The organism is Streptomyces sp. CC208A (genome assembly GCF_030010625.1).
Taxonomy (GTDB): domain Bacteria; phylum Actinomycetota; class Actinomycetes; order Streptomycetales; family Streptomycetaceae; genus Streptomyces.
In genome coordinates this window covers 1-52,979 of record NZ_JASCXN010000044.1, presented here as the reverse complement: position 1 = coordinate 52,979, position 52,979 = coordinate 1, and the positions used below count along the sequence as shown (strand labels likewise).

The 52,979-nt window shown below is 72.8% G+C and carries 50 protein-coding genes and 1 pseudogene; 20 read left to right on the top strand and 31 right to left on the bottom strand.

Annotation, left to right across the window (positions count from 1 at the left end):
• Window positions 1-169 precede the first annotated feature (169 nt).
• Window positions 170-1,504 (top strand): UDP-glucose/GDP-mannose dehydrogenase family protein, encoded by a 1,335-nt coding sequence (locus QK442_RS32505; RefSeq protein ID WP_282697701.1) that lies wholly within the window; start codon window positions 170-172, stop codon window positions 1,502-1,504.
• 56 nt (window positions 1,505-1,560) lie between these two features.
• On the opposite strand, the gene QK442_RS32500 is transcribed toward QK442_RS32505, so the two are convergent.
• From QK442_RS32500 to QK442_RS32485, 4 genes are all read right to left on the bottom strand, one after another.
• Window positions 1,561-2,490, bottom strand: a complete 930-nt coding sequence (locus QK442_RS32500) for a membrane dipeptidase (protein WP_282697700.1) — start codon at window positions 2,488-2,490, stop codon at window positions 1,561-1,563.
• Between the two features lie 148 nt (window positions 2,491-2,638).
• Window positions 2,639-3,835, bottom strand: a complete 1,197-nt coding sequence (locus tag QK442_RS32495) for a dipeptidase (protein WP_282697699.1) — start codon at window positions 3,833-3,835, stop codon at window positions 2,639-2,641.
• A complete protein-coding gene (gene purE, locus QK442_RS32490) occupies window positions 3,832-4,329 on the bottom strand; it encodes a 5-(carboxyamino)imidazole ribonucleotide mutase (RefSeq protein ID WP_282697705.1) in 498 nt (165 codons plus the stop codon). The genes QK442_RS32495 and purE overlap by 4 nt, the downstream gene beginning before the upstream one ends.
• A 28-nt stretch (window positions 4,330-4,357) precedes the next feature.
• Window positions 4,358-5,497: a 5-(carboxyamino)imidazole ribonucleotide synthase gene (locus QK442_RS32485; protein WP_349239701.1), complete on the bottom strand. Its 1,140-nt coding sequence runs from the start codon at window positions 5,495-5,497 to the stop codon at window positions 4,358-4,360.
• 184 nt (window positions 5,498-5,681) lie between these two features.
• On the opposite strand from QK442_RS32485, the gene QK442_RS32480 reads away from it, so the two are divergent.
• A complete protein-coding gene (locus QK442_RS32480) occupies window positions 5,682-6,218 on the top strand; it encodes a GtrA family protein (protein WP_282697697.1) in 537 nt (178 codons plus the stop codon).
• A 13-nt stretch (window positions 6,219-6,231) separates the two neighbouring features.
• Here QK442_RS32480 and QK442_RS32475 read toward each other — a convergent pair whose 3' ends face one another.
• Together QK442_RS32475 and QK442_RS32470 are read right to left on the bottom strand one after the other, a co-directional pair.
• The gene (locus QK442_RS32475) at window positions 6,232-7,503 is read right to left on the bottom strand and encodes an ATP-binding protein (protein ID WP_282697696.1); all 1,272 of its coding nucleotides are present in this window, start codon (window positions 7,501-7,503) and stop codon (window positions 6,232-6,234) included.
• Between the two features lie 148 nt (window positions 7,504-7,651).
• Window positions 7,652-8,329 carry a response regulator transcription factor gene (locus QK442_RS32470; RefSeq protein ID WP_282697695.1) on the bottom strand — a complete coding sequence of 226 codons (678 nt, stop codon included), beginning with the start codon at window positions 8,327-8,329 and terminating at the stop codon, window positions 7,652-7,654.
• Window positions 8,330-8,755: 426 nt separating this feature from the next.
• On the opposite strand from QK442_RS32470, the gene QK442_RS32465 reads away from it, so the two are divergent.
• On the top strand, window positions 8,756-10,276 hold the full coding sequence (locus QK442_RS32465) for an oligopeptide:H+ symporter (RefSeq protein WP_282697694.1): 1,521 nt from the start codon (window positions 8,756-8,758) through the stop codon (window positions 10,274-10,276).
• Window positions 10,277-10,354: 78 nt separating this feature from the next.
• Here QK442_RS32465 and QK442_RS32460 read toward each other — a convergent pair whose 3' ends face one another.
• The 6 genes from QK442_RS32460 to QK442_RS32435 all read right to left on the bottom strand — a co-directional run bounded on the left by QK442_RS32460 (window position 10,355) and on the right by QK442_RS32435 (window position 15,295).
• The gene (locus QK442_RS32460) at window positions 10,355-11,728 is read right to left on the bottom strand and encodes a hypothetical protein (RefSeq protein WP_282697704.1); all 1,374 of its coding nucleotides are present in this window, start codon (window positions 11,726-11,728) and stop codon (window positions 10,355-10,357) included.
• A gap of 14 nt (window positions 11,729-11,742) precedes the next feature.
• Complete coding sequence (locus QK442_RS32455; protein ID WP_282697693.1) at window positions 11,743-12,756, bottom strand: hypothetical protein; 1,014 nt, start codon at window positions 12,754-12,756, stop codon at window positions 11,743-11,745.
• Window positions 12,753-13,586 carry a hypothetical protein gene (locus QK442_RS32450; RefSeq protein ID WP_282697692.1) on the bottom strand — a complete coding sequence of 278 codons (834 nt, stop codon included), beginning with the start codon at window positions 13,584-13,586 and terminating at the stop codon, window positions 12,753-12,755. The genes QK442_RS32455 and QK442_RS32450 overlap by 4 nt, the downstream gene beginning before the upstream one ends.
• Window positions 13,583-14,251, bottom strand: a complete 669-nt coding sequence (locus QK442_RS32445; protein WP_282697691.1) for a peptidase — start codon at window positions 14,249-14,251, stop codon at window positions 13,583-13,585. The genes QK442_RS32450 and QK442_RS32445 overlap by 4 nt, the downstream gene beginning before the upstream one ends.
• Before the next feature lie 170 nt (window positions 14,252-14,421).
• On the bottom strand, window positions 14,422-14,841 hold the full coding sequence (locus QK442_RS32440; RefSeq protein WP_282697690.1) for an ATP-binding protein: 420 nt from the start codon (window positions 14,839-14,841) through the stop codon (window positions 14,422-14,424).
• 76 nt (window positions 14,842-14,917) lie between these two features.
• Window positions 14,918-15,295, bottom strand: coding sequence for an STAS domain-containing protein (locus QK442_RS32435; protein ID WP_282697689.1), 378 nt, complete (start codon window positions 15,293-15,295; stop codon window positions 14,918-14,920).
• A 208-nt stretch (window positions 15,296-15,503) separates the two neighbouring features.
• Here QK442_RS32435 and QK442_RS32430 point away from each other — a divergent pair, with 208 nt between their 5' ends.
• The 3 genes from QK442_RS32430 (at window position 15,504) to QK442_RS32420 (ending at window position 19,892) form a co-directional block, all read left to right on the top strand.
• On the top strand, window positions 15,504-16,418 hold the full coding sequence (locus QK442_RS32430) for an RNA polymerase sigma factor SigF (RefSeq protein WP_282697688.1): 915 nt from the start codon (window positions 15,504-15,506) through the stop codon (window positions 16,416-16,418).
• A gap of 208 nt (window positions 16,419-16,626) precedes the next feature.
• Window positions 16,627-17,826, top strand: coding sequence for a DegT/DnrJ/EryC1/StrS family aminotransferase (locus QK442_RS32425; RefSeq protein ID WP_282697687.1), 1,200 nt, complete (start codon window positions 16,627-16,629; stop codon window positions 17,824-17,826).
• A gap of 53 nt (window positions 17,827-17,879) precedes the next feature.
• The gene (locus QK442_RS32420) at window positions 17,880-19,892 is read left to right on the top strand and encodes a lipopolysaccharide biosynthesis protein (RefSeq protein ID WP_282697703.1); all 2,013 of its coding nucleotides are present in this window, start codon (window positions 17,880-17,882) and stop codon (window positions 19,890-19,892) included.
• A 9-nt stretch (window positions 19,893-19,901) separates the two neighbouring features.
• Here the strand turns inward: QK442_RS32420 and QK442_RS32415 are convergent, their stop codons facing one another.
• The 6 genes from QK442_RS32415 to QK442_RS32390 form a co-directional block, all read right to left on the bottom strand.
• Window positions 19,902-20,963: a glycosyl hydrolase gene (locus tag QK442_RS32415; protein WP_282697686.1), complete on the bottom strand. Its 1,062-nt coding sequence runs from the start codon at window positions 20,961-20,963 to the stop codon at window positions 19,902-19,904.
• Entirely contained in the window at window positions 20,960-21,403 is a 444-nt protein-coding gene (locus QK442_RS32410) for a hypothetical protein (protein WP_282697685.1), read from the bottom strand. Before QK442_RS32410 ends, QK442_RS32415 begins: the two co-directional genes overlap by 4 nt.
• A 51-nt stretch (window positions 21,404-21,454) precedes the next feature.
• Window positions 21,455-23,419, bottom strand: a complete 1,965-nt coding sequence (locus tag QK442_RS32405; RefSeq protein ID WP_282697684.1) for a hypothetical protein — start codon at window positions 23,417-23,419, stop codon at window positions 21,455-21,457.
• Window positions 23,420-23,532: 113 nt separating this feature from the next.
• Window positions 23,533-24,342 carry a polysaccharide deacetylase family protein gene (locus QK442_RS32400; protein ID WP_282697683.1) on the bottom strand — a complete coding sequence of 270 codons (810 nt, stop codon included), beginning with the start codon at window positions 24,340-24,342 and terminating at the stop codon, window positions 23,533-23,535.
• The gene (locus QK442_RS32395) at window positions 24,339-25,625 is read right to left on the bottom strand and encodes a glycosyltransferase family 2 protein (RefSeq protein ID WP_282697682.1); all 1,287 of its coding nucleotides are present in this window, start codon (window positions 25,623-25,625) and stop codon (window positions 24,339-24,341) included. Before QK442_RS32395 ends, QK442_RS32400 begins: the two co-directional genes overlap by 4 nt.
• A gap of 28 nt (window positions 25,626-25,653) precedes the next feature.
• Entirely contained in the window at window positions 25,654-26,730 is a 1,077-nt protein-coding gene (locus QK442_RS32390; RefSeq protein ID WP_282697702.1) for a GNAT family N-acetyltransferase, read from the bottom strand.
• Between the two features lie 133 nt (window positions 26,731-26,863).
• Between QK442_RS32390 and QK442_RS32385 the strand changes: the two genes are divergently transcribed.
• A complete protein-coding gene (locus QK442_RS32385; protein ID WP_282697681.1) occupies window positions 26,864-27,502 on the top strand; it encodes a phosphotransferase in 639 nt (212 codons plus the stop codon).
• Between the two features lie 18 nt (window positions 27,503-27,520).
• Here the strand turns inward: QK442_RS32385 and QK442_RS32380 are convergent, their stop codons facing one another.
• The 5 genes from QK442_RS32380 to hutU form a co-directional block, all read right to left on the bottom strand.
• A complete protein-coding gene (locus QK442_RS32380; RefSeq protein WP_282697680.1) occupies window positions 27,521-28,255 on the bottom strand; it encodes a hypothetical protein in 735 nt (244 codons plus the stop codon).
• A gap of 76 nt (window positions 28,256-28,331) precedes the next feature.
• Entirely contained in the window at window positions 28,332-29,519 is a 1,188-nt protein-coding gene (gene hutI / locus QK442_RS32375) for an imidazolonepropionase (RefSeq protein ID WP_282697679.1), read from the bottom strand.
• Window positions 29,520-29,651: 132 nt separating this feature from the next.
• Complete coding sequence (locus tag QK442_RS32370) at window positions 29,652-31,031, bottom strand: formimidoylglutamate deiminase (protein WP_282697678.1); 1,380 nt, start codon at window positions 31,029-31,031, stop codon at window positions 29,652-29,654.
• Window positions 31,028-32,239: an allantoate amidohydrolase gene (locus QK442_RS32365; RefSeq protein ID WP_282697677.1), complete on the bottom strand. Its 1,212-nt coding sequence runs from the start codon at window positions 32,237-32,239 to the stop codon at window positions 31,028-31,030. The genes QK442_RS32370 and QK442_RS32365 overlap by 4 nt, the downstream gene beginning before the upstream one ends.
• Window positions 32,236-33,987 carry a urocanate hydratase gene (hutU, locus tag QK442_RS32360; protein WP_282697676.1) on the bottom strand — a complete coding sequence of 584 codons (1,752 nt, stop codon included), beginning with the start codon at window positions 33,985-33,987 and terminating at the stop codon, window positions 32,236-32,238. The genes QK442_RS32365 and hutU overlap by 4 nt, the downstream gene beginning before the upstream one ends.
• 152 nt (window positions 33,988-34,139) lie before the next feature.
• Between hutU and QK442_RS32355 the strand changes: the two genes are divergently transcribed.
• The 6 genes from QK442_RS32355 (at window position 34,140) to QK442_RS32330 (ending at window position 38,113) form a co-directional block, all read left to right on the top strand.
• A complete protein-coding gene (locus tag QK442_RS32355; protein ID WP_282697675.1) occupies window positions 34,140-35,465 on the top strand; it encodes a diaminopimelate decarboxylase in 1,326 nt (441 codons plus the stop codon).
• Between the two features lie 32 nt (window positions 35,466-35,497).
• Complete coding sequence (locus QK442_RS32350; protein ID WP_282697674.1) at window positions 35,498-35,959, top strand: SRPBCC family protein; 462 nt, start codon at window positions 35,498-35,500, stop codon at window positions 35,957-35,959.
• Window positions 35,960-36,108: 149 nt separating this feature from the next.
• Window positions 36,109-36,519: a hypothetical protein gene (locus QK442_RS32345; RefSeq protein ID WP_282697673.1), complete on the top strand. Its 411-nt coding sequence runs from the start codon at window positions 36,109-36,111 to the stop codon at window positions 36,517-36,519.
• A complete protein-coding gene (locus tag QK442_RS32340) occupies window positions 36,516-37,271 on the top strand; it encodes a transcriptional regulator (RefSeq protein WP_282697672.1) in 756 nt (251 codons plus the stop codon). Before QK442_RS32345 ends, QK442_RS32340 begins: the two co-directional genes overlap by 4 nt.
• Window positions 37,272-37,312: 41 nt before the next feature.
• Entirely contained in the window at window positions 37,313-37,705 is a 393-nt protein-coding gene (locus QK442_RS32335; protein WP_282697671.1) for a roadblock/LC7 domain-containing protein, read from the top strand.
• A gap of 36 nt (window positions 37,706-37,741) precedes the next feature.
• The gene (locus tag QK442_RS32330) at window positions 37,742-38,113 is read left to right on the top strand and encodes a hypothetical protein (RefSeq protein WP_282697670.1); all 372 of its coding nucleotides are present in this window, start codon (window positions 37,742-37,744) and stop codon (window positions 38,111-38,113) included.
• Window positions 38,114-38,235: 122 nt separating this feature from the next.
• Here the strand turns inward: QK442_RS32330 and QK442_RS32325 are convergent, their stop codons facing one another.
• Window positions 38,236-39,075 (bottom strand): MurR/RpiR family transcriptional regulator, encoded by an 840-nt coding sequence (locus tag QK442_RS32325; RefSeq protein ID WP_282697669.1) that lies wholly within the window; start codon window positions 39,073-39,075, stop codon window positions 38,236-38,238.
• 880 nt (window positions 39,076-39,955) lie between these two features.
• On the opposite strand from QK442_RS32325, the gene QK442_RS32320 reads away from it, so the two are divergent.
• The 7 genes from QK442_RS32320 to QK442_RS32290 all read left to right on the top strand — a co-directional run bounded on the left by QK442_RS32320 (window position 39,956) and on the right by QK442_RS32290 (window position 46,311).
• Complete coding sequence (locus QK442_RS32320) at window positions 39,956-40,375, top strand: hypothetical protein (RefSeq protein WP_282697668.1); 420 nt, start codon at window positions 39,956-39,958, stop codon at window positions 40,373-40,375.
• Window positions 40,372-41,142 (top strand): TnsA-like heteromeric transposase endonuclease subunit, encoded by a 771-nt coding sequence (locus tag QK442_RS32315; protein ID WP_282697667.1) that lies wholly within the window; start codon window positions 40,372-40,374, stop codon window positions 41,140-41,142. Before QK442_RS32320 ends, QK442_RS32315 begins: the two co-directional genes overlap by 4 nt.
• Window positions 41,139-43,301 carry a Mu transposase C-terminal domain-containing protein gene (locus QK442_RS32310; protein WP_282697666.1) on the top strand — a complete coding sequence of 721 codons (2,163 nt, stop codon included), beginning with the start codon at window positions 41,139-41,141 and terminating at the stop codon, window positions 43,299-43,301. The genes QK442_RS32315 and QK442_RS32310 overlap by 4 nt, the downstream gene beginning before the upstream one ends.
• Window positions 43,301-44,497, top strand: a complete 1,197-nt coding sequence (locus QK442_RS32305; protein WP_282697665.1) for a TniB family NTP-binding protein — start codon at window positions 43,301-43,303, stop codon at window positions 44,495-44,497. The genes QK442_RS32310 and QK442_RS32305 overlap by 1 nt, the downstream gene beginning before the upstream one ends.
• 47 nt (window positions 44,498-44,544) lie before the next feature.
• On the top strand, window positions 44,545-44,772 hold the full coding sequence (locus tag QK442_RS32300; RefSeq protein WP_282697664.1) for a hypothetical protein: 228 nt from the start codon (window positions 44,545-44,547) through the stop codon (window positions 44,770-44,772).
• A gap of 135 nt (window positions 44,773-44,907) precedes the next feature.
• Complete coding sequence (locus tag QK442_RS32295) at window positions 44,908-45,318, top strand: Imm10 family immunity protein (RefSeq protein ID WP_282697663.1); 411 nt, start codon at window positions 44,908-44,910, stop codon at window positions 45,316-45,318.
• A gap of 66 nt (window positions 45,319-45,384) precedes the next feature.
• Window positions 45,385-46,311 (top strand): TniQ family protein, encoded by a 927-nt coding sequence (locus QK442_RS32290; protein ID WP_349239700.1) that lies wholly within the window; start codon window positions 45,385-45,387, stop codon window positions 46,309-46,311.
• Between the two features lie 71 nt (window positions 46,312-46,382).
• Here QK442_RS32290 and QK442_RS32285 read toward each other — a convergent pair whose 3' ends face one another.
• The 7 genes and pseudogenes from QK442_RS32285 to QK442_RS32255 all read right to left on the bottom strand — a co-directional run.
• Entirely contained in the window at window positions 46,383-47,330 is a 948-nt protein-coding gene (locus QK442_RS32285) for a TniQ family protein (protein WP_282697661.1), read from the bottom strand.
• Entirely contained in the window at window positions 47,323-48,777 is a 1,455-nt protein-coding gene (locus QK442_RS32280) for a DUF6221 family protein (protein ID WP_282697660.1), read from the bottom strand. The genes QK442_RS32285 and QK442_RS32280 overlap by 8 nt, the downstream gene beginning before the upstream one ends.
• The gene (locus QK442_RS32275; RefSeq protein WP_282697659.1) at window positions 48,774-49,025 is read right to left on the bottom strand and encodes a helix-turn-helix transcriptional regulator; all 252 of its coding nucleotides are present in this window, start codon (window positions 49,023-49,025) and stop codon (window positions 48,774-48,776) included. Before QK442_RS32275 ends, QK442_RS32280 begins: the two co-directional genes overlap by 4 nt.
• 120 nt (window positions 49,026-49,145) lie before the next feature.
• Window positions 49,146-49,472 (bottom strand): transposase, encoded by a 327-nt coding sequence (locus QK442_RS32270; protein ID WP_282697658.1) that lies wholly within the window; start codon window positions 49,470-49,472, stop codon window positions 49,146-49,148.
• Complete coding sequence (locus QK442_RS32265) at window positions 49,441-50,391, bottom strand: ISAs1 family transposase (RefSeq protein ID WP_282697657.1); 951 nt, start codon at window positions 50,389-50,391, stop codon at window positions 49,441-49,443. Before QK442_RS32265 ends, QK442_RS32270 begins: the two co-directional genes overlap by 32 nt.
• Before the next feature lie 196 nt (window positions 50,392-50,587).
• A complete protein-coding gene (locus QK442_RS32260) occupies window positions 50,588-51,670 on the bottom strand; it encodes an ISAs1 family transposase (protein WP_282697656.1) in 1,083 nt (360 codons plus the stop codon).
• A 589-nt stretch (window positions 51,671-52,259) separates the two neighbouring features.
• Window positions 52,260-52,653, bottom strand: a pseudogene (locus tag QK442_RS32255) (transposase); the annotation flags it as partial.
• Between the last annotated feature and the right edge of the window lie 326 nt (window positions 52,654-52,979).

Below are 52,979 nucleotides of genomic sequence, written 5' to 3'. Positions count from 1 at the left end.
AGAGGTCCGGTACAGGTCGAAATCAGCTGATCCCGCCACGTTCACTCACTCCCACGCTTGCTAACTACCGTTAAGTAACCCAAAGGGAAGGGTAGGGCGTGGCCGGGGGCTCTGTCAGGGCCCGACTATGCTCGGGCAGGCAGTTCGCCCGACCTCACTGGAGTCCCGCATGGCCCTGAAGATCACCGTGATCGGCACCGGATATCTCGGCGCCACCCACGCCGCGGCCATGGCGGAGATGGGCTTCGAGGTGCTCGGCCTCGACGTCGTGCCGGAGAAGGTCGAGCTGCTGTCCTCCGGTCGCGTCCCCATGTACGAGCCCGGTCTTGAGGAGCTGCTCGCGAAGCACGTCGCCGGGATCGAGGGGTCCACGGGCCGGCTGCGCTTCACCACCTCCTGGGAGGAGGTGGGCGCCTTCGGCGACGTCCACTTCGTCTGTGTGAACACCCCGCAGAAGCACGGCGAGTACGGCTGTGACATGAGCTACGTCGACGCCGCCTTCGCCTCCCTCGCCCCCGTGGTCCGCGCGGGCTCCCTGGTCGTCGGCAAGTCGACGGTGCCGGTCGGCTCGGCCGAGCGGCTCGCCGGGGTACTGCCGGAGGGCGTGGACCTGGCCTGGAACCCCGAGTTCCTGCGCGAGGGCTTCGCCGTCCAGGACACCCTGCACCCGGACCGGATCGTCGTCGGCGTGCCCGGGGACGACGGCGGGCGGACCGAGAAGCTGCTCCGTGAGGTGTACGCGGCCCCGATCGGCGAGGGCTCGCCCCTCGTCGTCACCGACTACCCGACCGCCGAGCTGGTGAAGACGGCCGCGAACTCCTTCCTCGCCACCAAGATCTCCTTCATCAACGCGATGGCCGAGGTCTGCGAGGCGGCCGGCGGCGACGTCGTCAGGCTCGCCGAGGCCATCGGCCACGACGAGCGGATCGGCAACAAGTTCCTGCGGGCCGGCATCGGCTTCGGCGGCGGCTGCCTGCCCAAGGACATCCGGGCCTTCATGGCCCGCGCGGGCGAGCTCGGCGCCGACCAGGCGCTGACCTTCCTCCGCGAGATCGACTCGATCAACATGCGGCGGCGCGGCCAGATGGTCGAGATGGCCCGCGAGGCGCTGGGCGGGAACTCCTTCCTGGGCCGCCGGGTCGCCGTCCTCGGCGCCACCTTCAAGCCCGACTCGGACGACGTCCGCGACTCCCCCGCGCTCAACGTGGCCGGCCAGATACACCTCCAGGGCGGCCAGGTGACCGTCTACGACCCCAAGGGCATGGAGAACGCCCGCAAGGTCTTCCCGACCCTCGGCTACGCGGACACGGCCCTGGAGGCCGTCCGCGGCGCGGACGTGGTGCTGCACCTGACCGAGTGGCGCGAGTTCCGCGAGCTCGACCCGGCCGAGCTGGCCGCCGCCGTCTCCTCCCCCGTCGTCCTCGACGGGCGCAACGCCCTGGACGGCGAGCGGTGGCGGGCGGCCGGCTGGACGTACCGGGCGATGGGCCGCCCGCGCGCGTGACGGAGACGAAAGGGGCGCCCCGCCTGGACGGGGCGCCCCTTTCGTACGCGTACGGCTCAGGCGGCGACCGGCCTGATCCGGTTCGTACGGGACAGGAACTCGGTCTCCCGCAGGGCCCGGGTGGCGTTCCCGTGGGCCAGGCCCACCAGGTCCCGGGCCGGCCAGCCGCGCCGCAGCAGCTCCGCGAAGAGCGGTACGTAGCCGGCCGCCGGGGACGTCAGGTGGGAGAGGCCCGTGGAGTCGGGCCCGGCCCCTTCGCGTACCCGGTCGAGGGTGTCGGCGGCGACGGACGGATCGTCCCCGACCACGACCATGCAGACGGCGCCGTTCCCGCCGAGGAGGCGCAGCACCTCGTCCGACAGGGTCTCCGGGGCGGCCCGGGTGAGCAGGGCGGGGGCGCGGGTGACGGCGAGGACCTGGCGGACGGTGTCCTGGTCGGCGCCGGAGAGGTCCACGGCGAGGCCGATGCGGTTCATCTCGCGGACCGCCTCGCGGGCGAAGCGGTCGAAGCCGGTGACGGTCACGGCCCGGACGCCGAGGGCGTGGTAGGCCCGCAGGGTCGCGGCGGAGCCGCCGAGGGCGGTCCAGGCCACCGGTCCGAGGAGGGAGGCGACCCGGCCGCAGTTGCGGGCGTGGATCATCTCCGAGGTGCTGTACGCCATGCGCAGGTCGTCGGGGCAGGCGGCGACGAGCGCGCGGACGGTGTCGATCCGGCGCAGGGTGCCGAGGACGCCGTCGTCGGGGTCCACGTGCAGCGACCAGAACTGGGCGCCGGTCTCCGGGGCCCGGAGGGGCGGCAGGTCCTCGGGGTCGAGGAGCGCGGGGAGTCCGGTGTGGCCCTCCAGGACGGGCTGGGCGGCGAGGAGGGCCCGGGCGCGGGCGGTCTCGTCGAGCGGCGGGGGTGGCGTCGGTTCCGGGGATTCCAGCGCGCCGACGGCGCCGGAGACGGCAGAGAAGGGGGGATGATGGTCGTCTAGGTCTGCCATGGCACTACTCACTACTCCGGATCGGTGATGCAGTACTACCCCGCCGAGGGAGGCGGGGCAGTACCGTCCACCGTGCCACCGGGGTCCTTACCGGGCCCGCCGGGCTGCGCCGTACGGGTGAAGGGCCGGTGAGCTCCCCGGGGCCCGGTCAGACCCCGTCGAGCTGCGCGATCGTGGCGTGCGACGCGGCCGTGCGGGCGGACAGGTCGCGGGCGGCGTCCTCCGCGTCACGGAGGACGCGGACCGCGTTGGACCAGGTCAGCTTGGTGAGGTCGGCGCGGGACCAGCCGCGGTCGAGGAGTTCCGCGATCAGGCGGGGGTAGCCGGCGACGTCGTCGAGGCCCGCCGGGGTGAAGGCGGTGCCGTCGTAGTCGCCGCCGATGCCGATGTGGTCGACGCCGGCGACCTCGCGCATGTGGTCGAGGTGGTCGGCGACCGTGGCGGCGGTGGCGACCGGACGCGGGTGCTCGGCCTCGAAGGCGGCGTGGAGGGCCTTCGCCCTCGGGGTGGTGTCGAGGTGGTGCAGGCCGTGGGCGCGGAGGTTCTCGTCCGCGCGCAGGGTCCATTCGACGGCCGCGGGCAGGATGAACTTCGGGACGAAGGTCGCCATCGCCACGCCGCCGTTGGCGGACAGCCGCTCCAGGACGTCGTCGGGGACGTTGCGCGGGTGGTCGCAGACGGCGCGGGCCGAGGAGTGGGAGAAGATCACCGGCGCGGCGGTCTCGTCGAGGGCGTCGCGCATGGTGGTGGCGGCGACGTGCGAGAGGTCGACGAGCATGCCGCAGCGGTTCATCTCGCGGACGACGGCGCGGCCGAAGGCGGTGAGGCCGCCGTGCCGGGGCTCGTCGGTGGCGGAGTCGGCCCAGTCGTTGTTCTCGTTGTGCGTGAGGGTCATGTACCGCACGCCGAGGGTGTGCAGGGCGCGCAGGGTCGCGAGGGAGTTGTCGATGGAGTGGCCGCCCTCCGCTCCCTTGAGGGAGGCGATCCGGCCCTCCTCGCGGGCCTTGACCATGTCGTCGGCGGTGCGGGCGGGCGCGAGGTCGGCCGCGTACCGCTCGACCAGCCGGTCGACGGCGTCGATCTGCTCCAGGGTGGCGCTGACCGCGTGGTCGCCAGCGAGCCTGCCGGGGACGTACACGGACCAGAACTGGGCGCCGACCCCGCCGGCGCGGAGCCGGGCGAGGTCGGTGTGGAGGGTGGCCGAGCGGTCGCCCGCGATGTCGAGCGCGTCGAGGTCGTAGCCGCACTGTTCGCGCAGCGCCCACGGGAGGTCGTTGTGCCCGTCGACGACGGGGGCCTCCGCGAGGAGGGCGCGCGCCTCGGCGAGCCGCTCGGCCGCGCTCACCGGGCGAACCCGAAGGAGTCGGTGCCCTCGACCTTGGCGCGCAGGCGCCTGCCCTTCTCGGTGGCCTGGGCGTTGAGGTCGTCCAGGAAGGCGCTCATCCGCGTCTGGAGCTCCGGGTCGGCGGCGGCGAGGATGCGGGCGGCGAGCAGGCCCGCGTTGCGCGCGCCGGCGACGGAGACGGTGGCGACCGGGATGCCGGCCGGCATCTGGACGATCGAGAGCAGCGAGTCCATGCCGTCCAGGTACTTCAGCGGCACGGGGACGCCGATCACCGGCAGCGGGGTGACGGAGGCGAGCATGCCCGGCAGGTGGGCGGCGCCGCCGGCGCCCGCGATGATCGCCCTGAGGCCGCGGCCGGCCGCCTCCTCGCCGTACGCGATCATCTCGCGCGGCATCCGGTGCGCGGAGACGACGTTCACCTCGTACGGGATCTCGAACTCGTCGAGGGCCTGGGCGGCGGCCTCCATGACGGTCCAGTCGGAGTCGGACCCCATGGCGATGCCCACGAGGGGCGCGGGTGCGTTACTCAACGATCGTCCCTCGCAGGTAGTCGGCGGCGTGACGGGCGCGCTCCAGCACCTCGTCCAGGTCGTCGCCGTAGGTGTTGACGTGGCCGACCTTGCGGCCGGGCTTCACGTCCTTGCCGTACATGTGGATCTTGAGCTGCGGGTCCCTGGCCATGCAGTGCAGGTAGCCCTGGTACATGTCCGGGTAGTCGCCGCCGAGGACGTTGCACATCACGGTCCACGGGGCGCGCGGGCGGGGGTCGCCGAGCGGCAGGTCGAGGACGGCCCGGACGTGGTTGGCGAACTGGCTGGTGATCGCCCCGTCCTGGGTCCAGTGGCCGGAGTTGTGCGGGCGCATCGCCAGCTCGTTGACGAGGATGCGGCCGTCGGTGGTCTGGAAGAGCTCCACGGCGAGGTGGCCGACGACGCCGAGCTCCTTGGCGATCCGCAGGGCCAGCTCCTGGGCCTGCCCGGCCAGCTCCTCGTCGAGGTCGGGGGCGGGCGCGATCACGGTGTCGCAGACGCCGTCGACCTGGCGGGACTCGACCACCGGGTAGGCGACGGCCTGGCCGTGCGGGGAGCGGACGATGTTGGCCGCGAGCTCGCGGACGAAGTCGACCTTCTCCTCGGCGAGCACGGGCACGCCGGCGAGGAAGGGGTCGCGGGCCTCCTCGGCGGTGCGGACGAACCAGACGCCCTTGCCGTCGTAGCCGCCGCGGACGGTCTTGAGGATGACCGGGAAGCCTCCGACCTCCTCGGCGAACGCGGCCGCGTCCTTCGGGTCGGCCACGATGCGGTGGCGGGGGCTGGGCGCGCCGATCTCGTCGAGCCTCGCCCGCATCACCCCCTTGTCCTGGGCGTGCACCAGCGCGTCGGGCCCGGGGCGGACGGGGATGCCGTCGGCCTCCAGGGCGCGCAGGTGCTCGGTGGGGACGTGCTCGTGATCGAAGGTGATCACATCGCAGCCGCGCGCGAACTCACGGAGCGTGTCCAGGTCGCGGTAGTCGCCGATGACGACGTCACCGACGGCCAGGGCCGCCGAGTCCTGCGGAGTGTCACTGAGGAGCTTGAACTTGATGCCGAGGGGGATGCCCGCCTCGTGGGTCATACGGGCGAGCTGACCGCCGCCGACCATGCCTACTACCGGGAACGTCACCCTCTTAGGGTATCCGCACCATCGGTGAACACTCGTCCGGCTGTGTCTTGCCACAAGGCGCGACGGCACGCCGAGAGGTTTTCCACAGGTTTCCGGCCTACCCGGGCGGGTGACGGGGGAGGCTGGTTAGCATGAATGAGTTGACGTCACTCGGGCGTCACCCGACGGACGGACCGACCCCACCATGAGCGAACCCGGCGCGCTGCGCATGCGACTCGCCCTGCTCGGCCGAGAGGTCGCCAAGTTCGGCGTGGTCGGCGGCCTCGGAGTCCTGGTCAACCTGGCGGTCTTCAACCTGGTCCGGCACGTCACCGAGCTTCCGGTGGTCCGGGCGAGCATCATCGCCACGGTCGTCGCCATCGCCTTCAACTACGTGGGCTTCCGTTACTTCACGTACCGCGACCGCGACAAGTCGGGCCGCACCAAGGAGATGACCCTCTTCCTGCTGTTCAGCCTGATCGGGCTGGTCATCGAGAACGGGATCCTCTACGCGGCGACCTACGGCCTCGGCTGGAACTCGCCGCTGGCCAGCAACTTCTTCAAGTTCTTCGGCATCGGCGTGGCGACCCTGTTCCGCTTCTGGTCGTACCGCACGTGGGTCTTCCGGGCGCTGCCGGCGAAGGAGGCGGTGCAGACCGCGGAGTCCTTCCTGGAGCAGACCGGGCAGGACGACCCGATAACGCCGCGGCAGGCCCGCCGCCGCCAGCCCGACCACGTATAGCCCCTTACGGGTTTCACCGTACGGGGCGCTCCTGCGGCTCCCGCGCGGGGTCACGGGCCTCGCGGCTGAGGAAGAGGGCGAAGACCGGCGGCTGCAGCTGGAGCAGTTCCAGGCGCCCGCCGTCGGCCTCCGCGAGGTCCCGGGCGACCGCGAGGCCGATGCCGGTGGAGCTGCGGCCGCTGACCGCCCGCTCGAAGATCCGCGCGCCGAGATCGGCGGGGACGCCGGGGCCCTCGTCGGTGACCTCGATCACCGACTGGTTGCCGGTGACGCGGGTGCGCAGGGCGACGGTGCCGCCGCCGTGCATGAGCGAGTTCTCGATGAGCGCGGCGAGGACCTGCGCGACCGCGCCCGGGGTGCCGATGGCCCGCAGGCCCTGCTTGCCGGAGCGGACGATGGCGCGGCCCGCGCTGCGGTAGGCGGGGCGCCACTCCTCGATCTGCTGCTTGACGACCTCGTCGAGGTCGAAGGCGACGGCGGAGCCGGTCCGGGGGTCGCGCGCGTTGGTGAGCAGCCGCTGGACGACGTCGGTGAGCCGCTCGACCTGGGTCAGCGCGATCGTCGCCTCCTCCTTGACCGTGTCCAGGTCGCCGGCGAGGGCCACCTCCTCCAGGCGCATGGAGAGTGCGGTCAGGGGCGTACGGAGCTGGTGGGAGGCGTCGGCGGCGAGCCGGCGCTCGGCGGTGAGCATCCGGGCGATCCGCTCGGCGGAGGCGTCGAGCACGTCCGCGACCCGGTCGAGCTCGGGCACGCCGTACCGCTTGTGCCGGGGCCGGGGGTCGCCGGAGCCGAGCCGTTCCGCGGTCTCGGCGAGGTCGGTGAGCGGGGAGGCGAGCCGGTTCGCCTGGCGTACGGCGAGGAGGACGGCGGCGAGGACGGCGAGACCGGCGATGGCGCCGATGATCAGGGCCGTACTGGCGACCTCGGCGGTGATGGCGGAACGGGGCTCCTCGACGACGACGCTCTCGGCGCGCTCGCCCTCCGCGAAGCCGCGGATCACGCCGCCGGTGGGGCGGGTGCCGATCTCGATGGGGCCCCGGCCGGGGATGGTGACGAGCGCGTACCGCTTGGCGCCGCTCTGCTCGGCGAGGATGTCCGGGTTGACCGGCTCGCCGCCGATCAGCCGGCTGTCGACGATCGACACGATGCGGAGGGCCTCGGCGTCGACGCTCTCCTGGGCGCTGCTGGTGATCGTCCTCGTCTCGACGAGGACGAGGGAGACGCCGAAGACGGCGATGACGACGAGGACGACGGCGAGGGTGGAGGTGATGAGGCGGCGGCGCACGTGCTCTCCTGGAGCGGCTCGACGATGACCAGGGGGTTGGCGCACCGGAAGGGGCGCGGGGAACTGCCCGAGCGGCCCCCGGCGGCCCGGCGGCCGCGACACGACGCGAGCCTCCCCGGCGGGGACGCGCGCGGGCCCGCGGAAGCCGTCAGCTCTTCTCGAAGCGGAAGCCGACGCCTCGGACGGTCGCGATGTAGCGCGGGTTCGCCGCGTCGTCGCCGAGTTTCTTGCGGAGCCAGGAGATGTGCATGTCGAGGGTCTTGGTGGAGGACCACCACGTGGTGTCCCAGACCTCGCGCATCAGCTGGTCACGGGTGACGACCCGGCCCGCGTCCCGGACCAGGACCCGCAGCAGGTCGAACTCCTTCGCGGTGAGCTGGAGCTCCTCGTCGCCCATCCAGGCCCGGTGCGACTCGACGTCGATGCGGACGCCGTGGGTGGAGGGGGCGGGCGCGGGCTCGGTGGCGCCGCGCCGGAGCAGGGCCCGGACCCGGGCGAGGAGCTCGGCGAGCCGGAAGGGCTTGGTGACGTAGTCGTCGGCGCCCGCGTCGAGCCCGACGACGGTGTCGACCTCGTCCGCGCGCGCGGTGAGGACCAGGATCGGGACCGTGTGGCCGTCGGCGCGCAGCCGCCGGGCGACCTCCAGGCCGTCCATGCCGGGCAGGCCCAGGTCGAGCACGACCAGGTCGACGCCGCCCTGGAGGCCGGTGTCGAGCGCGGCCGGCCCGTCCTCGCGGACCTCGACCTCGTACCCCTCTCTCCGCAGGGCGCGGGCCAGCGGTTCCGAGATGGATGCGTCGTCCTCGGCGAGCAGTACACGGGTCATGGGGTGATGGTAGTCCGCACGGGTGCCGGGCCGGGCCGGGTTCACGAGGCACCGGTGATCACCTCAGAAGCAGGGCACGTAACCTTGAGATCACCTTGGATTGACACCTCTTGGTTCCATGGTCACCTGTGATCCATCTCTCAAGTCCTTCCATATCCGGCACTGTCGTGTCGTATGGTGGCGAGACGTCTGTAGCGGTAAACGGGGACCTTTGGCCTGCTTCGTCAGCCAGGGTCCTCTTTTCTGCGCGAGGCCGGCACCACCGGCGTCGAGACGGCGAACGACCTGTGGGCCGGGTCCCGGGGCGCGACCGCGCGTCACGGGGCGTGGATCCCGGCGGGGTGCGAACGCTCCCCGCCGGTGCCGGCTCCCCCACCGGGCGCACCACGCTCACGAGGCGCGCGTCCCGACAGAGCAAGGATCGACATGGCGTCGAGCATGACGACGGCTTCGGCCGGGATTCCCCGGTACCAGAAGACGTTCCTCGGGCACCCCCGAGGTCTGACCACCCTCTTCTTCACCGAGATGTGGGAGCGCTTCTCCTACTACGGCATGAGGGCCCTGCTGGTGTACTACCTGGTCTCCGGTGGCGTCGACGCCGCCAAGGGGAGCCAGGGCGGCGGACTCGCCATGACGGCCGCGACGGCCACGGCGATCTACTCCGTGTACGTGTCGATGGTCTACCTCATGGCCATGCCCGGCGGCTGGTTCGGCGACCGCGTGTGGGGCGCCCGCAAGACGGTCGCCATAGCCGGTTTCGTGATCATGGCCGGTCACGTCTCGCTGGCCCTCCCCGGCCAGGCGATGTTCTTCGTGGGTCTGGCGCTCGTCGCCGTCGGTTCGGGTCTGCTCAAGGCCAACATCTCGACGATGGTCGGCCACCTCTACGACGGCCCGGACGACCCGCGCCGTGACGGTGGCTTCACCCTCTTCTACGTCGGCATCAACCTCGGTGCCTTCGTCGCGCCGCTCCTCATCGGCACGATCGGCAAGGAAGTCAACTGGCACGTGGGCTTCGCCCTCGCAGCCGTCGGCATGGGCCTCGGCCTCGCCGTCTTCCTCGCCTTCGGCAAGAGCCTCAACCCGAAGAGCAGCGAGGTCCCCAACCCGCTCTCCGCCGAGGAGCGCAAGAGCGTCCTCGTCAAGGTCTGCCTGGTCCTGGTCGCCGCCGCCGTGTTCTACGGCGCGGTCGTCGCCCTCGGCCTGTACACCCTGAACTGGGCCCTGGTCCCGCTCACCCTCGCCGGTCTGTTCATCCCGGTCGCCGTCCTGGTCCGCATCAAGCGCGACAAGGACCTCGACAAGGCCGAGCAGTCGAAGGTCTCCGGCTACATCTGGTTCTTCGTCGCCGCCGCCGTCTTCTGGATGATCTACGACCAGGGCGGCTCGACCCTGTCGCTGTTCGCCGACGACAAGACCGCCGGCACCGTCTTCGGCTTCGGCTTCTCCGCCACCTGGTACCAGTCGCTGAACCCGCTCTTCGTGATGGCGCTCGCCCCGGTCTTCGCCTGGCTGTGGCTGTGGCTCGCCCGCCGCAACAAGGAGCCCAACACCATCGTGAAGTTCGCGATGGGCATCGTCGCGGTCGGCGCGTCGTTCTTCATCTTCATCGTCCCGATGAACATGGCCGGTGACGGCACCCTGGTCTCCCCGATGTGGCTCGTCTCGATCTACATGATCCAGACCATCGGTGAGCTGTGCCTCTCCCCGGTCGGCCTCTCCGTCACGACGAAGATGGCGCCGAAGAAGTACGCCTCCCAGATGATGGGCGTCTGGTTCCTCGCCGTCACCGCCGGTGACTGCACCACCGGTCTGCTCTCCATCGCGGGTGTGGACCTCAACGGAACCGGGATCATCGCGCTGCAGGCCACGCTGGCCGTGGTCGCCGGATTCGCGATCTACATGTACCGCAACAAGGTCCAGGCCCTCATGGGCGACGTGCACTGACCCGTGCGCCCCTAGTACGGCGGGACGGCCCGGCACACCCCTGGTGTGCCGGGCCGTCCCGTGTCCCGTGCCCGTGTCCTAGCGGGTGCGGCGGGCCGGGCGCCGCCACGGGGTGAAGGTGAAGACCGCGCCGCCGAGGAGGATCGCCGTGCCTGCGACCAGACCGAGGGCGCGGAGGACGCCGCCGTCCTCGGCACCGGTCTGGGCGAGACCGCCACCGCCGGAGCCGCTGCCCGATCCGGAGCCGGATCCGGAGCCCGACCCGCTGCCGGACCCGGAGCCCGAACCGCTACCCGTACCGCTGCCGCTGCCGCTGCCCGAGCCCGTGGTGCCGGAGGTGCCGCCGGGCTGCTGGGCGGTGTCGAGGGTGAGGGAGGCCTCGACGGTGCCCTTCACCTGGCAGGGGATCTTGATGGGGTCGGCACCGGGGGCGAGGGCCACGGTGATGGTGAGGGCGCCCGGGGAGAGGGTGGCCTTGCCGGTGGCGCCGGGGCGGTAGGTGCCCTTCATGTCGGTGAGGCTCACCGGGTCGTTCATCTTGAGCGCGGTGGGGTTGGGCGCGCCGGTGACCTTGACGGTGCCGCTGTCGGCGCCGCCGACCTTGATGTCCATGCTGGGCGTGAGGGCCTTGGCGGGCAGAGGTGCCGGGCTGTTCATGACGCCCTTGGCCGTCTTGACCGTGAGGTCGTACGCGCCGCCGTTCTTCCTGGCGCTGATGGTGACCTTGGAGTCGATCGCGGCGGGGCCGGGGGGCGTACAGGTGAAGGCCACCTCGACCTCCTTGCCCGGGAAGTCGGTCTGACCGCCTCCGCCGCCCCCGGACCCGCCGCTGGACGAGCCACCGCTGGACGAACCTCCGTTGCCGGAACCCCCGCTGTCCGACCCGCCGCTGGACGACCCTCCACCGGAGGAGCCTCCCCCGCCGTCCTCCGTCACCTTGATCGTGGCGGCGACCGGGACCTGTTCCTTGGGCGTGCACTTGGTGTCCGTGGACATCGGCTTCGACACGTTGATGTCGTACGCGTCCGGGGTCAGCGTGACCTCGCCCGCCTTGGTGAGCTTCAGCGAGCCCTTCATGTCCGACAGCTTCATGTCGGTGTTCTTGGGGATCGGCGGGTTCTGCCGGGGGCCCTCCATGGCAAGGGTGCCGGTCTGCGCCCCGCCGACCTTCATGGTGCCGGTCGGCTTGACCGTGTTCTCCTGCAGGTCGATGAAGCCGGGGTTCTGGGAGGCCGGCTTCACCGTCTTCCAGACGACCTCGACGGTGTCGCCGACCTTCGCCGTGGCGGGCGCGGTGACCAGGACCGTGGTGGTGCCCTGGACCGGCGGGAGGCCGGAGATCGACGGCGGGACGCACTCCGTCCTGAACGAGACCTGGGCGGCCTGGGCGGGCCCGGCGGACAGCAGGATCCCCGCGCCGCCGAGCATCAGCGCGATCCCGGCCGCGCTCATCCTCCGTTGCGTGCTCACGAATGTCCCTTCCTCGTCGTCTGGCTGTTCTCGGACGGTGCGGAGTCGGGGAGGAACCACGGCAGGACCGCGGTCGTCCCGGGGCCGTCCGCGTCCGCCGGTACGGGGACGGGGACGGGGTCGCGGTTCCGGCCGCCGGCCCGGTCGACGAGGACCATGCCGATCCGGAAGAGGGCGGCGGGGACGACCACGGCGAGCAGGACCCAGAAGAGGACCACGCCCCAGGGCCGGCCCACCTTCCAGGGCTGTTCGGCCAGGAGCTTCCCGCCGTGGGAGACGGAGACCCGGTAGTCGCCGTGGGCGCCGGCGGAGAGCTCGACGTCCAGCTCGATCCGGGCCTTCTGCCCCGGTGCGACGGTGCCGCGCCACTGGTGCTCCTCGTCCTGCGGGGCGAGGACGCCGTGGGCGGTGCCGACGAGGAAGACCGGGTCGCGGACGGGGGCCGTGCCGAGGTTCCCGACGGTGAGGACGAGGGTGCGGCGCGGCGGCGCCCCGAACCAGGTCAGCACCCCGCTCGAACCCTCCAGGCGGGCGGCGGTGAGGACGGCGAGCCGCCCGTCGCCCGCGGTGTCGGGGAGCGGGGCGTCGGGGTGTCCGCCGACGGTGAAGGCGGCGTCGACGACGTCCTGCTGCCCGGTGACACCGGCGACGTGGACGACACAGGGGCACGGCTTGGGCGGGGCGACGACCGGCAGCTTCACGCTGAAGGCGCCGCGCGGGTCCACGGTGGCCGCTCGGCCGTCGGTGTTGGCGCACGAGTTGGTGCCGCCGACGACGCCCCGCTCGGGGGTGCCCTGGCCGCAGAGCAGCACCATGAGCAGCGCCCCCGCCTTCCAGCCGGTGCCGCTGACGGTGATCTCGCCGCCCTTGGGGGCCTGGTTCAGGGAGACCGCCACCGTGGGGTCCGCGGCGGCGGCCGGGTAGGCGGGGACCGCGGGGAGCAGGGCCAGGGCGAGGGCCGTGAGCAGCGCGGCCAGGGCCGTACGGGGGCGGGCGGCCGGTCTCCTCATGCGCGGGCTCCCTTCGTACGGACCCGGCCCCGGACCCGGCCCCGGCGCCTGTGCCGTATGCCGTACGCGGCTCCGCCCGCCGCCGCGAGCAGCAGGGCGGCCGTACCGGCGAGGGCGGACGCGGAGGCGAAGACGGCGGAGGTGGCGGCGGTGGCGGGGGCGGCGCCGGGGACGGTGGCGGTGAGCCGGACGGTGACGGAGTCGAGGGCGGGCGGGTCGGGCCAGGGCTCGGTGCGGGCGGCGCGCTCGCCGGGGCGGAGGGTGAGCGGCAGGGCGCGGTCGGGGCGGTCGAGGACGGTGCCGAGGAGGCCGTCGGCGCGGACGGCGAGCCGGGGGCGGTCGAGGACGGTGCTGCCGCGGTTGACCAGGGTGTAGTGGAGGGTGCCGGTGGCCCGGTCGACGCGGGCGTCCTCGACGGTGAGGGCGGCGAGCCGGGGGCCGCTGACCCTCAGCCGCAGGTCGACGTCGGCCCGGCGGCCGCCGGCCGCGGCCCGTACCGTGCCGCGGTGCTCGCCGGGCGGGGTCCCGGCGGCGACGGTGACGGCGAAGGGCACGTCGGCGCGGGTGCGGGCGGGCACGGTGACGGTGCGGGCGGCGAAGGCGACGGCGGCGGGCCCGTCGCCGGTGAGGGTGACGGTGAGCGGGCGAGGGCCCGGGTTGGTGACGGAGAGGGTGTCCTCCAGGACGCTGCCGGCGGGACCTTCCAGGTAGGCGTACGGCCGTCCGGCGGCGGGGGCGGCGGTCCACGGCGGGGCGGCGGCGGGGGGCGCGGCGCCGAGCGTGCCGAGGAGGACGCCTGCGGTGAGGAGCGCGTACCGGATCTTGATCATGGGCGGGCCGGGCGGGCCGGGCGGGCCGGGCGGGGGCGCCGGGTGAGCCAGAGGAGGCCGCCGACGCCGCCGAGGACGACGGTGCCGCCGAGGGTGCCGAGCGCGGCGGCGGTGGGGAGGCCGCCGGTCCGCGGCAGTTCGCCGCCGGGCAGGGCCTCGGTCACGTCCTCCTCCGGGAGGCCGGTGACGGTGAGGGCCAGGGAGGGCGCGGGGTCGTTCGCGGCCTTGCAGACGGCGGCGTCCATGCCGAGGGCGTGGACGGTGAGCAGTCCTGCGGTGAAGGTGACCGTGCCGTTGCGCTTCGGCGTGTAGGTGCCGGTGAGGGTGCCGATCCGGATGGGGGTGAAGGCCGGGATCGCGGCGGCGTTGGGGACGCCCTTCACCTTGACGGTGCCCTCGTCGTCGCCGCCGAGGACGAGGTCGGCGCGGGGGGTCATGACGCCCTTGGGGAGTTCGATGGGGCTGTCGGAGACGCCCTTGTCGAAGGTCATGGTGATCGCGTAGGCGTCGCCCTTCCTCTCGGCCGTGATGTCCACGGGCGAGACGGCCTCGCGGTCGCCGATCTTCGTCGTGCACGCGTACTTCACGTCGACGACCTCGGCGTGGGCGGCCGGGGCGGCGGCCAGGCCGGCCGGTCCCCAGACCGCGACGGCGGCCGTGAGCACGGCGGCCGTCCTCCTCCGGTTCGGTTTCCTGGACACCCGCGACCCCTCACCGCTCACCGCACGTTGCTGACGGTCTTTCAGATCGGGCGTCAAGGTACGCCCGGGGCCGTACGGAGGGAAGAAGCGCGACGGTGAAAGTCCTGCGCCCATGGTGGGCGGAGGGGCAACCGTCAGGCGGGGGAGGAGAGTTCGGCCCAGACCGTCTTTCCGGGGGCACCGGGGACGCGCTGGACGCCCCAGTCGAGACAGAGCCGCTGCACGATGAACATGCCGTGCCCGCCGGGGCGTCCGGCCCGGTGCGGGGTGCGGGGGGCGGGGTGGCCGGCGCCGCGGTCGGTGACCTCCAGGCGGATGGTCCGGGCGAGGCGGAGCACCCGGAGCCGCTCGGGGCCCTCGGCGTGCAGGCAGGCGTTGGTGACGAGTTCGGAGACGACGAGCAGGACGTCCTCGGCGGCGGCCCGGCGGTCGGCGGTGGCGGCGGGCAGCCAGCCCCACTCGGTGAGGGCGGTACGGGTGAAGTCGCGGGCGAGCGGGACGGTGCCGCTGGTCTCACCGAGCGCGAGCGTACGCACCTCGGAAGCCTGGTCCATCAGTGCTTCACCTCACCGGTCGACGAGACAGCAGGGGCAGGGACGAGAAGGGTGGTGCCGGGGGTCCTTCCGAGGGTCAGCCGGAACCGGGGAGGGCTGTGGCGAGGGTCTCGTGCACGGTGAAGACGGCCTCCGCGCCGGTGATCCGGAAGACCCGGGCCACCGCGGGCCGCATGGCCACCAGATGGACCCCGCCGTCGGCGGCCTCGGCCCGCAGCCGCGCCGCGAGGAGCACGTTGAGCCCGGTCGAGTCGCAGAAGCCGAGCTCCGCGCAGTCGACGACGAGCCGCGCGCGACCCGCGTCGAGGGCCGCGTCGAGCGGGGCGCGGAGCAGTTCGGCGGTGTGGTGATCGAGCTCACCCACCGGCACGAGGAGTTCGGCGCCGCCCGCCACGGCCCTGGCCTCGACCCGCAGCCGCGCGGGCTGCGCACTGCCGATGTGCTGGCGGTCCATGACCGATCCCTCCTAGCTCGCCTCGACTGAAGACCCTACAAGCGAGGCCCCTTCCGGTGCACACGAGCCCCCCGCAAAAGCACACGAACCGGATTATTGCCACTTGCAACGATCACCGGACAGAAGGTAGGGCTAGAAGGAACACCCGATCCAGCCGGCTTTGGAGGCGCCGCAAACCGCACCCGGACATCCATCCAGGAGGAGACGCATGTCACCCCGGCTCGACGCCCCGCGCACCCCCGGCGCGCCGTCGACATCAGTCCTGCCCCGTCCCACCACCGATCCCACCCCCGCCCCGCCCCCGGCGCCCGCTCTCCCCCCGGCGCTCGACGGGCCCCTCGACCGGGTCGCCCCGGCCGACGCGCGGGCGCTGTCGAAGGAGCTCTTCGGCCGGCTCGCCGAGCTGGAGGAGGGCACCCACGAGCACGCGTACGTCCGCAACACGCTCGTCGAACTGAACCTGGCCCTGGTCCGCTTCGCCGCCGCCCGCTTCGGCACCCGCAGCGAACCCATGGAGGACATCGTCCAGGTCGGCACGATCGGCCTCATCAAGGCCATCGACCGCTTCGAACTCGCCCGCGGCGTCGAGTTCCCCACCTTCGCGATGCCGACGATCATCGGCGAGATCAAGCGCTTCTTCCGCGACACCTCCTGGTCCGTGCACGTCCCCCGTCGGCTCCAGGAGCTCCGCCTCGACCTCGCCAGGGCCGGCGACGCCCTCTCCCAGCGGCTCGACCGCGCACCCACCGTGGCCGAACTCGCCGAGGAACTCGGCCTCTCCGAGGACGAGGTCGTCGAGGGCATGGCCGCCAGCAACGCCTACACGGCCACCTCGCTCGACGCCCAGACCGAGGACGACGACCACGGTCAGAACGAGGCCACCCTCGCCGACCGGCTCGGCTACGAGGACCACGGCCTGACCGGCATCGAGTACATCGCCTCCCTCAAGCCGATGATCGCCTCGCTGCCCGAGCGCGAACGGCTCATCCTGTCGCTCCGCTTCGTCAGCGGGCTCACCCAGTCGGAGATCGGCGCCGAACTCGGCATCTCCCAGATGCACGTCTCCCGGCTGCTCTCCCGCACCCTCGCCCGGCTCCGCCGCGGGCTCACCCTGGAGGAATGACCCCCGCCGGAGCGATCCGGCGGAATGCCCTCCACCGGCTCCCGCGAGCCGCCAAGATGGCCACGGAAAGGGCCCGTTCACGGTCTTCGACCCGGACGGGCCCTTCCGCGCTGTCGGAGCGTGAGCGCGAAGGTCCGCCAGGCGTGGCGTTGTTGACGGCCCGTCCGGAATGGGCGACATTGAGCCCGTGGATTCAGGGGGGAATCACATGGTTTCTGCGTACGCGGACCTCGAAGAACGCATGCGCGCACGGCTGGGGGGCCGCGCCTGCCTCTACGTGCCCTCGTGCCGCTTCGGCCTCTACCTCGCGCTGCGCCGCTGGTGCGCGCCGGGCGGGCGGGTGCTCATGTCGCCCGTCAACGACGACGTGATCTTCTTCGTGGTGCTCGCCGCCGGGCTGCGTCCCGTCCAGGCACCGCTCGACCCGAGGGACGGCTCCCTCGACCCGGCGGCCGTCCCCGACTCCGTCTGGTCCGGGCTCTCCGCCGTCCTCACCACCAATCTGTACGGGAACCCCGACCCGGCACCGGCTCTGCGCGCCCGCTGCGACCGGCTCGGCATCCCGCTCCTGGAGGACGCCGCCCACGCCATCGGCACCGGCGTCGGCGGCCGGCCGGTCGGCGCCTGGGGCGACGCCTCCGTCTTCAGCCTCTCCAAGCACACCGGCGCCAAGACCGGCGGCTTCCTCTCCGTCGCCGACCCCCGGCTGCGCGACGGGCTCGCCGCCGAGCGGGACGCACTGCTCCACCGGGCCAGGATCACTCGAGAACTCGCCTACCTGGCCCGCCCGTACGCCGAGTCCGCCGCCCGCGGCCTGCGCCTGGCACGCCCCGCCCACGCCGCGCTCCGCGCCCTCGGCCTGCACGAACGGCCCGGGATCCGGATGCCGTTGCGCGCCGAGGAGCTGCGGCGGGCCCTCGACGCGGCGCCCGCCCTCGAACCCTTCCACTCCTGGATCCGGGTCGACATGCACACGTACCGGCTCCGCCCCGGCGCCGCCCGGCTCGCCCGCACCCGCCGCAGGTTCGCCGCCCTCGACACCGCCCTCGACACCCACCGCGCCGGCACCGCCCGCCTCCTCGCCAGCGAGTACTCCGCCCGGGGTCTCCCCGAGGACGGCGATGTACCGCCGCTCTTCCGGGTGCCGCTCCTCGTCGAGGACCGGGACGCCGCCGTCGCCGCCCTCGCCGCGCGCCGGATCACCGTCGGCTACCTCTACGACCCGCCGCTCGACGCCTACGCCGGGGAGGCGTTCACCGACCCCTCCCCCGCCCCCGCGCCCGCCGCCTGGTTCGCCCGGCACGCCCTGCCGGTGGACCCGCGCCGCGCCGACGAGGCCCTCGCCGTCCTGCGTGCCTCCGGCGCCCGGCCCGCCACGCCCTCGCCCGCCCTCGGCGGCGCCCGGTGACCGAGACCGTACGGGCACGGGGCACAGAGCCGGGGGCCCCGGACGCCCCGGAGGTGCCCGGCGCCGGTGCCTCGGAGGCGAAGGCCGACGTCGAGGACTCGTCCGGCGGCGGGGACTCGCTCTTCCGCAACGCCTACGCCCTGATGTTCTCCACCGGCGTCTCCGCCGCCCTCGGTCTCGGCTTCTGGCTGGTCGCCGCCCGCTACTACACGGAGGAGGCCGTCGGCCAGGGCTCCGCCGCCATCGCCGCCCAGCGGATGCTCGCCTCCCTCACGGCGACCACCCTCTCCGGCGCGGTCGTCCGCTACGTCCCCCGGGCCGGCCGCGCCACCGGCCCGCTCGTGGCCCGCCTCTACCTGCTCTCCACGGTGGTGGTGGCCGCCGCCTCCGGGATCTTCCTGCTCACCCTGGACTGGTGGGGGCCCTCGTACGCCCCGCTCGGCACCCTCTCCGCCGGCCTTTTCTTCACCGTCACCTCCGTCGGCTGGGCGCTGCTCACCCTCCAGGACGGCGTCCTCACCGGCCTGCGGAAGGCCTTCTGGGTACCGGTCGGCAACGCGGTCTTCTCCGTCGGCAAGCTGGTGCTGCTCGTCGTCTTCGCCGCCGCCCTGCCCGTCCTCGGCGTCTTCGTCTCCTGGGCGGCGGCGATCGCCCTCTCCACGGTCCCGCTCGGCTGGCTGGTCTTCCGCCGGCTCATCCCCCGGCAGGCCCGCGCCGACCGGGACCGCGAGCCGCCCTCGTACCGCGAGATCGGCCGTTTCGTCGCCGGGGACGCCGTCGGCGCCCTCTTCAGCCTCCTCATGATCAGCCTGCTGCCGGTCATGGTCGCCGTCCGCTTCGACGCCGCGCACAACGCCTTCTTCTACACGGCGTACACCGTCGGCGGCACCATGGAGTTCATGGCCATCAACATGGCCTCCTCGCTCACCGCGCACGCCTCCCACAGCCCCGAGTCCCTCGCCGAGGGCGTCCGGGGCGCGCTGCGCCGGATGACGCTGCTGCTCGTCCCCGTCGTCCTCGTCCTCGTCCTCTTCGCCCCGCTGATCCTCACCCCCTTCGGCCAGGGCTACGCCGACAACGGCTCCCTGGTGCTGCGGCTGCTGGCCGCCGGGGCGCTCCCCCGGGTCGCGGTGGAGCTGTACATCGGGGTGCTCCGCGTCCAGGGCCGCACCGGGATGCTCGCCGTCGTGCAGGGCGGCATGTGCGTCCTGGTGCTCGGCGGCGCGGCCGTCCTCCTCGGCCCGTTCGGCATCGGCGGGGCCGGGATGGCGGTGCTCGGCGGGATGACGGTGATGGCCCTGGTGTGCGTGCCGGGGCTGCGGGCGGTGCTGAAGGGGCGGGGCGCGGGGGTCCCCGACCCTGTGCAGCCCCCCGACGACGACGGCTACGGCACCACCTGGGCGCGGCAGGCCGCCGGTGCCACCGACACGGTGACGCCCGCGTTCGGCGTCCCGGTGTACGTTCCCCGGCCGCGCGCCCCCGTACGCGGCACACCGCCGCCCCCCGCGCGGGACTGGTCGGCCCCCGCCCTCTGGGCGCTGCTCGGGGCCGCGGCCCTGGCCTTCTGGCTGCCGCTCGCGGTCGCGGGACCGCTCGACGCGGCCCGGCTCTCCGGTACGGCCCTGCTCACCGCGCTGCCGGTGCCGGCGCTGGTGGCCGGTCTGGCCCTTGTCGCCCTCCAGGGCGCGGCGGTCGGCCGACGCGCCTTCCGCGGCCCGTACGCGGCGGCGGTGCTGCTCGCCACCTTCCTCGCCCTGCACACCGCCGCGCCGCTCCTCGGCCTGCTCCCGCCGCCGGCCGCGGGCCCGGGCGCCGAACTTCTCGGCACGGGCCCGGCGTCGTGGCTCGCGCCGGTGGCGGCGCAGGGCCTGTGCCTGCTCCTGGCGGCGGTGCTGCTGCGGATCCTCGGCGCGGGCGGCCGGGCGACGGCCGGCGCGGTGTGGGTCCTGGTGTGGGCCGGCTGGGCGGCGCAGCAGCCCCTCGCCGCCGCCCCGCTCCCGATGCTCCTCGGCCTGACCGGCCTCACGATGGCGGCGTACGCGATCCGGGGCCTGCGACGCCCCTGAGGCCCCCGTTCAGCGGCGCGGCAAGGGCTGCTTGAAGTACGGCGCCTGACCGGCCACCTTGTAACCCTCAAGGCCCGGCCCCGAGTCGACGGTGAGGTCGCAGCCGGGTCCCGGCACGGCCCGGTTCCAGTGGACGTACGCCTTGGCCTCCGGCAGGTTCGGCGCGACCTCGGGGATCCGCGCGTACCAGTCGCGCTGCCGCTCGGGGCGCTGGGGGTCGGGGGCGGTGGCGAACTCGGCGAGCATGAGGGGCTTCTGGTCGGAGATGTTCTTCCGGAGCCAGTCGTAGGACGGGCGTTGGCTCTTCTCGAAGTCCAGCCAGTCGGGCGACTTGTGGCAGAGGTAGTAGTTGTACTGGTCCATGCCGATCCAGTCGACGTAGGCATCGCCGGGGTAGAGGGCCTTCATCGTGTCGGCGTTGTCGGTCCAGCCGGAGACGGTCCACACCCACACCACGTTGGTCGCGCCGAGTTCGCGGAAGCGGTCGTGCAGGTGGCGGTAGGCGGCCACGTACTCCTCCGGGGTTCCGGCACCCTCCGGGATGCGGAAGTCGGCCTCCTGGTCGAAGGAGAGGAAGACCCGCTTGCCGTACGCCTTGATGCGGCGGATCTGCGGGTCGATGATCTCGGCGTCGTACCGCCCGGAGGCGATGTTCTTCCAGCCGAGCTGTTTCTCGGTCCAGTTGGCGTGGTGCTTCTCGGTCCAGACGGTGGACTCCCAGGCGAGCATCAGGAGCCGGTCACGGCCGAGTTCGACCTCGTCGGGGGTGAGCAGTTCGCCGTCGGCCTCGCTCCCGGACATGTCGTGGTACGTGTAGACCAGGTCGAGCTTGCGGCCGATCTTCTCCTCGAAGGCGTACACCGGCCGGGTCAGCGAACTGTCCTCGTCGTACGGGATGTACGCGCCCCACCAGGCCCCGCAGGGCGCCACGAGCCGGGCGTCCGGGAGGCAGCGTCCGTCGTCCTCCGTGAGGGCGGCCCACACGCCGATTCCCGCCGTCAGGGCTCCGACGGCGGCGAGCGCCACCGCGATGCGGCCGGTGGCCCGGTCCCGGGCGTGCCGCCGGGTCACCGTTTCTCACCTCGTCCGCGGGTGCGGAACCGGAAGGCCGGTCCTGCGGAGCCGGCTGGCTCGGGCTCGCCCGCGCCGGGGAGGGCGGCGGGCAGCGGGACGCCGGGGAGCAGGGCGACGACGGTGACGAAGGCGGCCAGGATCCCCAGGAAGACGCCGGTGCTGAACGCGTCCGCGAGGAAGAGGCCCGTGGCGGTGAGGGTGGCGAGGGAGAGGCTGAGCGGGGCCGCGAGGGCGAGGACCTCCAGGCGGGTGCCGGGGCGCGGGCCGGTGGGGCGGGGCGTCAGGAGGGCGAGGCCGGGCGCGAGCCCGACGAAGGCGAGGACGGGGATCCAGCGGAGGGGGGAGCCGCCGGGCAGGGCGGTGGCGGCGAGCGCGACCCAGCCGGAGGCGGCGAGGGCGGCTCTGCGCGGGGCGGTGGCGAAGCGCGGGAGGGCCATGGCGTACCTGCTCCTTCGGTCGGTCGGTCGCACAGCGGGGTGTCGGGGTTCTCAGCCGGTGGTGGGCGTGTAGCGCAGCACGATGCCGGGCCGGCCCTCCTCCACCACCGTGAAGAGCGGGGACTCCTTCAGGGCGGTGATCAGGGTGTCGAAGCCGCCTGCCGGGAGATAACCCTCGCCGATGACGGCCTCGGCCTGGGTGGGGGTGAGGATCACGTAGGCGGGCCGCCCGGCGGGGATGCCGCCGGCGAGGTAGCCGGCCGGGTCCTTCAGCATGCGGAGGTTCTCGTCGACCTCCTGCTCGGTGAAGAACCAGCGCTCGTAGCGGTCGTAGCGGTAGTACGCGTCGGAGAAGGCTCCCGTGGCGGCGAGGATCAGCGCCCCCTCGGGGGCCCGGTCGAGGGCGCGGCGGGTGAGCGCGGTCTCGGCGGGCGGGGCGTAGTGCATGCCCTCCTTGCCGTAGTACGAGGGCAGGAAGCCGGCCAGCATGGCGAGGAGGGTGAGCGGCAGGGCGACGGTCACGACCCGGCGCGCGGTGCGTGCGGCGCGGCTCGCCGCCCCGGCGGCGGGGACGAGCGCGGCGGCGGCGAAGAAGGCGGCGCCCGGCAGGCCGAAGAGGTAGACGCGGAAGATCATCTCGCCGCCGTAGTCGTTGACCGCGACCAGCGGGGCGGGTGCGGCGGCGGCGAGGATCAGCGGTAGTGCGCTGCGGGCCAGCCTGCGGCGGAGCAGGACGGCGGCGGTGGCGAGCCCTCCGAGGACGAGGATCATGAGGACGTTGGCGCTGCCGACGAGCTCGGGTCCGGGGCCCGTGGGCTCACCGGCGAAGCCGGGCCGGGAGTTGGCGAGCAGATCGCCCAGCTTCTCGCCGAGGGTGGAGAGGGTGGTGAGGAAGAGTTCCCGGCCCATGGTCAGGTACCAGGTGAGCATGAGGGCGCCGGCCGTGGCGAGCAGGCCGAGGTTGCGGTAGCGGCGGGTGAGGCAGAGCGCCGCGAGCGTCACGCACAGCATCAGCGGGGTGAGCTGGTGGGCGGCGTTGATGGCGGCGACGAGGGGGATCAGGAGGAGGACCGCGCCGAACCGCTGCCGGACGGAGGTGGCCGGCGGCACGGCGGCGGCCGCCGGGTCGAGGACGGCCCGGTCCCGCAGCCGGCCGGCCGAGCCGGGCCGCACGAAGTGCCGGAGGACGACGGCGAGGACGGTGAGGTGGAGCAGGTAGGAGAAGCCCTGCGGGGAGAGGTAGTCCTGGCCGACCCAGTTCGCGAGCTGGAAGATCCACACCGCCGTCCACACCAGCCGCCAGTCGTCGCTGAAGGTGCGGTAGACGAGGACGAGGACGGGCAGGGTGAGCAGGCCGAGCGCGACCGGCGCCCAGTTGATGAAGGAGGCGGCGGCGTCCACGCCGAAGGCGCGGACGAGGGCCGCGTCGAGGGCGAAGAAGCCGGGCCACTGGTCGTAGGCGGACATGCCGCCGGAGAGTTCGGTGCCGGGGTGGACGGTGCCCTCCGCGAGCAGCCGGCTGATGATCGCGTCGTGCTTGGACGCCCAGGCGTAGCGGACGGTGTCGTAGAGGACGGCGGGCGGCGCCTTGAGGGCGACGAGCATGGCCGCGCAGTAGACGGCGGGCCAGGCGGGAGAGGTGCCGGCCCGGCGGAGGCTGAGGACGAAGCCGAGAGTGAGGACGGCGAGGGTGGCGTAGAAGGCGGCCGGGAAGCGGTCGAGCAGCCCGAACCCGTCGATGTGCCGGAAGTCGATGCGGGGCAGCGCCCAGAGCCAGAGCCCGGCGGCGAGGAGGAGGAGCGGGCCGAGGGTGCGGACGGCGGGAGAGCGGAGCCGTTCGGAGGCGGAACCCGGACGGGCCGGGGCGGGGGCTTCGGGCGCGGCTCCGGAGACGGCTCCGGGTATGGCTCCGGATGCGGCTTCGGGCTCCGTCCCCGCTGGTGTTCCGTCGTGTGGCGGCGTGCCCGTCTGGGCGGGTACGCCGTCGGTCACCGGTCCTGGTCCCTGCTTCTGCACGAGGCCCTCTCCCCCCACTGTCCCCTCCGACGAAGCAAAGGAACGTACTTCGGTTCTGTCGGCTCCACAACTCCCGTCTTGTGTACGGGCCTTGTCGATCTTGCCGGTTTCGCTCAGCCCGCGAACTCCGGCCCCTTCACCAGCGCCCGCGCCCTGCGGTAGAGCCGCCAGCCGACGGTGGGGAGCGAGTCGGGGTACGGGGCGGCCCTGGCGCCCCGGCCCTCCATCCAGGTCTCGACGTCGGCGGCGGTGTGGTCGCGGCGGACGATGAGCCGGGCGATCCGGAAGAGTTCGTCGGTCCGGGAGCTGAGGGCGTGCCGGACGGCGACGGCGGAGGCGTACCCGGCGGCCTTCGCGGCGCGGCGGACGGCGGGGCTGTTGTAGCCGTGCGGGTAGGCGAGGTGGAGCACCTCGCGCCCGAGGACGTCCTCCAACTCTGCTTTCGAGTCGCGCAGTTCGCGACGGAGGGCGGCTGGGCGGAGGGTGTCGAGCTGGGGGTGGCTGACGGTGTGGCCGCCGACCTCCATCCCGTACTCCTCCAGGCGGGGTGCCTGCGCCAGGGTCATCATCGGCGCGGGCGGCAGGAGACAGGGGCGGCCGGGGGCGAGGGCGCCGGTGGTGAGGTAGGCGGTGGCGGGCAGGGAGCGGGCGGCGAGCGCCTCGGCGGTGGGTCCTGCGAGGTCGGCGAAGCCGTCGTCGAAGGTGAGGACGACGGGCCGGGGCGGCAGCGGGGTCCCGGCGGTGAGGTGTCCGACGAGCGCGCCGACGGTGAGCGGGGTGCGGCCGCTGCCGGTGATCGCGTCGAGGTGGGAGGCGAACTGCCTGGGCGTGACGGTGAATTCGGCGATCCAGGCGGGCGGGTCGTCCATCACCGGGTGGTAGAGGAGGACGGGTATCCGGGTGTGCGCGGGGGCGCCGCTCATCGTGAACCTCCCCCGGAGATACGGGCCTTGGCGTAGCCGACCGGACCGTACAGCATGCCACGCCGCTCCAGGCGGGAGAGGGAGGCGGGCCACGGGTGGTGCCGGGTGCCGTGCTCGCCGGGCACCCCGCCGTCGCCCTCCCCCCTCCGCGCGGTCATGGTCCGGGCGTGCGCGAGGCCGCGCGGCAGCCGGGCGAGGAGCGCGGGCAGCAGGGCGGGGCGGCGGACCAGGGTCGCGGTGAGGTAGGCGGTGAGCCCGGCGCCGTACCCGTACGCCTGGTTCCGCAGGTCCTGCCAGGTCTCGCGGTGGTGGTGCCAGACGAGCGCGTCGGGCGTGTAGCGGAGCCGGTGCCCGGCGGCGAGGACGGCGACGAAGGCGTACAGGTCGTCGCCGCCCTTCGCCGGAGTCCCGGTGCCGGTGGCCGGGTCGAAGCCGCCCGCGCGGCGGAGCGCGGAGGCCCGGAAGGCCATGTTGGCGCCGGAGCCGAAGCTGCCCGCCGTGAACGGGAACAGCGGCTCGTCGGCGGGCGGCCGGGCCGGGTCGTACAGGCGGGGCGCGAAGCCCTTGGCGAAGCCGCCGTGGGATTCGAGGAGGATCTGCGCGGGGGTGGAGAGCCGGGCCGGCAGGATCAGGCCGGTGACGCAGCCGAGCCCGGGGTCTGCGGCGAACGGCGCGGCGAGCGCGCTCAGCCAGCGCGGGTCGGCGATCACGTCGTCGTCGGTGAAGGCCAGGACCTCGCCGCCGGCGGCGGCGACCCCGGCGTTGTGGGCGGCGGCGAGCCCCGGCCGGTCCTCGCGCACGTACCGGAGGCGGTCCGCGTACTCCTTGTACTCCTTCGTGACCAGGTCGTGGGTGGCGGAGGTGCGGGGCGCGTTGTCGACGACGATCAGCTCGTGGTCGGGGTGGTCCTGGGCGAGCAGCGAGTCGAGCGCGCGGGCGAGGGAGGCGGGGCGCTCGCGGGTGGCGACGACGACGGAGGCGGGGGGCGGGGGCGGGGTGGTGGCCGTCGGCTGCTGCCCCTCCGCCGCCGCGAGCCGTTCGGCGTCGGCGCGCGGTGTACCCGCCTCGGCCAGTCGCCCGGCCGCGAGCGCGGCGAGCGCCTCGGCGGGGTCCTCGCCCTCCTCGTACCGGCCGAGGACGGTGGCGGCGGGGCGGCCGTCGACGCGGACGAGGGCGTAGACGTCACCGGGGACGGGCGCGGGCGCACCGGGGGCGGGGCGGAGGCGGGGCCCGGCGGCGCCGAGGTCCAGCTCGGCGACGGATATGGCGGACTGCTGGTTCATCGGGGTTCCCTCAGGGGCGTGCGCGCGGTCAGCGGTCGCCGCGCAGGCGGGCGGCCGTGTTCAGGGCCTGGCGGGCGCGGGCCGCGAGGGCCGGCCGGGCGCGGACGTAGGCGTGGGCGGCGCGGACGGGTTCGCGGCGGAGCCAGTGGAGGGCGGTGCGCGGGTCGGGGCGGGTGACCGTCCCTTCGTACACGGTGAGTTCGCCGGTCTTCAGGGAGTCCTTGTACTCGGCGGTGCCGCGCCCGAGGTCGAGCAGCCCGATCCCGGCGGCCGCCGCGCCCTCGGCCATCCGCAGATGGAGGACGAGCCCCGGGGAGTACTTGGCGAAGGCGGGGTCGTACGCCGGGAACCAGCACGACAGGACGGTCGCCGACCGCAGCCCGAAGTGCGCGGCGACCGGCCGGTCACCGGCGTACAGGACGGACAGGACGCCGGAACAGCCGGGCGTGCGGTGTGCGTGCAGCCGGTGCACCAGGGTGCTGATCCACTCCTGGGCGAAGCGGTCGCCGCGCCCGGTGCGGCGGTACTGGGCGGACTTCCACTCCATGAGGGTGCGCAGCGCCGCCGGGTCGCGCTCGTCGAAGACGAACCGGAGCCCGCCGTCGGTCTGCCGGTCCAGCTTGCGCTCCTTCGCGAGGGTGGTCCGCAGGAACTTCGGCGACTGGACGCGCAGCAGCGCCTCGTACGCCGCGTACCCCTCGCCGACGTCGATGACGGGCGATGCGAAGGACTCCTCGGCGGCGCCCTCGAAGACGGGCTGCCCGGTCTCCAGGTTGTCGTACTCCCAGCAGACGAGCCCGCAGGCCCGCAGCAACGCCCGTGCTCCGGGCCGCAGTCCGGGCCGGAAGACCCCGCCCTGACTGTCGGAGACACCGAAGCCGATGGCCGTGCCGCGCCCCAACGGCCCCTTCTCGTACGGGAGGAAGCCGACGGGTTCGCCGTCCTCCCACCACACGGCGACCCGCGCGCGGGGCCGTACGGCTCCGACGGCGAGGGTGAACTCCGGTTCCATGAACGGGTTCGCGGGCGCCCCGGCCTTGGCCCTCAGCTCCCGCCACGCCCCGATCTCACGCTCGCCCAGCTCACTCGGACGCACGATCCGCACGTCCCGCACACGCCAAGCACTCACCTAGCCGACCCCCCGGTCATCCCCCGAGCACTGCCAGGACAGGACGGTACCGGTCCGAACCGCTCCTCGGCAGGCATACTCGGCGTTTCGATCACGGAGGGGGACGAGGGTGACCGGGCGACTGGTGGGGCGGGGGCGTTCCGCCGACGTGTACGAGGTCGGCGGCGACGACGGCGGCTGGGTGCTGCGCCGCTACCGCGACGGCGGCGACGCGGAGCGCGAGGCGCGTCTGATGGCGCGCCTCGCCGGGGCGGGCTACCCGGTCCCTGCGGTACGGGAGGCGGCGGGGCCGGACCTGGTCCTGGAGCGCCTCACGGGCCCGTCCCTGCTGGACGCCCTGCTGGCGGGCGCGTACGAGCCGGAGCCGGCCGGGGCCCTGCTGGCGAACCTGCTGCACCGGCTGCACACACTGCCGGGCGGGGTGGTGCACCTGGACCTGCACCCGGGGAACGTGATGCTGACCGAGGACCGGGGGCCGGTCGTCATCGACTGGCGTACGGCGGAGGAGGGCGCCGATCCGGGCCTGGACCGCGCCATGTCGGCGCTGCTCCTGGCGGAGGTGGCCGTCTCGGAGGAGCCGTACGCCCCCGGCGCGCGGGGCGGCCTCGCCGCCCTCCTCGCGGCGGCACCCGGCCCGCTCCTCCTGGCGGAGGCCCGCACCCGCCGGGCCGCCGATCCGAACCTGACGGCGGGGGAGGTCGCCGCGCTGGGGCGGGCGGAGGGGCTGGTACGGAACCTGGTGGGGTGAGTCCCCGGGGCCCCGGCCTCAGGAGGTGGGCCTGCGGCGGACCTCGGAGCTCTTCACGTCCTCCGTCTCGGGGGCGCCGAAGGGCTCGGCGAGCACGCCGTCGCGGGTGCCGGTGACCTCCAGGACCAGGTTGTTCCCCATGAAGCGGAGGTCGAGGCGGACGCGGGGCGCGCCCTCGTGGTCGGGCATGGGGTGGATGCGGGACGGCGGGTAGTCCAGGGTGGCCAGCTTCTCCCCGAGAGCCGTGCGGTCGGCCGGGGCCGCGCCGGCGAACGCCTCCTGGACGCGGGCGGCGTGCGCCTTGCCCGTGCACTGGTCGAGGGGGGTCAGCGGCACCTCGTCGACGGGACCGGTCCTGGCGGGCTCGGGGGACGACGGCGGGGGCTCGGGGAGGCCCCGCGGCGGCTCCGTCGGCTGAAGCGGCTCGGGCGGCGTTTGGCCGTCGGCCGGCTCCTCGGTCGGGACCTCGGGCGGGTCCGGCAGACCGCCGGGGGCGCAGCCGTCCAGGACGCGGCCGATCAGGGCGAGGAACCGCAGCTCCGGGTCGGAGCTCTGCGCGAGTGCGTCGGACGGGAGCGACCTCGTCGGGGAGGGCGAGGGGGACGTCGACGACTGCGCGTGCGCGGCCTTCCCCGGCACCACCACGCTCGGGTCTGCACCCTCGGTGCCGCAGGCGGCCAGGGTGAGGGCGGCGGCGGTCGCGAGGGTGAGGGTCAGGGCGGTGTGCGCGAGGCGGCGCTTCGGGGTTCGCATGGGGGAAGCATGCGGGCGGCCGGGGGCCGCCCACATGAGTACCCGTACTCAACGCCCGCTTGGGGCAAGTGAGCTGTCAGCCGTCACTTCTGACGTACCGTCGGGCGCCCGCGCGCCACACCTCGCTCACCAGCGGCACGCCCGGCCGGTAGGCCAGGTGGACGTGGGAGGGGGCGTCGAGGACGGCGAGGTCGGCGCGGGCGCCGGGGGAGAGGCGACCTACGTCGGTGCGGCGGAGGGCCGCCGCGCCGCCGGCCGTGGCGGACCAGACGGCCTCGTCGGGGGTCATGCCCATGTCGCGGACGGCGAGCGCGATGCAGAACGGGACGGACGAGGTGAAGGACGAGCCCGGGTTGCAGTCCGTGGACAGCGCGACCGTCACGCCCGCGTCGAGGAGGCGGCGGGCGTCCGGCCATTCGGCGCGCGTGGAGAACTCGGCGCCCGGCAGGAGCGTGGCGACCGTGTTCCCGGAGGCCAGCGCGTCGACGTCGGCGTCCGTGAGGTGGGTGCAGTGGTCGGCGCTCGCCGCGTCCAGCTCGACCGCGAGCTGCACGCCGGGGCCGTACGAGAGCTGGTTGGCGTGGACCCTGGGGTGGAGGCCCTTCGCCTTGCCCGCGGCGAGGATCGCGCGGGCCTGGTCGCCGTCGAAGGCTCCCTCCTCGCAGAAGACGTCGACCCAGCGGGCGTACGGGGCGCAGGCGTCCAGCATCTCGCCGGTGACGAGGCCGACGTAGGCGGCCGGGTCGTCGGCGTAGTCCGGGGAGACGATGTGCGCGCCGAGGTACGTCACCTCGTCGGTGTGCTCGGCGGCGATCCGCAGCGCGCGGGCCTCGTCCTCGACGGTCAGGCCGTAGCCGGACTTCGTCTCGAAGGTCGTCGTGCCCTGGCGGAGGGCCTCGCGGAGGTAGCGGGCCACGTTGGCGGAGAGTTCGGCGTCGGTCGCGGCGCGTGTCGCCGCGACCGTGGTGCGGATGCCGCCCGCCTTGTAGGGCCGGCCCGACATGCGGGCGTTGAACTCGGCGGTGCGGTCGCCCGCGAAGACGAGGTGGGAGTGGGAGTCGACGAAGCCGGGGACGACGGCTCGGCCCCCGGCGTCGACCTGCCGGTCCGCCGTCGGGGCCTGGGCCGCCGGGCCCGCCCACGCGACCGTCTCGCCGTCCAGGACGAGGGCGGCGTTCTCGATGAGGCCGAGGGGGGAGCCGTCGCCGAGGGCGGGGTCGTTGGTGACCAGGCTGCCGATGTTCGTGATGACCGTGGTCGTCAAGGTGCTCTCCGGTGGGGGCGGGCGGGGGTGGTGCGGGCCGGTGGGCCGGTGGGCCGGTTCGTGCCCACCCTCCCCCAGAGGGGGGACCCCCAGCCCTGCGGAACGGGGGGCACAACCGGGCGACTCTGGGTGTCAGTCCCTCAGCGCGGCGATCGCGTCCGTGAGGGCCTGTGCCACGTCCGGTACGGAGACGTGGGCGCCGTCGCGGACGACGGTCCGGCCTCCGACGACGACGTGGCGGACGTCGGCCGCGGTCGCCGCGAAGACGGCCGTCTCCGCCGCCAGGCGCGGTGCGGGGCCCGCCGTGCGGACCGAGTCGAGCGCGAGCGTCGTGAAGTCGGCGAGTGCGCCCGGCTCCAGGCGGCCCGCGTCCTCCCAGCCGAGGGCCGCGTGGCCGTCGGCGGTGGCGGCGCGGAGCAGGGCGGCGGCGGTCCAGTGGCCGCGCGTCCGGGTCCGCAGCCGCTCGTTCAGCTCCATCGCCCTCGCCTCCTCCAGGAGGTCGACGACGGCGTGGCTGTCGCTGCCGAGGGAGAGCGGGGAGCCGGCCTGCTGGAGGGCGACGGCGGGGCCGATGCCGTCGGCGAGGTCCCGTTCGGTGGTCGGGCACATGCAGGTGCCGGTGGCGGACCCGCCGATGAGGGCGATGTCCGCGTCCGTCATGTGGGTGTTGTGGACGCCCGTCGTGCGCGGGCCGAGGACGCCGTGGTCGGCGAGGAGCCGGGTCGGGGTGACGCCGTGGGCTGCGTGGCAGGCCTCGTTCTCGGCGGTCTGCTCGGAGAGGTGGACGTGGAGCGGGGCCCGGCGTTCCTCGGCCCAGCGGGCGACAGTGGACAGCTGGTCCGCGGGGACGGCCCGCACCGAGTGGATCGCCGCGCCGACGCGTACGCCGTCCCGGTCCTTCAGCGCGCTCGCCCGCTCGGCCCACGCCTCCGCCGTACCGTCGGAGAAGCGGAGCTGGTGCTGCTCGGGAGCGGCGCCGAAGCCGGCGGAGAGGTAGGCGGTGTCGAGGAGGGTGATGCGGATGCCGGCTTCTCCGGCCGCCGCGATCAGGGCCTCGCCCATGGCGTTGGGGTCGGCGTAGGGGGTGCCGCCGGGGGCGTGGTGGAGGTAGTGGAACTCGCCGACGGCGGTGATGCCGGCGAGCGCCATCTCGGCGTACGCGGCTCGCGCGAGCGCGAAGTAGCTGTCAGGGGTGAGGCGTTGGGCGACGGCGTACATGACCTCGCGCCAGGTCCAGAAGGTGCCGGCGCCGACCTGGACGGTGCCGCGCAGGGCGCGGTGGAAGGCGTGGCTGTGGGCGTTCGCCAGGCCCGGGATCGTGAACCCGCGCAGGACGACGGCGCCGGGCGGCGGGGCCTCCACCCCGGTCCGTACGGCGGTGATCCGGCCGTCGCCGGACACGTCCAGGGCGACGCCCGGCTCGATGGGGGTCCCCCCTGCTCGAGCGGAGCCGAGAGCTTGGGGGAGGACGCCGAGCCAGGCGTGCTCCAGCCAGTAGGTCGTCGGCGTCATCGGCACGCCAGCTCCTCCAGTACGTCGGCGAGGGCGCGGACGCCCGCCACGCAGTCGTCCTCGGCCGCGAACTCGGCCGGGGAGTGCGAGACGCCCGTGGGGTTCCGTACGAACAGCATGGCGGTCGGGATGGAGGCGGACAGGATGCCCGCGTCGTGTCCGGCGCCCGTGCCGAGGACGGGGGTCTTCTCGCCGAGGATCCGGGCCAGCTCGTCGCGCAGGGCGTGCGAGAAGTCGACGACCGGGGTGAAGGACTCGCGGACGACGGCGAGGTCGGTGCCGTGCTTGGCGGCGTGGTCGCGGGCGGCGGTCTCGATGCCGGCGACCACGGCGTCCAGGGACTCCTGGTCGGCGGCGCGGGCGTCGAGCCAGCCGCGGACGAGCGAGGGGATGGCGTTGACGCCGTTCGGTTCGACGGCGATCTTGCCGAAGGTGGCGACGGCGCCCGCGAGTTCGGCCTCGCGGCGGGCGGCGAGAACGGTCTCGGCGTACGTCAGCATGGGGTCGCGACGGTCGACGAGCCGGGTGGTGCCGGCGTGGTTGGCCTCGCCCGCGAAGTCGTAGCGCCAGCGGCCGTGGGGCCAGATGGCGGAGGCGATGCCGACGGGGTCGCCGGTCAGGTCGAGGGCGCGGCCCTGCTCGACGTGGAGCTCGACGAAGGCGCCGATGCGGGCCAGCCGTTCGGGGTCCGCGCCGATCCGCTCGGGGTCGTGGCCGGCCGCCTCCATGGCCTGCGGCAGGGAGATGCCGTCGGCGTCGCGGAGCTCGTACGCCTTCTCCTTGGTCAGCTGGCCGGAGGTGAGGCGGGAGCCGACGCAGGCGAGGCCGAAGCGGGCGCCTTCCTCGTCGCCGAAGTTGACGATGGCGAGGGGGCGCTTGAAGGAAGCGCCGCGGGCGCGGAGTTCGTCGAGGGCGGCGAAGGCGGAGACGACGCCGAGGGGGCCGTCGAAGGCGCCGCCGTCGGGGACGGAGTCCAGGTGGGAGCCGGTGACGACGGCGTCGCCGGCCGTGGGGTCGCCGAGCCAGGCCCACTGGTTGCCGTTGCGGTCGGTCTCGACGTCGAGGCGGCGGGCCTCGGCCTGCATCCGGAACCAGAGCCGGCAGTCGGCGTCGGCGCCGGTCCAGGCGTAGCGGCGGTAGCCGCCCGAGGCGGCGCTGCGGCCGATGGGCCGCAGCGACCGCCACATGGCGTGGAACGTCTCGCTCACGCGGAGCCTTCCTCGGCGTCGCCCTCGCGCATCGGGACGCGGACGCCGCGCTCGTCGGCGACCCGCTCGGCGATGTCGTAACCGGCGTCGACGTGGCGGATGACGCCCATGCCGGGGTCGTTGGTGAGCACGCGGCGGATCTTCTCGCCCGCGAGCGCCGTGCCGTCGGCGACCGAGACCTGGCCGGCGTGGATGGAGCGGCCCATGCCGACGCCGCCGCCGTGGTGGATGGAGACCCAGGAGGCGCCGGAGGCGACGTTGACCATGGCGTTGAGCAGCGGCCAGTCGGCGATCGCGTCGGAGCCGTCGAGCATGGCCTCGGTCTCGCGGTACGGGGAGGCCACCGAGCCGCAGTCGAGGTGGTCGCGGCCGATCGCGAGCGGGGCGGCGAGGGTGCCGTCGGCGACCATGTCGTTGAACATGGCGCCGGCCTTGTCGCGCTCGCCCTGGCCGAGCCAGCAGATGCGGGCCGGGAGGCCCTGGAAGTGGACGCGCTCGCCGGCCATCTTGATCCAGCGGTGCAGGGACTCGTTCTCCGGGAAGAGGTCGAGGATCGCCTTGTCCGTCTTGTGGATGTCGGAGGCCTCGCCGGAGAGGGCGGCCCAGCGGAACGGGCCCTTGCCCTCGCAGAACAGCGGGCGGATGTAGGCGGGGACGAAGCCGGGGAAGGCGAACGCGCGGTCGTAACCGGCCAGTTGGGCCTCGCCGCGGATGGAGTTGCCGTAGTCGAAGACCTCGGCGCCGGCGTCCATGAAGCCGACCATGGCCTCGACGTGCTTGGCCATCGACTCGCGCGCCTTCCGCGTGAACCCGGCCGGGTCCTTGGCGGCGGCGTCGGCCATGTCCTCGAAGGCGACGCCGACGGGGAGGTAGGACAGCGGGTCGTGGGCCGAGGTCTGGTCGGTCACGATGTCGATGGGCGCGCCCTCGGCGAGCATCTGCGGGACCAGTTCGGCCGCGTTGCCGAGGAGGCCGATGGAGAGCGGGCGGCGGGCGTCGCGGGCCTCGACGGCGAGGCGGAGGGCGTGGGCGAGGTCGTCGGCCCTCACGTCCAGGTAGCGGTGCTCGATGCGGCGCTCGATGGCGCGCGGGTCGACGTCGATGCAGATCGCGACGCCGTCGTTCATCGTCACGGCGAGCGGCTGGGCGCCGCCCATGCCGCCGAGGCCGGCGGTGAGGGTGATCGTCCCGGCGAGGCTGCCGCCGACCCCTCCCTTACCAATTGAATGCAGCTTCGCGGCGACGGCGGCGAAGGTCTCGTAGGTGCCCTGGAGGATGCCCTGGGTGCCGATGTAGATCCAGGAGCCGGCCGTCATCTGGCCGTACATGGTGAGCCCGAGCTGCTCCAGGCGCCGGAACTCCTCCCAGTTGGCCCAGTCGCCGACCAGGTTGGAGTTGGCGATGAGGACGCGCGGCGCCCACTCGTGGGTCTGCATGACGCCGACGGGGCGGCCGGACTGGACGAGCATCGTCTCGTCCTGCTTGAGGGTGCGCAGGGTGCGGACCATGGCGTCGAAGGAGCGCCAGTCGCGGGCGGCCTTGCCGGTGCCGCCGTAGACGACGAGCTTGTCGGGGTGCTCGGCGACCTCGGGGTCCAGGTTGTTCTGCAGCATCCGGAGGGCGGCCTCCTGCTGCCATCCCAGGGCGCTCAGTTCCGTACCGCGCGGGGCCCGTACGAGACGAGGGGACGGCCCGGAGGGCCCCGCTTGAGGGCGGTGGTGGGAGACGGGTGGGCGGGGTCCTGACATGGCGATGCCTCCTCGAATGTCGTCCAGATATTCACATCCTGACCTGATGAATAGTTGTAGTCAACAGGGCGGGGCCTGCCGACACCCCGGTGACGCGCCGGGAAAGGCCCGTCAGGACCAGGGCATGGCCTCCCGCCGCCAGGCCCGCCACCATGGATCCCATGGCCTCCCACCGCCGCGACCTCGCCGTCCGAGCCGCCGTAGCCCAAGGACTCCTCACCCCCGAAGCCCCCGTCGTCGCCCTCCTCGACACCGCCGGCATCCGCGCCTCCGCCGCCGCCCTGACCAGCGCCTTCGCCGCCGTCACGCGGGCCGGGGTGCTGCACGCCTTCGCCGTGAAGGCCGCCCCGCTCGTCCCCGTCCTGCGGCTCCTCGCCGAGGCGGGGCTCGGCGCCGAGGTGGCGAGCCCCGGGGAGCTGGCCCTCGCGCGGGCCGCCGGGGTGCCCCCGTCCCGTACCGTCCTCGACTCGCCCGCCAAGACGCCCGGCGAGCTGCGCGAGGCCCTGGCGCTCGGGATCGCCGTCAACGCCGACAACTTCCAGGAGCTGGCCCGCCTCGACGCCCTGGTCGCCGCCGCCCCCACCGCCTCGCCGCTCGGCCTTCGGGTCAACCCGCAGGTCGGCGCCGGTGCGATCGGCTCCACGTCGACCGCCACCGCCACCTCCAAGTTCGGGATCGCGCTGCGCGACGAGGGCGCCCGTGAGGCCGTCGTCCAGGCGTACCTGGACCGGCCCTGGCTCACCCGGCTGCACACCCACACCGGCTCCCAGGGCGTCCCCCTCACCCTGATGGCCGAAGGCGTCGGGGCCGCGTACGAGCTGGCCGAGGAGATCAACGCCAAAGCCGGACGGGCCCAGGTCGACACCCTCGACATCGGCGGCGGCCTGCCGGTGAACTTCTCCTCCGAGGAGGAGACCCCCGCCCACGCCGACTACGCCCGGCTGCTCGCCGCCACCGCCCCCGGCCTCCTCGACGGGCGCTACCGCCTGGTCACCGAGTTCGGCCGCTCCCTCCTCGCCAAGCACGGCACGGTCCTCACCCGCGTCGAGTACACCAAGACCTCCGGCGGCCGCCCGATCGCCGTCACCCACGCCGGCGTCCAGCTCGCCACCCGCACGGTGTACGCCCCCGAGGTCTGGCCGCTGCGGATCCTCGCGTACGACTCCGAGGGCCGCCCCCGCACCGACGGGGACGTCGTCCAGGACGTGGCGGGCCCCGCCTGCTTCGCCGGGGACCTCCTCGCCGCCGCCCGTCCCCTGCCGCTGCTCCACCCCGGTGACGTGGTCGCGGTGCCGGACACCGGCGCGTACGCCTTCGCCCACCACTACGCCTACAACAGCCTCCCCCGCCCCGCCGTCCACGGCTTCACCGTCGCCGACGACGGCACGGTCTCCTTCGTGACCGTCCGCCCCGCCCAGACCTCCGAGGAGATCGTCGCCGAGGCGGGCGGCGCCCACGCCGACGCGCTCGTCCGGTAGCGCGGGCCCCGGACAGCCACTTCGATGAGGCTATGACCACCACCACCGTCGTCGAGCGCCGGGTCGCCGCCTCGCCCGGCCGCGTCTGGGAGTCGATCACCGACCTGCCGGCCCTGCCCCGGGTGCTGTCCGGCGTCCAGCGGGTCGAGGTGCTCAGCGAGGGCGTCTTCGACGTGGGCACCCGCTGGCGCGAGACCCGGCGGATGCTCGGCCGGGAGGCCACGGAGGAGATGACCGTGACCGAGTGCGAGCCGCCCGACCGGTACGTCACGGTCGCCGACTCCCACGGCGTGCGGTACGTCTCCGAGCTCTCCCTGCGCGCCGACGGCCCCGGCGCCAGCGTGCTCCGGATGACCTTCTCCGCCCGCCCGGCACACGGCCGCGTCCCGGGCCTCCTCACCCGCGCCCTCGCCCGCGTCGGCACGAAGGCGGTCTCCAGGATGCTCGCGAAGGACCTCGACGACATCGCGAGGGCGGTGGAGAGCCGCTACTGACCGAGCCCGATCCCGCCTCTTGCCTCAATTCCGGCCATGCGTGGGCATGTTCCGATGGAAAATGCCAGAACCCCCTCCCCGTGCCGCTCCGTTGAGTAACGTCACCGTCACTGCCGTTGCCCGCACGCCGTATCGGGAGGGGAACCCGCGTGCCCGGAATCGACGAGTGCCTCATGGAGGCCATGGCCCTGCAGGGTGCCCGCGGAGCCTGGCTCGTCGACTGGAGCAGCGGGCTCGCGCTCGGGACCGCGGGCGAGTCCCCGGTCGGCGACCACGAGACGACGGCCGCGGAGACCGCCGAACTCGCCCGTGCCGCAGCCGAGTTCGACTCCTTCACCGCACCGGGCGAAAGCACGGCGGAGACGGCGGAGACCGGGGACGTACCGCCCGTCGAGGACCTGATCGTCACCACCCGCACCGGCTACCACGTCCTCCGCTTCGTCCGGACCTCCTTCGACAGCAGCGTCTTCCTCCACCTCTGGCTCGACCGCGAGACCGGCAACCTCGCCCTCGCCCGCATCCGCCTCGGCGACCTCGCCGAGAGGCTGGTCCTGGGATGAGCGTCTCCCCGATGCTCGTCCGGCTCGCGGCGGAGAAGGCCACCGGCGCCCTGCTCCGCGACCACGGCACCCTCTACCTCGTCGACGGCCGGGTGGTGCACGCCGAGAGCCCCGCCGCCCCCGGCATGGACGTCCTGCTCACCGCCGGCGGGCGGCTCCCCCGCGAGGGGTGGGACGAGGCCGTCGACCGGGCCGGCGCCCACCGGGCGGTCGGCCGCTTCCTCGTCGACAGCGGCCGGCTGCGCGACGGCGAGCTGGAGATCTGCCACCTCGGCGCCGTCTTCGACGCCGCCTTCTTCGCCCTCTCCCCCACCAGCGGCCCCACCCGCTTCCGGTACGGAGTCGGCCACTGGTTCGGCACGGTGCGCCCGGTCTCCGCCGAGGCCGTCGAGCGCGAGACCCTCCGCCGCCGCGAACTCCTCGACGCCGTCTGGCCGTACGCCTCCGTCGACACCGCCCCCGTCGTCCCCCGCCCGGCCGTCCCAGGCCAGGGCCCCGGCGCCCGCCGCCGCGCCCTGCTCGCCGCCGCCGACGGCGTCCGCACCCCCGCCGACCTGGCCCGGCTCCTGGGCCGTCCCGCCTTCCACACCCTCCTCGACGTCCGCAGGCTCGCCGCCGCCGGACTCGTCGAGACCCCGTCCGACCCGGCCCCCGTCCCGTCCTTCACCCCGTTCTCGCCGGTCCCTCCGGTGGCCGACCCCGACATCGCCCTGCTGCGCCGGCTCCGTGACGCCCTGGAGGCACACCTGTGATGAGGCGTGCTCTGCGCCTGCGCGCCGAGAGGAGACAGTTGATGACAGCCGAAGCCGAGGTGCTCGGCGAGCTGAGACGCCTGCGCGCCCGGCTGCCCCAGCTCACCGGGGCACTCGCGGCCAGCGCCGACGGCCTCGTCCTCGCCCACGACACGGCGGACGGCGCCGCGGAGAGCGTCGCCGCGCTGACGGCCGCCGCGCTCGGCGTCGGCCGAAGGCTCACCGAGACCACCGGCCAGGGCGGTTTCCGGGAACTGCTCGTCCGCGGCGAGGGCGGCTACGTGGCCACCTACGCGGCCGGCGGCTCCGCCGTCCTCACCCTGCTCGCCGACCCCCGGATCAACGTGGGCCGGCTCCACCTGGAGGCCCGCCGGTCCAGCACCCGCATCGGGGAACTGGTCGACGGAGCACTGTCCCGCAGAGACCCGAACTGACCCCAGAGAACCGAACCCAGAAAAGGAAGCGACACCATGGCGAACACCGAGACCTCCCTCAAGGAAGCGATGGCGATCGAGGGCGCGATCGGCGCGGCCCTCGTCGACTACACCAGCGGCATGGCGCTCGGCACCATCGGCGGCGGCAAGGAACTCGACCTGAACGTGGCCGCGGCCGGCAACACCGACGTCGTCCGCGCCAAGGTCCGGGCGATGGAGATGCTGGGCCTCAACGAGGAGATCGAGGACATCCTCATCACCCTCGGCACCCAGTACCACCTCCTCCGGCTGCTCAAGGGCCGGGGCGCGAACGGCCTGTTCCTGTACATGGCGCTGGCGAAGGACCGGGCCAACCTGGCGATGGCCCGCCACCAGCTGAAGAAGATCGAAGCGGAACTGGAGATCTGACCCTCCCCGTCTCACCCCCGGAGAGCCATCGCCCCCCGGAGAGCCGCCACTCCACGGAGAGCTCCTCACTCCACGGAGAGCTCCTCACTCCACGGAGAGCCTCTCACTCCACGGGGAGCCTCTCACTCCACGAAGAGCCCCCGCTCCGCCGCCTTCGTGTCGAACTGCTCCAGGCGCGCCTGCGCGTCCGGCAGGCCGTCCGCCATGGCCTCCAGGAGGACCCGGCCGAGGAGCATCGGCGCGCAGGCGGTGTCGAAGGCGAGGCCGGTGCCGACGGCGGCCGGGATGAGCAGGTCGGAGTGGGCGGCGACGGGCGCGAAGGCGGACTCGGCCACGGTCACCACCGTGAGCCCGGCCGCCCGCGCGTACTCCAGGGCCTCGACGACCTCGCGCGGATGCCGGGGCAGCGCGAAGCAGAGCAGCACGGTGGCCCCGGCCCGTACGGCCGCGTCGATCCGGTCCGTGAGCATCGAGCCGCCCTCGTCGAGCAGCCGGACGTCCGGGTGCACCTTGGCGGCGAAGTAGGCGAACCCGCGGGCCTGCGAGGAGGCCGCCCGCAGGCCGAGGACGAGCAGCGGCCGGGACCCGGCGAGCAGCCGCCCGGCCCGCTCCACGGGCGCGGGGTCGGCGAGCAGCCCGGCGAGGTGCCGCAGGTTCTCGATCTCGGCGAGGACCGCCTGCTGGTACTCGTTGTGCCCGGCGTCCTCCCCGGCCGCGGGCTCGGGCGGCGCGACCTCCCGCAGATGGCGGCGGAGCGCCGGATACCCGTCGAAGCCGAGCGCGACCGCGAACCGCGTGACGGACGGCTGGCTGACCCCGGCCAGCTCGGCGAGCTCCACGCTGGACAGGAACGGCGCGTCGGCGGCACGGCGCACCATGCAGTGGGCGATCCGCCGCTGCGTGGGCGTGAGCCGGCGCCCCTCGAAGAGCGCCTGGAGCCGCCCGGCCGGGCTGTCACCCATACCGTCCCCCTTCATCCCATTCACCCCTGACCTTGTCTGCATAAGGATATGCAGACAAGGTCAGGGGCGACCCAAAGGTGGGGGCGGGTGAGAGCTGAAGTTCTAAATGCGAGTGTGAACTCCAATCCGATAGTGCACTTGCTAGTGTGAACCCCTAGATGAGAGTGATGTGCATCACTTTCAGGAGGTGCGTGTGTCGCTACGGCGATTGGCGCTGGTCACAGCTCCACGGGCGGGTGAGGCGTTCGAATCCTGGGTGGATCGGATAGCGCGGGTGAACCGGTGTCCGACGGCCGAGGTCGCGACCATGATGGGGCTTGGGCTGCGAGGGTCTTCCGCAAGTGTGCGGCCTCCTCTGTTCGGAGTGCGGTCCGACGAGACGGTCCGGCGGGCGATGTTCGCGGCGACGGGCGTTCCCGGCGGCCTGGTGGACGGGATACATCTGTCCGTGTTCGAGGGCGGGCCGTTGAACGTCGCGGCGGTACTCGCGGCGGGGCGGGCACGGCGGCCGTCTGCGGGGCAGGAGTGGGCGGCGGCGCATGGAAGCCGGGCGTGTCCGTGCTGTCTGCTGGTGTCCGGTGGGGTGTGGCAGCTGTGGTGGAAACTGTCGTGTGCGGCGGTGTGCCCCGAGCACCGGGTGGTGTTGCTGGATCGCTGTCCTTCGTGCGGCTGGGTGCTGCGGTGGGGCGGGGAGCGACCTCGGGTCGTGCCGGCGCAGTGGGTCAGGCCGCCGACCTGCTGTGCGAACTCCGTTCGCGGGAGGCCGTGCTCGCAGTGGCTGCCCGCGGTTCGCGTGAGCCGGGCGGATGGCGGGACGGCCGAAGCGCAGCGGCGATGGCTGGATGTCGCATGCGGGCGGGTACGCCCGGCGGTGGGAGGCGTGGACGTGGCGGCGGCCGAGTGGTTCGCCGCGTTTCGCGCGTGTGTGATCTTGCTGCGGCTGGGGCTGCCGAGGGTTCTGGGGCGTCTGCCGGATGTGCCTGCCTGGTGTGCCCGGGTTCTGCTGGAGGAGCGCGTCGAGCGCGGGGCGCATGGTGGCCGGTTCGGGTGGGGTCCGGCGTCGGCCGGGGCTGCGGCGGCGTTTCTCACGGTGCTGATGCCCCTGCTGGCGGAGAGGGACGTGCGGGAGTTGTCGCGGCGGCTTGCGCCGCTGGTACGGACGGCGGCGGACGAGGGGTGTCTGGCGGCTCGTCCGTTGGAGCGGCTCGCGGTGCCGGAGGTGTTCGCGGAGGCTGTGGCGGCGCAGGTGCCGGTGGGACGTTCGGCCAGGAGTCCGTGGGAGAAGGGGAGGTCGCGGTGAGCGGGGACACGGACGTGCCGGAACCGTCGGAGGCGTCGGTCCGGGAGATCGACCTGGTGCGGGTGCGGTACGTCGGTGCCGAGGGGGCCGAGCGTCTGGTGCGGCTGGAGGAGGCGGCCGGCGTACGGTTCGAGGACGGCCGGATGGTGCGGGCCATCCCCAGCTATCGGGGCCAGGGACACATGCCGGGTCAGTACTGGGTGGCGAAGTGGGGTGACTTCGTCGAGTACGAGAGCGTGCTGGAGTCGAAGTGGCTGACGCTGCTGGACTTCGATCCGCGGGTGACGGCGTTCGTCACGCAGCCTTTGGAGTTCGACGCCATCGACGCCCGAGGAGCGTGGCAGCACACGCCGGATGTCTTCGCGCGTCGCCGGGACGGCAGCGTGCTGCTGCTGGACGTGAAGAACCCCGAGCTGCGGGACGACCCGAAGGTGCTGCTGCAGGAGGAGCGCACTCGCCGTGTGTGTGAGCGGCTGGGCTGGGAGTACGCGATGGTGTCGGAGCCGAGCGGGCAGCGCTGGGTGAACGTCGATCTGCTGTCCAGTGCCCGGCGTCCGCTGCATCTGGGTGTGGATCTGGTGCCGCGTCTACTGGAGCTGGCCCGTGAGCCGGTGGAGATCGGGGAGCTGATGCACTTCATGGAGTTCCCGGATCTGGCTCGCGGCGTTCTGTACCACTTGATGTGGCATCAGCGGATCGTCACGGATCTGGACCGTCCGCTGCGGGATACGACGCTGGTGAAGACCGCGGCGGAGGTGTGGACATGACGAACGAGGGCGCGGTGCGGCTGCGGTACGGGACGCGGCTGTGGCTGGACGATGAGGTGCACACCGTGACCGGGGTGACCGACGACGGGGTGCGGCTGCGTTCGGAGAGCGGCTCGTGGACGGTGATCGGTGTGGGGCACCTGCTCGCGGACCCCACCTTCCGTCTCTGCGACGACGCCGAGATCCCCGAGGGCGAGCCATCCGATGAACAGGACGCTGTGGAGCGGAAACTGTGGCTGGATGCCGCCGCGCTCTTCGACAAGCTGACCGACAAGCAGCTGGAGGACCTCCAGAGCGCCCAGGAGCACCTCCTGGAGATGACCACCGGCTATCGCGGCGGAGATCCGGAGAACGCACGGCCCGACGAGCCGAGGCCGGAGTACGCCCCGGACCTGCCGCTGGTCCAACGGGTACGGAGCAAGGCGCGGGAGCTGGGCTACAGCGAGCAGCAGATCTGGCGGCGGCTGCGCCGGTGGCGGGAGGAGGGTCCGTGGGGGCTGGTGGACCGGCGCCGCCACCGCCCCTCGGATCCGCTGGCGGGTGTGGATCCCCGGCTGATCAACGCGATTGTCACCCAGCACCATGTGACGGAGGCCGACGACTCGACCGGCAGCCTGAACCGGCTGCGGCGCCGGGTGGAGCGCCGGCTGGCCGACGTCCACGGCCCGGGCGCGGTGAAGATGCCGTCGCAGAAGTCGTTCAACCGGTACGTGGCCGCTCTCCTGCCCGGCCTCTACACCACCGGACAGGCCACGACACGCCAGTCGGTGGCGAACCGGCCGGACGGGCACTACCAGCCGATCACCGCCAGCCGTCCCGGCGAGCTGGTGATGATCGACACCAGCTGGCTGGACGTGCGCGCCTACGATCCGGTCGAGGACGTCGTCTTCTCGGTGGACCTGACGATCGCCATCGACGTGTGCACCCGCAGTCTGCTGGGGTGGCGTCTGGTTCCCAAGGGCACGAAGGCGGTGGACGCGGGCCTGGTGATCGCGGACGCGATGATGCCGGAGCCGATGCGTCCGGGCTGGCCCGAGGGGCTGCGGCACCGGATGCTGCGGCTGCCGTGCGAGCCGCTGCTCGCGCGGGACGAGCGGTTCGCGGCCGCCGCGGCCCGCCCGGTGGTGTTTCCCGAGAAGATCGTGATCGACCACGGCAAGGCGTTCGCCTCGCAGGCGGTGAAGAACGTGTGCCGCCGCTACGGGATCACCATCCAGGACACCCGCAAGTACCGTCCCACCGACAAGCCGCAGGTCGAGGCCGCGTTCAAGACGATCAGGAGCCAGTTCTCCCAGCACATCGCCGGCTACAAGGGCAATCACGTGGTGCACCGGGGCCGGGACGTGGACGCGGTGGCCCGCTGGACGATCGAGGAACTGGAGGAGTTCTTCGCCGAGTACGTCGTCGCGGTCTACCAGACCCGCCGGCACAAGGGGCTGGTACTGCCGGGGTTCCCGGAGATCAGCCTGTCGCCGAACGACGCCTACCGGCTCGCCGTGCACCGCTGCGGCTACATCGCCGCCCCGCGCGACGCCAACCTTTTCCTGGAGCTCCTGCCCATCCACTGGTGCACGATCACCAACCGCCGCATCCAGAAGGACTACCTGCACTACAGCGCGCCCGTCCTGCGCGCCCACAACGGCACCAAGTCCCCCTACCCGCAGGCAAACGGCACCTGGCCGGTCCGCTACGACCCGCGGGACGTCACCCAGGTCTACTTCCACGACCCCTACACCGGCGTCTGGCACACACTGCGCTGGAGCCACGCGCTGACCGGCCTGGAGCCGTTCACCGACATCACCCTGCGCCAGGTCAAGCAGGAACTGCGCGCGCGGGGCCGCGACCCGCAGGACCAGGAGGCCGTCCTGGACGCGCTGCTGGACCTGCAGAACCGCACGGACGCCGCCGAGGCGTCCACCGCCCGCTCCCGCCGGGCCCGCGCCCGCGACGCCGAACGTGCCAGAGCCGCGGCCCGGGACAGGGCCCGCACCGAGCTCGTCGACTCCGCCGCCGACACCCCCGTCACAGAGCCCCGCCTGCGGGCCGTACCACCACTGCCGACAGCGAACGAGGAAGAGGAAGAGGTCACGATCGACTTCGACGCCCTTCCCTCGTACGAGGTGTGGGGCGGCCGCCCGGAGAAGGACGGCGCACCGTGATGGCTCCTCCGCCCGGGGACGACGGGGAGTGCCTGCATCCCGGACTGGCCGAACCGCGGACCAAGGAAGACTGGTTCACCTACGTCTTCTACGACCCGCCTTCGCGGCCGCTGCTGCCTCCGTACGAGGTCTACCTGGCGATGGACGACGCCGAGCGGCGCCGCCTGAACCGGACGCGCAACCGCTACCACAGCGCCCTGGTGCTGGCCTGGACACCGGCCGTGCAGCACTTCGAGACCGAGATCACGGAACTGCTGGCCGCCAACGAGATGGCGCCGCCCGGTGCCAGGCTCGGCCTGCTCATCGACGGTCCCCCAACGGTCGGCAAGTCCACCCTGGTCAAGATGATCGCCCGGAAGTTCGAGCAGGAACTGCGGGAGGACTTCCCCGAACGGTTCGCCCCCGAGCGGCTCGGCTCCTACGTCCCCGTCGTCTACATCTCGCTCACCGACCAGGTCACCCCCAAACAGATCTCGCTCGCGATCGCCCGCTACCTCAACGTCCCCACCAGCGGCACCAAGGACATCATCGACGACCGCGTCCTGACCGCCCTCACCGCGAGCGGCACCCAGCTGATCATCTTCGATGATCTGCACTTCCTGGACTGCGCCCACAAGGAAGGCCGGGCCTCCAACGACCACATCAAGTTCCTCGCCAACCACGCCCCGTGCACCATCGTCGGCACCGGTGTCGACCTCGAGAACAGCCCACTACTCAGCGAGGGCGGCCCCGCCGTCCCCCGCAGACGCTCCGACCGCACCAGGACCCCGGCTCCGACAGGAAGCGACGCCCGCACCCAGACCGCCGGCCGCTTCAGCCGCCAGGAACTCGCCCCCTTCACCCTCGACAACGACGACAGCATCCTCCAGTGGGTCGGCGTCATCCGCTCCCTGGAGAGCTCGCTCGCCCTGTACCAACACGAGAAGGAGAGCCTGACCCGCCGGCACTGGCGCTACCTGCACGAACGCACCGACGGCAGCATCGCCGGCCTGCACGCCCTCATCCGCCGCAGCGCCGTACGCGCCGTCCAGCAGGGCACCGAGGCCATCACACAGGAGATCATGGACTCCATCGTCCTGTCGTACGCCCACGAACGCGCCTATGCCAAGGTCACGGAACTGAAGTCCCGCCAGACGACAAGGGCGGCGAAGCAGAAGCAAGACGGTAAGCGGGCTGCGGCTGACGGAAGCGCGTAAGGAGGCCGGCAGTGCACGCCCGGCGCACGCCATGCAGGATCGACGCCGTGGCCCCATCACTGCGCCGTCTCGCCCTGGTGTCCGAGCCGTACCCCGGTGAGTCCCTCCTGAGCTGGGTCGACGCGCTGGCCCGCCTGAACCGCGTCGGCCGCCTGCACGCCCTTCGGCTCGCAGGCTTCGCCCGACCCGATGTCACCGGGTACCAGCCCACCGTGCACTTCGGCGCCCATCTGACCGCGGAGACGACAGCGCGCTTGCTGTGGACGCTCACGTAATTCCCCAGCCAGAAGTTCACGATCTTCCCCAGGGGGATCCCGGAGTCCACCTCGTGGGCACCGTCCCTGGAGGGGAGCGTGGGCGCTCAGCCCCCTGTGTCCCGCCTCGGTTGAACGCGCTGATAGAACCCCGTCATGACGTACCGATTCACTGCTCGTGTCGCCACAACAGAGATCGACCCTGACGGCTACTTCACCGAAGCTGCTCTCGCCGAGGGGGAGGACGGAAGCGGCTTCATCCTGATGTTCATGGCAGGCGAGGACGACCCAGATGATCAGGAGGTCGCCTTGGGCATGGACACACACTGCCTGGTCACAGCCGGGCAGGGAACCGCGTACGGCTGTGTACGCGAAGCCGTGCTGATGGGCAACGTCCTCCGCGTCTCGCTCAACCCTGATGCACTGGAGGACCTGCGGTTGAGCGACAGCGAGATCGAGGCCGTCATCGAAGCACCGGCCGAGGACGTCGTCCTGTTCCGTGAAGTCCTCGCCCAGGTGCTCGCCTACGGGCGTGCGGACGCTGTGCCCATTCGTGTAGCCGTCTGAGCCAGCCATTGGGCCGGGCCCGAGGGTGGGGAATTACGTGAAGCCGAAGACGCGATCCGTGGGGAATTGCGTGACCGTCGACACGTGCAAGCCGCCACCGGACTGGCCGCCGCCCGGCAGCAGGCGATGACGCTCGCGCACTACGCCGGTGGCGTGCTGCCCGCGTTTCCCTCTCCCCCGCGCTGGCGGACCGCCGCCGTCTGGGTGGCCCGTCTCCGTCTCGCCCTGTCCGAGCGGTCGCGCGCGTGCCCGGCGTGTCTGCGCGAGAGCGGCGGGCGCTGGCTGCTGCGGTGGCGCCTGGTCTGGTCCTTCGCCTGCGTACGCCACCGCGTCTACCTCCTCGGCGCCTGCCGCGGCTGCGGCAACGGTCTGCACCGGATCGGCCCCGGCCCGGCGGACGCCGTCGTGTGCGGCCAGTACGACCGAGGCAGCCAGGGACGCGTCTGTCTCCGGGTCATCTCCCGCATGCGTCCTCCCCGACTGTCCGACCCGCATCTGCTCCAGTGCCAGCGCCATCTCGACCGCCTCGTCGACCACCCGCACGGTGACGGCGGCCGGGACATCCTCCAGTCGCTGCATACGGCGCTGGAGGACATCCGCATCGGCTACGACGACGCTCCGCCGCTTCCGGAGGACACCGACGCCGTCCTCCACCGGCGCTGGCACGGCCATGGCGGGGCCCTGGGGTACCGGAACGATCCACTGCTGACGGCCGCTCTCCTCAAGATCGCCACGGCGGGCGGCCTCGCCGCCTCCCAGGACACCCTCGCACAGGCCGACACGGCCTCGTGGTCGGCCGACGGACTCCTTCCCCCGGACACCGGCGCACCGCCGGCCAACCGCTTCGGCGGCACGTGCCGCGCGGTCGCCTGCGCGGCCTGGGTACCGCCCGGCCAGGGCCACGTGGTGAAGACACAGCTCCTGTGCCCCGCACACGCGGATCACGTCATCACGCCTGGCACCGCAGACCTCGTCCCCCGGCGTTCCCTCTGAGCACCGCTCGATGACGAAAGCCGTAGCCTGGCGGGACGGGCCGCGTGACCCTTGTGGTTGTGGGCGGTCCGTCAGCCGAGCGGCCCCACCGCGGGCGTGTCCCAGCGGACGGACCGGGCGGCGATGCGTACGAGGGCGGACACCGCGGCAGGCGTGCCCCTCTCCAGCGTCCACGACAGCGGCGGCTGCCACGACTGCCCCTGTGTCTCGTGCACGGCAACGATGACAGGACTCTCCATCCGGTCGAGCAGACCGGCCAGCGTCTTGCGGTGTGTGACGTCGCGGACGGTCAGGACGAGCTGCTGCAGCAGGCGGCGCGAGGTCTCGTTGTGTGAGGCGTCGGCAGGGGTCAGCAGCGCCTGGACGCGGCGCTGGACGTGAACAGCTTCCTCGTCGCCCACCGGTAGCGCCGGCATCTCCGCCACCGGGAACCCGCACACCGTCGTCCCGAGGCGCCGTGCGCCGCGGCCGTTCCGCGCCGCCGGACGCATGCAGTGCGTGCGCTGTCCGACGCCGGTCGCCTCCAGACGCCAGTACAGCCTGAGGCCGCAGCGGGGGCAGCGGTCCACCAGGTACACCAGGTGGTCCGCGCACAGGAAGGTCCACTTCAGCCGCCAGCTGAGCAGCCACCGGCCGCCCGACGCCTCGACGCACAGCGGGCACGCGGCCGAGTGATCGCGGCGCAGCCACGGCTGGCTCACGCGCACCCCCTGATCGACGCGCCCGTTGTCCGCAGCCAGCTGCGGCAGCGCCGTCGGCGCGTAGAAGGCGAACAGCATCCGCTCCACCTGCGCCGGCCTCAGCCCCGTGCGCCGCCGCAGCCCTTCCAACTGCTCCGGGCTCAGATGGAACTGGTGGGTACTGAAACTCGCGCTGCCCGGCAGTCCCAGGGCCCGCAGGGCCGCCGCCCGCGACACCCGCAGACTCGCCGCGACCGTGTCGACCCAGCTGACGAACGCCTCCCCCGGAAACGGGACCGGAACCACCCCGAGCCGCCGGACCGGCTCCTCCTCAGCCACGGCCTGCCCTTCCCTGCCTCTGCTCCCCGGCCGCGCTCTCCATGAGGGGCCGCGCCGGATTCTCGCCCTGGCGGGGCAGCCACGACGGACGGAAGTCCGGATGCCCCGCGTAGGGCAGCAGCAGGCATCGCACGGCGTACCGAAGGGACCTTCCCTCGCGTGTACGGGGAGCGGTGGCCGCGCAGGCGTCCAGGATCAGCCGCTGGGCCTCGATCCGCTGCCGGAGCAGATCGTCGTCCTCCTCGCCCAGGCGCTGTTCCTCCTCACGCAGGCGCGCGTCGAGGAACCTCAGGCACGGCTCGGTGAAGGCGTCTGGCCCGATGTGTTCGCGGGACCGGGCCCGACGGGTGAACGCCTGAGCGTGCTGCGGGCAGTAGGTGTCCCAGCCTTCGGTGTCGCCCAGCACGACGCCGTGCCCGGCCGGCACCCAGGCGGAACATCCGCTGTGATGGCAGTGGCCGCCGAACCGGTTCGCGGCCAGTTCGACCTCGCCTCGCTGCCCGGACTGCCTGGCACCCCAGTTCGGCCGTGCGAGTCCGCTTCCGGCCGTCTCGCCATCGGCGGTGTCGGGGCCGGCCTCGGTGGCGATCTTCACGGCGGCGGCCACGAGCAGAGGCCGGTACCGCTCGCCGCTTCCGCCGGGCGCGAGATAGCGGTCCCAGGCCCGGTGGACCGCCTCGTCGGTCGCGGGCAGCCGAAGGGCCCGTACCGGCGACCACGCGTCCTGCATCGAGCGGTACAGCGCCCTGAGGACGTCCCGTACCTCCTCCGGCGTCGTGGTGTGCGGGCCGTCGAGCAGGCGGTCGATCTCCCGCTGGCAGGCCAGGAGCCGGGGGTCTCGGACCGGCTTGCCCCGCATGCGGCGGATGTCGCGCCCGCACGGCTGTGCCGACGTACGCAGCCCCAGCCCCCGCGAGGCCCCGGGACAGATCCAGGACTGCGGATCCCCCGGCCACACCCGGTGCAAGGCGGAACCGCAGCCGGAGCACTGCGAGATCAGGTACCTATGGTGCTGTACGCACGCGAACGACCAGACCAGGCGCCATTTCAGGAGCCAGCGGCCGCCGTTCTCCCGCAGGCACGACGGACAGGCGTTGGAGTGCTTGGGCAGCACCGTCCGCTGCCGGTACCGCCACGCGGCCCACGCCCCGTACTCCTTCGCGTCGTCCGGCGGCAGCGGCTCCAGCGCACTGCCCGCGTAGTGGGCGAGCGTCATGCCACGCAGCTTCTCCCCCGTCACGCCGGTGCTTTCGCTCACCTCGCGCACGACGGTGTCGCTGACGCGGTAGCCGAACACGGCCGACACCGTGCTGGAGCTGATCAGACCCGCCATGCGCAGCGCCTCGGTCCGGGAGACCTGGTTGAGCCGTGCGAGCGCGTCCCCCCAGCTCAGCAGAGACTCACCGGGATAGGGATCGGGTACCAGCGCGAGGCGTCTTGGACTCATGCCCCGGTTTCCCGCCAGGCCTCCGCGGATTCGATCAGCCGGCCCGGGCTGACGCCCAGGCCCTGGGCCAGGGCCAGGATGGTGAGCAGCGACGGGTTCCGTTTGCCGTGCTCGATGCCGATGACCATGCGGGCGGACAGGTCGGCGGCTCCAGCAAGTGCTTCGATGCTCATGCCGTTGCGCTCCCGGGCGTCGCGGACAGCGAAGCCGAAGGCCTGCAGCCGGGGATGGGGAGCACTCTGGGACACCTTGTGATGCCAGCAGGCGCGCCATCGAGATGGCCATGAACGATAGTGCAGTATCGGCGGGCGGAGTGGAATGTGGGGCAGGGCTGATTCAAAGTCGTGGTGATCTTGTCGGGGTGCCGGTCAGCTGATGCCCAGGAGCTTGAGCGGTCGGGTGAATGGTTCGTAGGGCGCCTCGCGGAGTCCGGCGGCGATGCTGCGGTGTCCTGCGTCCCGGAGTGCGTTGATCGCGAGGTTGCGGAGGGTGGCCAGGTTGGCCGGTCCGTGGCCGGTACGGATCTTCGAGGCGTCCTCGGCGAAGGTGGTGTCGCGGACATGGTGGAGCCGGTTCTCGATGGTCCACTGTGACCGGGCCAGCCGGGAGATCCGCTGCGGGGAGGCTTCGGCCGAGGTCAGGTCCGTGATCGCGTAGACGGTCTCACGGGTGCACCTGCCGCTCGCGGTGTCCACGCGGTAGCGCAGGATCCGGGCAGCCTGGACGACATGGGGGGAAGTCCAGACCCAGGCCGGTGACGGTCAGCACCCGGGTGGCTCTCGTCTCCCGGCGGCCGTGTCCGGCCTCGCGGTCGTAGCGGCGGGCGGTCACCTCCTTCCAGGGCAGCGAGCGCAAGGCGGCGAACAGGTCGGGCTGGTCGGCCTTGACCAGGAAGAGGAAGTGCGCCTGCTTCCGCTCGACGAGGAAACGGACGTGAGCGGTCTGGGTGTGCAGGGCATCGGCGGTCACCACGACATTGCGCAGGTCGAACGGCGCGAGCAGGGCGGTGAAGCAGGTGATCTCGTTCGTCTTGCCCGGGACGGGCAGCTGGCTGACGGTGCGGCCTTCACCGGTCATCACGGCCAGGAGATGCACGGCCGGGACGGCGCCGTGACGCGAGCCGCGGGCGCGCTTTCCGTCCACCGCGACGGTGTCGGCCCCGGCCGGGTCCTGGCCGGTCAGGTCCGCCAGTCCGCCCGGACACACCGCGATCACGATCCGGCGGATGGTGGACAGCGACGGCGCGACACGCACGCGAAGTGCCCCGGCGGTGCGAGCGCCGAGCCGGGCCAGGGTGTCCTGCGGTGCCGCCCTGGACCACTGGCCGATCGCCGCCCACGAGCGGGCCCCGGCCGTCACCGCGCAAGCGGCGACCGGCAGTACCGCCACGAACGGGTGACGCACCCCGCGCCGCCGGCGTGGATCGGGCAGCACCGACAGCCGGTCCACGAGCGACGGCAGCGCGCGGTGCTGACGCGACGGCGACTTGATCAAGCAGACGGTGGCAGACTGACGGCACATCGAAGCTCCGGCTGAGAACGGCGACTTGGCAAGGTCACCCGTCTTCAACCGGAGCTTCGTTGCATCCGTCGCGGCCCCCGAACCGATCGTCACACCCCTGTGACCAGGCACACCACAAGATCACCACGACTTTGAATCAGCCCTGGTCGAACGCGGCGTCGCCCGCCTGAAGACCTGGCGGATCTTCCGCAGGTCCCGCTGCAGCCCCAACCGCATGACGTCAATCGCCAAGGCCGTCCTCACCCTGGAGCCAGGGCTTCGGCGTAATCGCGTGACGCCCGGTTTGTGATCACTTGAGGCCGAGGAGCGCGAGGGGAGGACGGGGATCGCGGGCGTTGTGGCGGAGGCCGGCCGCGATGTTCTTCGCTCCGGCTGCCCGGAGGGCTCCGATGGCGAGGTTGCGCCAGGTCGCCATCGCGCGGGGCGCGTTGCCGGTCCGTACTTGCGAGGCGTCCTCGGCGAAGGTGGTGTCGCGGACGTGGTGCAGGGCCTCGATCGTCCAGTGGTCGCGGACGAGTCGGGCGAACTGGGCCGGTGCGGCTTGCTCGGCGGTCAGGCTGGTGACGGCGTAGACCGTCTTGACGGTGGTCTTGCCGGTCTTGCGGTCGGTGCGGCGGCGTTTGATCTGGACGGCCTGGCGGGCGCCGGGGAAGAGGAGGTTGTTCACCGTGGCGACCTTGATCCGGCGGATCTCCGAGCGTCCGTGACCGATGCCCTTGGTGCGGCCCTGAAGCGGGATGTCCTTCCAGGGAAGGGACTTGAGCGGCCTGCGGAGCTTCTTCTGGTTGCCCTTGACGATCACGATGCAGTGCGCCGCTCGGTCAAGGAGGTAGTCGGCGTGCTCGCGCTGGGTGTGCATCGCGTCGCTGGTGACCACGGTGCCGGCCAGGCCGGCGACGGTGTCCAGCAGCGGCTGGAAGCAAGTGATCTCGTTGGTCTTCTCTCCGACGTCCAACTGCGCCATGACCAGGCCGGTGGTGTGCTCCAGCGCGGCGAGCAGGTGGATCTTCCGGTTCTTCGCCCTGGCCGCGCCGCGCAGGCTCTTGCCGTCCACGGCCAGGCCGCGCAGCGCGGCGACCCCGGTTGAATTCGGCCGGCGGTCCGCGAGCCAGCTCCCGACAACTCGGTCCAGTGCGTCTCCGTCGATGCGGGCCAGCAGTCGGCGGACCGTGGTCTCGGCGGGCAGGACCCGCCTGGACAGAAGCGGATCGGGGTCGGCACCGACCTGTTCCAGCACATACCCCGGGGCATCGGCGATCCACTCGCCGACCGCCAGCAGCGAGGTCGCTCCGGCCAGCACCGCGCACGCGGTGAGTGCGAGCACGACGGTCAGGCGGTGACGCACCCCGCGCGGGTCACGAGGGTCCGGCACCTCGGCCAACCGTTCCAGCAGACCCGGGACCTCCTCGGGTCCGACCTGCGGATTCGCACGCAGTTGGTCAAGGGCAGGCGGGATCAGAGATGATGCGTCGGCAGGCACGGTCTTCCACTTGGATCACGGGGCGTAGAGAACTCCATGATCTTGGAAGCCGTGCCTGTCACGTTCCGCGGACATCGATGTGAGCAGATCGACACGAACCGGGCGTCACGCGACTACGCCGAAGCCCTGGCCCTGACCCTGGAGCTGCAACGCTGGAGAAGCTCACTGATCAACCTGACATATTCCACCACTGGATTCAGCAGCCCCGCTTGCGTCGGCAGCACTCTGGGCAGAAGGAAATTCCGCCCGCCCCTCGGCCTTTAGATCGGTCAAACCCCATCCAATGTGTCATCTCATTTGGTCGGCCCCGCAGTAGCGGGAAGGGCGGAAACGATGGTGACGAAGGCAAGGAAGTGGGCGGCTTTACGTTCGCAGCAACAGCGGAGCCAACGGCCCGCCGGGCCAAACCACGATGCGATCGAAGCTTCAGCGATGGCGCCCCGCCCATGCCGAACCCTCGGCGATCAGGTCGACCTTCATGCCGACCCCGCTCCGGTCTCACAGGATACGGGCCGCCAGATCCCCTTTCTCATCGCTCGCCCGTGCACCGAGTCGATCGCACAACGCGACCAGTCGAGCTCGTCTCGGGATCCGGCCCTCTCGAGGATCAGACGGTGGAGATCGACCCACACTCCGGCTTTCGTCCACTCCGAGAAGCGTCGATGAGCTGTGGCTCCCGAAGGACCGAAGGACGCGGACGGCAATTGCTGCCATGCACAGCCCGACGTCGCCACGAACAAGATCGCGGCCAGCACTTCCCTGTCACCGTGGCGCCGACGCCCACCACCCTGAGGCCGCGAAGGAACCTCTGGCACCACCCGCTGAAACAATTCCCACAGGTCATCCGGCACCAATCGCTCAACGATCCCCACCATGACGAACAGCCTATCGAGCCCGCCGGTTGAGATGATCGTGAAACAGCAGTCCCCGTATCGACATAACCCTCAAAAACCACCCAAACGATTGCCACTGCACAGGAAAGCGATCACATCTTGCAAATTACCATACGTCAGGCACCCCGGGGCCGGCGTGACCCACGAGACGCATATCGACTGATGCTAGGTTCTGTAGCCACTGGAACTGAATCCAAAGGGGGGATTCGGTGACCGTCACCAGAATGGATCGGACGGCCGCACCAGCAGGCGTCGACTTCACCAACGTCGACTCTTCGCAACATTTTCAGTGTGCTTTCAAAAGGGGG

Coding starts and splice junctions, on each gene's coding strand:
- QK442_RS32335 (WP_282697671.1), top strand. CDS start 37,313: ATGACAGCCGAAGCCGAGGTGCTCGGCGAGCTGAGACGCCTGCGCGCC.
- QK442_RS32355 (WP_282697675.1), top strand. CDS start 34,140: ATGGATCCCATGGCCTCCCACCGCCGCGACCTCGCCGTCCGAGCCGCC.
- QK442_RS32380 (WP_282697680.1), bottom strand. CDS start 28,255: ATGCGAACCCCGAAGCGCCGCCTCGCGCACACCGCCCTGACCCTCACC.
- QK442_RS32465 (WP_282697694.1), top strand. CDS start 8,756: ATGGCGTCGAGCATGACGACGGCTTCGGCCGGGATTCCCCGGTACCAG.
- QK442_RS32370 (WP_282697678.1), bottom strand. CDS start 31,031: ATGACGCCGACGACCTACTGGCTGGAGCACGCCTGGCTCGGCGTCCTC.
- QK442_RS32400 (WP_282697683.1), bottom strand. CDS start 24,342: ATGAGCGGCGCCCCCGCGCACACCCGGATACCCGTCCTCCTCTACCAC.
- purE (WP_282697705.1), bottom strand. CDS start 4,329: ATGGGGTCCGACTCCGACTGGACCGTCATGGAGGCCGCCGCCCAGGCC.
- QK442_RS32350 (WP_282697674.1), top strand. CDS start 35,498: ATGACCACCACCACCGTCGTCGAGCGCCGGGTCGCCGCCTCGCCCGGC.
- hutU (WP_282697676.1), bottom strand. CDS start 33,987: ATGTCAGGACCCCGCCCACCCGTCTCCCACCACCGCCCTCAAGCGGGG.
- QK442_RS32500 (WP_282697700.1), bottom strand. CDS start 2,490: ATGGCAGACCTAGACGACCATCATCCCCCCTTCTCTGCCGTCTCCGGC.
- QK442_RS32340 (WP_282697672.1), top strand. CDS start 36,516: ATGAGCGTCTCCCCGATGCTCGTCCGGCTCGCGGCGGAGAAGGCCACC.
- QK442_RS32425 (WP_282697687.1), top strand. CDS start 16,627: ATGGTTTCTGCGTACGCGGACCTCGAAGAACGCATGCGCGCACGGCTG.
- QK442_RS32455 (WP_282697693.1), bottom strand. CDS start 12,756: ATGAGGAGACCGGCCGCCCGCCCCCGTACGGCCCTGGCCGCGCTGCTC.
- QK442_RS32310 (WP_282697666.1), top strand. CDS start 41,139: ATGACGAACGAGGGCGCGGTGCGGCTGCGGTACGGGACGCGGCTGTGG.
- QK442_RS32470 (WP_282697695.1), bottom strand. CDS start 8,329: ATGACCCGTGTACTGCTCGCCGAGGACGACGCATCCATCTCGGAACCG.
- QK442_RS32395 (WP_282697682.1), bottom strand. CDS start 25,625: ATGAACCAGCAGTCCGCCATATCCGTCGCCGAGCTGGACCTCGGCGCC.
- QK442_RS32410 (WP_282697685.1), bottom strand. CDS start 21,403: ATGGCCCTCCCGCGCTTCGCCACCGCCCCGCGCAGAGCCGCCCTCGCC.
- QK442_RS32440 (WP_282697690.1), bottom strand. CDS start 14,841: ATGGACCAGGCTTCCGAGGTGCGTACGCTCGCGCTCGGTGAGACCAGC.
- QK442_RS32480 (WP_282697697.1), top strand. CDS start 5,682: ATGAGCGAACCCGGCGCGCTGCGCATGCGACTCGCCCTGCTCGGCCGA.
- QK442_RS32305 (WP_282697665.1), top strand. CDS start 43,301: ATGGCTCCTCCGCCCGGGGACGACGGGGAGTGCCTGCATCCCGGACTG.
- QK442_RS32450 (WP_282697692.1), bottom strand. CDS start 13,586: ATGATCAAGATCCGGTACGCGCTCCTCACCGCAGGCGTCCTCCTCGGC.
- QK442_RS32430 (WP_282697688.1), top strand. CDS start 15,504: ATGTCACCCCGGCTCGACGCCCCGCGCACCCCCGGCGCGCCGTCGACA.
- QK442_RS32295 (WP_282697663.1), top strand. CDS start 44,908: ATGACGTACCGATTCACTGCTCGTGTCGCCACAACAGAGATCGACCCT.
- QK442_RS32330 (WP_282697670.1), top strand. CDS start 37,742: ATGGCGAACACCGAGACCTCCCTCAAGGAAGCGATGGCGATCGAGGGC.
- QK442_RS32325 (WP_282697669.1), bottom strand. CDS start 39,075: ATGGGTGACAGCCCGGCCGGGCGGCTCCAGGCGCTCTTCGAGGGGCGC.
- QK442_RS32505 (WP_282697701.1), top strand. CDS start 170: ATGGCCCTGAAGATCACCGTGATCGGCACCGGATATCTCGGCGCCACC.
- QK442_RS32280 (WP_282697660.1), bottom strand. CDS start 48,777: ATGAGTCCAAGACGCCTCGCGCTGGTACCCGATCCCTATCCCGGTGAG.
- QK442_RS32435 (WP_282697689.1), bottom strand. CDS start 15,295: ATGGACCGCCAGCACATCGGCAGTGCGCAGCCCGCGCGGCTGCGGGTC.
- QK442_RS32460 (WP_282697704.1), bottom strand. CDS start 11,728: ATGAGCGCGGCCGGGATCGCGCTGATGCTCGGCGGCGCGGGGATCCTG.